We start from the raw sequence: 42,161 nt of genomic DNA on the forward strand, positions 1-42,161 counted from the left end.
TCTTGAACTGTCTTGCCACCACCTGAAACATCAGTTACGACAACATCAAAGCCGTTAGAAGTTTGGTTGGTAATCGTCAATTTTCCTGCTACTTGAGATTCAGGAACTGTAGCTGTGGTTTCTGTAATATAAGTTCGTTTACCATCCAACATATAGTAAAGATGCACAGAATAAGTACCAGCGTCACCCTTGTGGCTGGCTTTATCTACATGAACCTTATAGCTACCGTCTGATTGTTTGTCGGCATGGTACCAAGTGAGATCGTCTTGACCATTCTTATCTGACCAAATTGGGACACGCACTTCTTGAACTGTCTTGCCACCACCTGAAACATTGGTAACCACAACATCAAAGCCGTTAGACGTTTGGTTGCTTATAGTAAGGTCACCTGAAACACGGTTTTCTTGTGGCTTAGACTCAGTAGTTTTCAAAGTCGCAATATCCACATAACGACGTGTACCACTGTAACTAATGTAAGAAATCCATTGGTGGTTATCCGCAGTCAAGACCTTGTCATAGTTCACTTTGTAGCCTTTTTCCAAGGTATAAAGTGTTTCTGCAGAGGCCTTAGGTTCGTTTTTAACATTCAAGCTACGTGTCACATTATAAGTACCACTTGCTGGAAGTTTTTCAGCACCAGTAGTTTCTGGTTTTGCTTGATTAGTCTCTGTTGGTTTAGCAGCTGGTGTTTCAGCTTTAGCAGGTGTCAAAGTCGCAATATCGGCATAGTAGCGAACATAGTCATAACCAATGTAAGAAATCCATTGGTGATTATCCGCAGTCAAAACTTTGTCATAGATGACATGATCACCCTTACTGAAAACAAAAGTAGGTTTGAGGTCTGCTTTTGGCTCTTTCTTAATATCTGTGTCACGTGTAAAGTAGAAAGTTCCTGTCGCTGGGATGTTCAAAGCCCCTGTTGTAACTTGAGCGCCATTAGAAGGCTTACCATCCCCACTACCACTATTACCACTGCCACTACCAGCTGCCACTGGTTTCACTGGAGCATAACGACGCACGCCAGAGTATGATTTGTAACTAATCCATTGGTAGCCGTCAGCTGTCACGACTTGGTCGTAGAAGACGCTATCCCCTGGATTCACATAAAATTCAGCCTTGGCAGAAACCTTAGGTTGATTCTTGATTTCTGTACGTTCCTTGTAGACATAAGTTCCTTGGCTTGGAAGGTCGCTGTCAGTAGTTGCTGTTGGTGCGCTCACCAAGCTAGTATTAACAGCCGCTCTCACCATACTAGATACATCAAGGTTAGCATCTTTTTCAGCTAGATTTGAGCGATTTGTCACAGCTGAAGGGGCAACTGCAGTTTCAGATGCTTTATCAGCTGTTTGTGAGGCACTGACTTCACTTGTCGCTTCGCTAGTAGCAGTTTCACTAGCTGTTTGACTTGTTGTTGAAGTTTCGCTAGCTTTCTCACTTGATGTCACTCCATTCGTTGCTACGCCACTGAAAATATCAGCCGCTGTTAAGGCATCACTATCTGAAGTCGCACGCAAAGTGGCATCTGAAGTCGTTGCGACTTCGTGGTGTTCGTCAGCCAAAGCTTGGCCCGCAAAGACCAAACTAGCTCCTAAAAGAACTGACGCAGCCCCAAAAGAATATTTACGAATTGAAAAACGTTGTTGTTCGTGTAAAAATTTTTCTCGTTTCATATTATTATTTCTCTCTATCAAATTGTTATTACCGATTGATTGTAACATTAGGTGACAAATATTACAAGTGTTTTACAAAAATTACTTTATATTTCTCACTTGTCCACTAGTATACCAAATTTTTTGACTTGTTCCCACTTAAATCATAAACTGTCCGATTTTCGTCATAATCGAAAAAAATGACTGATTATACTTATATATTCGTTGTTTTTCCAAAAAAATGGAAAATAAAGTAAAAACACGATAGCTTTAAATGCCATCATGTTTCATTTTTGAACCTTATATCAATGTCCTACATCTGAATATGAAATGTAATAACGTTGCCCATCTTTGACAAAACTATACCAGTTTCCATCAGGTAAAATTTCATATTTATCCCAATCAACATCACCTGCAGGCATTTTAGAAACAACCCCACTGTCTTTATCTGGTGCAGCATAGACAGGGGTTTCCTCATCAAGTGTCAATGTTCCAGAAGTAGCTTTCCAAGCACCTCGACCACCCTCAACTCCTCCAACTTGAGAAGCTGGTGTTGTTGCTTCAGCCACTTGTCCGCCATCTGTAGTACCTGCTTGAGCTTGTTCTTGAGAAGAAGCCTTAGGTGCTACTGCTGAGGCCTGATTGTCATTTTCTTCATTTGTGACTGCCGAAGATGATGATCGAGTTGATTTTTTATCCTTCTTAACGACCTTACTTGAGCTTGAAGATGACTTTTTAACCGTTTGGACTGAACTGCTACTTGTGCCAACACGCGCTGATTCATGGCTGTTAAATTTAGTCACCAAAAAGATAGCGAGGGTAACTACGATAAGGGCTAATACTAAACCAATAAGTTTACTTGTATTTTTCATGATTAATATTCCTTTTATTTGTTTTTCGTTACAAATATAACATCTTTATTTCTATATTTCAATACAATTTCATAAAATAATATAAAAATATTTCCTGCGATCTTCTATAATAGGGTGACCCCTATGTCTTAGCTAATAGCAATATAGCGACGTGCACCTGAATATGATAAGTAAGAAATCCAATAGTGACCATCTGCCTGAATAAGACTATCATAATTCACGGTATTTCCAGCATCATAGTATGCCAACTCAGGTGCAGAAATCTTTGGTTCTGCTTTGATACTTGCATAGCCTTTAAAAGTATAAACACCACTATTAGGAATTGATGGTTTAGAAGGATTAGATATAGTTGAAGCACTTTCTACAGTTGAAAGCTTTTGTACTGGAATATAGCGACGGTTTCCTGAATATGATAGATAAGAAATCCAGACATAACCATCTGACTGAAGTGTTTTATCATAATTGACAGTATTTCCCGCTTCATAATAGGCTAGTTCTGGGGCAGACATTTTTGGTTCGGATTTAATACTTACTCGCTCAGTAAATTGATAAGTTCCAGACGATGCTAGACTACTTACCGTATTATTTGTTGGCATCGGAGCATCAGGAATACTTGTATTCCCACCTTTTAAGTCTTTAAAATGGATGTAACCTGTATAATGGGAAATAGGTAATGTTTGAGTATGGTAACTATGATCACATACACCATTGATATACCAATTGTACTCCTCAATAATAACATTATTACCACGGACATCCGCTACCCATGCAACATGTCCATACCCGCCATCATCGAAATATGCTACAGATCCTCTAGCTGGAGTTTTATCTACACGATAGCCATACCCTCTAGCAGTAGCACCCCATTGGGCTCCATTTCCCAATGCTCGAGGTGGTTCAATATGATTCACATTTTTTAATCTATAAGCAACGAAAGATGTACAGTTACCCATAGCATATCCCCACTGGTCGTATCCTTCAGCAAACCTCCACGCTGCTGGGTAATCATCACCAATTCTAGGATTAGTTGACATTGGTCGTCTGATATTTCCAACACTGAATAATCGCGAATAACCAGTACTTGGTATTGTTGGCTTATTATCTGTTTTTATTTCAGGAACTTTTGGATCAGAAATTTTCTCTGTTACAGTAACTTTTTCAGTCTCCTTATCTTCACGTACCTCGGACTCAATTTTTTTATTTGCCTCATTTGAAATGCTTGGAGTAGTAATTTTTTTATCAGATGACTTATCAGTATTTGTCGCTACGTTAACCTTTTCTTCTACTGTTGATATCGCTTCAGTAGTATTTTCAACTTTGTGAGTTTCATTCGTAGTAACTGTTTCAACATGCTGAGAACTTTCACTTGTCTTTTCTGGAGTCACAGCACTTGAAAGTGCTTTAGCAGGTTCCAAACTATCCTTTGGAACTGAAACAGTAGCTTCAGAAAGAGCAATCTCAGTATTTGAAGAAGTTACTTTCTCTGATACAACTCCATTATCGCTAGTAATACTTGCAGTTGATTCAGAAACAGCCGTTTGCTCATCAGCATGAGCAGTCTGTACACCAGAAAGTAGGAAAACCCCTAAAAGCACAGAAGCAGCACCAAAAGAATACTTACGAATTGAGAAACGTTGACTAGTACAGTTGAAATAACTATTCTTCATAATAGAAAAATCTCCTTAAATTTTTTACATTAAAAAGTATAGCATCAAAAATTAATTATTTTCATACTTGTCATAAAATACTCAAATTCCGTCATAATCAGAAAATAACATTTTAAAATAAAAATACTATATACATCAAACTGCCATGTTTTTTGGAACAAGCATCTTAGCAACAATCTCTTTTTGTTTAGCTTTTGAAACCAAGCATGACTCTCCGTTTTCAAAATAAATAATACCTAACTCTTTGTCCAATCTCACAATGTTTTCGGGATTTACAACAAATGATTTATGGCATTTATACAGTCTGCAATCTTGTTTCACAATTTTTGATAATTGACCATAGAACTCAATCTGCTCTTCCGTTGTATGAAGAATCACCTTATGAATTGTTGGAGATGTTTCAAAATAAAGAATCTTATGAAAAGGAACTTGTATAGTTGCATTCTTTGTATCTACCGTAAAAGCACACTCTATTTGGCTCAAACCATTTTTAGAAAGTGCTAATCCAATATCAGAAATAAGCCTATCTTCATATTCATTATCAGGCAAATTCTCATCAATAAAATCAAGTGCAGCTAAGCGATACTGAAAGGTTGAAGGTAGGAGTTCGGGATGTGCTGTGATGAAAACAATACTTGCATACGGATCTCGCTCACGAATCTGTTGAGCAACCAATATTCCCCCTTCGACATCACTGTCAGATCCAATATCTAGAAAAAACAGTAAATGCGAACCCCTTTCCGTAATACGCTCTAATAATTGATCGGGTTTATCATATAAATCAACCTTCCCAATTCTTAAAATATATATTTGTTTGGACTTGTGGATAGCATCCTCAAGACGAGCTTGTTGAAAATAATCTTCTTCTAAAACAAAAATATCTAACATGCTCAGTACCTCCGTTTTATATCATTTTCTTTCAATAACTTGATGAATTAGCTACGTATAGAACGAATCCTATACTTTCACCTTGATTTTACAACTTTCGCTAATTTACGGCAAATATTTCCAAAACATATTGAACAATATATTTATTCAACTCTTGAAACTAAAAAACACCACCCTCAAAAGAGAGTGATGTTACAACTCTTAAGAAATATCCACATAGCGTCTTGCACCGCTATAGGTTACATAAGACAACCAGGTGTGGCCATCAGCTGTAAGGACCTTGTCATAGCGAACGGACATACCTTTATCATAGTAGGCTAACTCTGGACTTGCAACACTTGGTTGAGTCTTGATAGAGCTAGGTTGGGTAAAGGTATAAGTGCCGGTTGCTGCTAGGCTTGGACTTGTTGGTTGAGCAACTGCTGTTGCCTTACCATCAATAGAAATGTAACGACGGCTACCTCCACGACTAAGGTAAGAGAGCCATGTATGACCATCTGCAGTCACCAATCTGTCATAGTTAACGGACATGCCAGCAGCATAGTAGGCCAACTCTGGACTTGCCACACTTGGTTCTGCTTTAATGCTAGAGCGTTCCTTGAAAGTATAGGTACCAGAAGATGGTGTACTTGGTTGAACTGGTTGTTCTACTGGTTTAGTCACACTTGTTGGTGTGATAGCCACATAGAAACGATTTCCTGAATAGCTGAGATAAGAAAGCCATGTATAGCCGTCATTATTGACAACCTTGTCATAGTTGACTGACATACCAGCATCGTAGTAACTAACATCTGGGTTAGCTACCAAAGGTTGAGTCTTGATGCCAGAACGAGCCGTAAAGGTATATGAACCTGAAGCTGGAAGGTTGTGGCGGGTTGCATTTTGAACTGGAACAGTTGTGCTAGTGCCTCCGATACCTACCATCTTACCGTCTTGGACATAGTAGAGATGAACAATGTATTCGCCTGCTTCAGACTTATGGTCACCAACATTGATACGAACCTTGTAGCTACCATCACTTTGTCTGTCAGCTTGGTGCCATACCAAATCGTCTTGGCCGTCTTTAGCTGTCCAAACTGGAACACTCACGCCTTGGATAGCCTTGTCGCCACCAGAAACATTGGTGATATGAACATCAAAACCAAGGTTAGAGAGATTTTCAATATTGATAGTACCGCTTGGTTTGCTTTCTTGTTGAGCAAGTTTTGCCACAGCTACATAACGGCGGTTACCATTAAAGCTGAGGTAAGAAAGCCATTGATAACCATCACCACTGACAATCTTGTCATAGTTAACTGACATACCAGCATCGTAGTAGGCCAACTCTGGGCTTGCTACACGAGGTTCTGCCTTGATGCTAGAGCGTTCTTTAAAAGTATAAGTTCCTGAGTCAGGAAGGCTATAACTAGTTGTTGTATGCGTTTCTTCAACCTTGGCAGGAACTGTGTAAGTGGTGCCACCCACACCAACTAATTTACCATTAGTTTCAACATAGTAAAGATGAACATTGTAGAGACCACGTTCATTCTTGTGGTCAGTTAGACTAACGTTAACCTTGTAGTTACCATTGTTAAGACGAGTCGCATTGTACCAGATGATATCATCTTGACCATTCTTTTCAGACCAGATTGGAACGGATACCCCGAGGACACCGTTTTGGTCTGAAACATTACTGATAACGACACTAAAATCACCATTGTCATGGCTTTCAATAGCGATATCGCCTCTTGGTTTAGCTACAGCCTCTACAGTAGCACCTAGGTCGACGTAACGACGAGTACCATTGTATGACACATAAGAAATCCAACGGTGGTTATCCGCAAGCAAAGATCTATCGTAGTTAACTGACATACCAGGATCAAAATTGAACTCAGTCTTAGCAGTCAAGCTAGGTTGGTTCTTCACATCTGCAGGTTTAGTGAAATAATAAGTACCACGTTCAGGGATGGTTTCATCTCTAGCCGCCTCAGTGTTGCTACTAGTATTTTCAGCCTTCAAAGCTGCGATATCAGCGTAGTAGCGTTCATAATCGTAACCAATGTAAGAAATCCATTGGTGATTATCTCTCTTCAAGACCTTATCATAAATAACATGGTCACCTGCACTAAAGACGAAAGTAGGTTTGATATCCATGACTGGAGCTGTACGAATTTCAGTAGTGCGACGGAAATAATAGGTACCGTTTGATGGAATATCAAGAGAACCATCAGCAGTCACAGGACCATCCACACCAGGTTGAGGAGTATCCACAGCTTCACGGTCAGCACCTATGGTTTCCGCTACTTCTGAAGTTGCTGAACGGTCCGTTTCACTAGCTACTTCAGAGCTAGCTACTGATGACACTTCATAACGTGGGCTAGCCACCTCTGAGCTCGCAACAGAAGCAACAGCAGATGCAGATTGAGCAACCTCTGCTGGTACTTCCAAAGAAGCAGCCTCGCTGACCACTACACTACTAGCTTCAGAGGAAGCAACTTCACTGCTAACAAGCTTAGGTCTTGGCGCTTCTGATCTTGACGCAGGTTCATTGAGAGCATCGTTAATAGCTTCTGAGGTAGCTTGATCTATTTGAGGTGCTTCAGAATGATTCACATAAACTTCATAATCCGTACTTGGACCTGTGCTATTGGCTTGTTCCTGAGCCAAAGCATGTCCACCAAGCAACAAGCTCGCACCAATCAAGACTGATGCAGCTCCAAAAGAATATTTACGAATAGAATAACGTTGACGTTCCTTGATAACATTTGCCTTTCTCATTGTAATCACTCTCACTTTCTAGGCTGTTTCATAAAATAATGGAACCGTTTTTTACGCCTATAGTATACTTCTTTTAAAAATATTTTACAAGTATTTCATTAATATTACTAAACTTTATTTTGTAGAAAATTGATCGACAATCTTTTCGATAACTATTATCTATTATAATGAAGAAAAGTCCTTAGCTATATCTAAGGACTTTTCCTACATCTAATTTCTTGACACATTAAGCAAATCTGAATAGATTAATCAATTCATTCCGAGTTAAATTGACTATAGATATCATTCTAGTCTAAGTCTGATTCATCATAGATGTATTCCTCTAAATGTTCAGTCACTGTAATCTCATCACAGGAGCTAACATTTTGAAAATCCTTAATGTAAACAATTTTATATTGATTTGGTAGAAGTAATGGAAAGGCAAATGGCTTACCATTCTTACAAACGCGAAACATCTGAAGGCTATCTGTTACGTTACTAATAAAGACAAACGGAAACAAATGAGGACTGGGAGAATTCAAATAGTGATAGGTACCCTTTAAGGTACCACTAGTACTTCTCACTTCTCCATGTTCTTTTTGAGACATTTTTAAAGTATGCTCCTTCTACTACTTGTTATTTCCTTTTCTTAAGTACTGAGGGACAATACCATCAATCTAATTTATTGTAAACATGCATCCGACCATATATCGCATCAGAACCGAAACGAATCTGTCCATTACTATCAAAGAAAATTGGGTCACTGGTTGGTCCATCATTATGAGCAAATCCTGCTACATAACCGCCATCTTGAGCAAAACCATTAAACAGCTGACTACTTGTATCACTATAACCACTTTCAGCACCAACACGGGTTACACTACCGGATGGGGATACTGTAATTGTGTCCCCTAGGTCATTTTGATAGGTACCAGCAACACTAGAGAAATCACCATTAGCCATTGCCGTAGCATCAACTACTGTGGTAGCTGGTGTTTGTTCCGCTGAAGCAGATGGTTGTTCTGTAGGAGTTCCTTGATTTACTCCAGCTGTTTCTTCACTAGGATTTGTTGGGGCAACTTCTTGTTGAGCAGATCCAGCAACATTTCCGGCTGATGGTTGTGAATCCTTTTCTCCAGAGGTCGCTTTTGATACTTCTTCTGAACTAGAAGATTTTGTCTTTTTCTCAGACTTCTTCGCTTTTCTTTTGAGGATGGTTTTGTCGATTTCACTTTCTGACTAACCTTACTAGAGCTCGATGTTAATGTGGCTTCCTTCTTGTTATTACCACATGCACCAAGTAATAGAACGGAAGTTAAAGCGAGTGCGGTTAAAGTTGTGAAACGTTTTGTAGCAGGTTTCATAATAATTCTCCTTAATACTCTATTTTAGACTGTGTCATTTTCAAAAATCTCGATGAAATAAGTTATATTCTTTAGTTCTTCTTATGAATATAATATACTCCATATTAGAAAAAAGAACAGGACACGTATGTCCTGCTCTATTCTTTCATGGCATCTCTCATTTTCTCTGACATGATGTCAGCTAAAGTGGTATCTCCTAATAATCTAGCCAAGATTATCCCTTCTTGATAAGCCTTTTTAGCCTCAAAAATATCATTCTTTACAACATATAGATACTGTCCCTCTAGCATTCTCAAAATTGGTTTTTTCTGATAATCTTGAGTTTCCTCCATAATACGATGCAGTTGATTGAATGCTATCTCCGATAAATGAAACTTTTTTCGTTCATATTCAACTATTGGAACCATTAATAAGGCATCCCTAAGTAAAAATAAATACTCCGTGGGAATATTATCATAACTATTTATAAGATTTCTACAAATGGCATAAAAAGTCTCTTCACTAAACCCATCTGACCGCATACTATCACCATCTCCTAACGAAATTTGATATAGTTCTATAAGTAGTAGATCATTGATAGTGTATACCCTTTTCTCACATAATGATGATAAACTCTTCTCCAAAATGCTCATGCCAAATTTTTGGTGTGTCTTTGAAGTATATGAGTAAAGTTTTGACTGTAAGATATCAACAACCCTCTGTTCATCAGCTGGCAAATCATCATAATAAATATCAATAATTTTACCCAGCTTTTCGTCTAGTTTCATTAGGTTATTTGGCTTATCTAGACTAGTCGCATGCATCAATTGATATTTGAGATTGAGGTATTCTACCGGCAACTTTGAACCTATAGCCCTCTCTCCAAGCAATTCCGATAAAGATATATTCAGACGTCTTGCCAAGTGCTCTAAGGTCTCTAATTTAGGTTGAGACTTCCCTGTTTCTATACGTGTCAATTGTCGTACTGATAAAACCTCATCCCCTTCACAAAATTTTTCTTTAGTGAATCCTTGTGCTAATCTCAATTCTCTTAACCGATGACCAAAGTCTTGTCCAAACATCGCTAGCTCCCTTTTACTTGAAACTATTATAATTTTTATGATTTGTAATAGTATACCACCCAGTATTCACTATTTCAATTTTGAAACGAAAATAATCATTACTTTCAATACCACTTACAAAGAAAAAGATAGGATTTCCATCCTACCTTTTCAAGTTACTTTCATTGTATCACATCTTAGAGCTGTTCTGCTACTGCTGAAAGAAGATCTTGGATACCATTGGCATCGCTACCACCGGCCATGGCCATATCTGGTTTACCACCACCACGACCTGATACGATTGGTGCGAGAACCTTGATAACATTACCTGCGTGAACGTCTTTAGACTTGCTTGCTACGAGGACATTAACTTTTTCGCCAATGTGAGCTGCAAGGACAAGGACATCAGAGTAGTCTGCTTGTTTCCATTGATCTGCAAAGGTACGAAGGGCACCAGCGTCAGAAACTTCCACTTGGCTAGCAATGTAACGAACACCGTTAGCTTCTTTAACGTCTTTGAAGACGTCACCAGCTGCAGCTGCAGCTGCTTTTTCTTTAAGCGCAGCATTTTCTTTTTGAAGGGCATGCAACTGCTCTTGAAGACTAGCAACCTTGTTAGGCACTTCTTTCAATTGTGGTGCTTTAAGTGTTGCTGCGATTGCTTTGAGGGCATCTTCTTCTTCACGGTAAGCAAGGTAAGCTTCACGTGATGTCACTGCCAAGATACGACGTGTTCCTGAACCGATACCTTCTTCTTTGACAATCTTGAACATACCGATTTCAGCAGTGTTGGCAACGTGTGTACCACCACAAAGCTCAACAGAGTAATCACCGATTGAAACGACACGTACATTCTTACCATATTTTTCACCAAAGAGGGCCATAGCTCCCATTGACTTAGCAGTGTCAATATCTGTTTCAATCGTTGTTACTGGAGTAGCTTTCCAGATTTCTTCGTTGACTTGTTCTTCGATAGCACGCAATTCTTCTGGAGTTACAGCCTCAAAGTGAGTGAAGTCGAAACGCAAGAATTCTTGTTCGTTAAGTGAACCAGCTTGGACCGCATGGTTGCCGATAATATTATGAAGGGCAGCGTGCAAGAGGTGAGTTGCTGTGTGGTTCTTCATGACACGATGACGACGTGTATGGTCAATTTCAAGTTTATAGTTAGCACCGACTACAAGTTCACCTTCAACCTCAACGGTATGAAGAGGTTGACCATTTGGTGCACGTTGAACATCAACAACACGTGCCACGACAGTACCAGCTGCATCTGAGATCGTACCGTGGTCAGCTACTTGTCCACCCATTTCAGCGTAGAATGGTGTTTGTTCAAAGACAAGGAGAGCTTGACCAGAATTTACAGTATCATGACGGGCATCATCAGCAACGATAACGCTCAAACGACTTTCTGCAGCTTCATCTTCATACAAGAACTCAGATGGTTCAGTAATATTAGCGAGGGTTTCATTTTGCATACCCATAGAACCACCTTTAACGACGCTAGCACGCGCACGGTCTTGTTGTTCTTTCATGGCAGCTTTGAAACCTTCATGGTCAATCTTGAAGCCTTCGTCTTCAGCCAATTCTTCTGTCAATTCCACTGGGAATCCGTAAGTATCGTAAAGTTTGAAGATGTCTTTACCTTCAAGCGTATCTTTACCAGATTTCTTAAGGTTAGCAAGAAGTTCATCAAGCATGCTCGAACCTGCATCAATAGTACGTGCAAAGGTTTCTTCTTCACGTTTAACGATTTTTTCGATAAAGTCTTTCTTCTCAAGAACTTCTGGGTAATAGCTTTCCATGATTTTACCAACTGTTGGAACAAGTTTGTACAAGAAAGCATCAGAAATACCGAGACGACGACCATGCATTACAGCACGACGGAGAAGACGACGAAGGACATAACCACGACCTTCATTACCTGGAAGAGCGCCATCACCGATGGCAAAGGCCAATGAACGAATGTGGTCAGCGATGACCTTGAAGCTCATATTATCCCCATCAGGATCGTAAGTCTTGCCAGACATTTTTTCGATTTCACGAATGATAGGCATGAAAAGGTCAGTTTCAAAGTTTGTTTTAGCCCCTTGCATTACGGCTACAAGACGTTCAAGACCTGCGCCCGTATCAATGTTTTTATTAGGAAGTTCCTTGTATTCTGAACGTGGGACAGCTGGGTCTGCGTTAAATTGTGACAAAACGATGTTCCAAATTTCAATGTAACGGTCGTTTTCAATATCTTCTTCAAGCAAACGGATACCAATATTATCAGGGTCAAAGTCTTCTCCACGGTCAAAGAAGATTTCAGTATCTGGTCCTGAAGGTCCAGCACCAATTTCCCAGAAGTTATCCTCAATTGGAATCAAGTGACTTGGTTCAACACCACAAGCAATCCAACGGTTGTATGAATCTTTATCATCTGGGTAGTAAGTCATGTAAAGTTTGTCTTTTGGAAAATCAAACCACTCTGGGCTTGTCAAAAGCTCATAACCCCATGTGATGGCTTCATCACGGAAGTAGTCACCAACTGAGAAGTTACCAAGCATTTCGAACATCGTGTGGTGACGAGCTGTCTTACCAACGTTTTCAATATCGTTGGTACGAATAGCTTTTTGTGAGTTGGTGATACGTGGATTTTCAGGAATCACTGAACCATCAAAGTATTTTTTCAAAGTGGCAACCCCTGAGTTAATCCAAAGAAGGGTTGGGTCGTTAACTGGAATCAAGTTAGCTGATGGTTCAACAGCGTGACCTTTTGATTTCCAGAAATCAAGCCACATTTGACGAATTTGTGCTGAAGTAAGTTGTTTCATTGTTTCTCCTTAATCAATTGTTTCTTATTTTGAGCTATTCTCGAGCATTTCCACATAGTCAATAGCGACACATAGGGAAATGGCTAAATCGGCATAAGTATTTTCATAAACGGTAACAGTATAGGTCGATGTTAGATGGAAGAGTTCCTTTTGAATCCTAGCAACTACCTGATCTTGACTATTAAGCAGTTGAAAATCCAGGTCCCAAATATTCCCCTCTATTCGCAAGCCAAGATTATCGACATCATACTTATCACGAAGAAAGGTTAATTTTTACGAATGTAAAAACTCGAACCACCCTGTAAATCCACCGTAAATTTGGGTAAGAGACTAATAGGCTCCTTGGTGATATGACTGATCTCACGACCATCCTCGCCAAAAATCGTAAAGGTCTTTGGAACCTTAAAAAAGGATCCTTCGACCTGGTAGGCAACTCTACCTTGATCATCCTTGATATCAAAGCGTTCACCACCCAATCGAAACTTCTGTTTGACAAAATAGGTTTTCATAAGCTACCTCCAATAATGTCATACATACATTCATTCAAAAAATACTAAAAGAATAAAAGACAAGACCACTAAACGAAGGGCGACGTGAACCGCGGTACCACCTTCATTCAATGACCTTGTCATTCTTATTTTTCTTAAATTGTAAACTTTGAGTAGCAAATAATCCCATCCGTCCATGGCTCGCAGCAACCGCCATTTTTCTGTATCCGAAGTAATGATTACCTTTCTCAAAGGGAAGACTCAGAGTTTCCTAATATTAAAACTCCTCGTTACTTTCCATTTTAACGTGTTTTAGGTCTTAGGTCAAGTTGATAGCAACATTATCAACTCTAACTTGTGATTTATTTGCTAGAGCTTGAAGTTGAACTTGATGAAGCTCCAGAACCAGTCACATACTGGTCAAGAATTGCACTAAAGGACTTATCGACAACCTTAACATTGTATTTTTTAAGAACCTTGGCAATGACTGAGTTAGTGAAGTTAGTATCAGCTTTCTTACCATTGATGATAACCTTAGTCAAATCATCCTTGTAGTTTTTCCAATCTGCATTTTTATCAGATTTTGAAACAGTCTTAACGATGTAATAAGTAGCTGCACCTGTTGAACTGTTTGAAACTGTGACTACATCAGAAACAGCATTGGCATCTTGTTTGAAAGCTGCTGTCAAAACGTCTGTTGGGAAGTCTTGAGATGCTGAGTTAACTGTCTTAGAGTTCACTTCCAAGCTATTATCTTTAGCGACTTTTGAGAAGTCTGCGCCTTCTGCTTTAGCTTCAGAGTCAACCTTATCAGCTACTGCCTTATCAGTTGTTGAAACGACTTGAACTTCTGTATTTGGTGTGTAGTTGTCATAAGCAGCCTTGTAGTTTGCTTCTGTCAAATCTTTTTGAGCTGCTTGGTTAACAGCATACTCAACCAATTTTTGCGTACGGATTTGTGTACGATATGACTCTTCTGTTTGACCATAAGCTGCAAGAACTTGTGAGAATTGTTCTCCATACTGTTCTGAAGCTTGTTTGTAGGCCTTATCAACGTCTTCTTTGCTGACCTTGCTACCGTATTCTTTTTCAAGAGCTTTTTGCAAGGTTGCACTCAAAACACTTTGTTGCGTTTGGCTGCTACCTTTAAGTGAATCAAACACATCACCAACAGTGACAGTATCACCCTTCATAGATACCAAAGTTGTTTCTTCAGTTGTTTTGTTCCCAAGAGAAACATATGTAATCCCTGCACCAACAAGAGCTGAGACAGCTACAAGGGCAAGTCCTCCAAGGAAGCGGCCACCTGAGCTTGGTTTGCCAGCATCACGTGTTTTCTTAGTCTTAGCACGTTTAGCTTTTTCTTTTGCTTTTTCACTAGCGAGGGCGATGCTTTCCTCTTCTTCCTTTTGGCGATCAAGCTCCTCTTGTTCTGCGTCTTTGTCTGCTACAACCTCTTCAACAGTTTCTTCAGTTGACTCAAGGTTTTCATTTTCTTTAGTCATTCTATCTACTCCTTAAATTGTCAATATCTTTGTTATTATACCACACTTACTTAAATATTGCTTAATCTGGCAAGATAATATTTTCAGAATTTTTCCTAAGCATAAGAAGTCCGTCACTCATGGGTACCAAACTAGCAGTCAAACCAGGGTTATCTAAAGTCGCATCAAAAAGACGATGCAGACCACGGTAGATGGTGCGCTGACCACGACGGACTTCCATGATGTCTTTAGCGATGTCCCCTCCTTGGAAAATATCATCAAAAACGATAATCCCTCCTACCTTGAGGCGCTTGAGGATTTCTGGTAGAAAGACGATGTATTTAGACTTGGCTGAGTCCATAAAGACAAAATCATAATCGGTGTCTAAGTCTTGCAACACCTCAGCAGCATCCCCTTCAACCAAGGTAATTTGTTGGCGGCTGTCATACTTGGCTAGATTGTCCTTGGCAAAGCCAATCATTTCTTCATTTCGATCAACGGTTGTAATCTGAGCATTCGGTGCATGTTCTGCCATAAGAAGGGCTGAAAAACCGATAGCTGTGCCGACCTCTAGGATTTTCTTAGGCTGCAAGGTCTGCAACAAAAATCGGAAGTAGGCGACAACCTCAGGCTGAATGATAGGAATGTTCTCCTTACGAGCAAAAGCTTCTAATTCAGCCAAATGTCCTGTATTTTCCTGAAGATGCGTTTGCATGTAGTCTACGATATCCTTGTTAACTACTGGGCGACGCATATTGTGATTTGCATTTTTACTATATGATTTAACCATGTGTCTTATTATATAAAAAATCCCTAGCGAGTGCTAGAGATTTTGATTGAAGACCAAGTCTTTTTAAGACTTTCCTCAGCCATAAAGGTCATAAGACTCCTTCAAGGCCTATACCTGTTTGTTCAAGAAAGATCATCCTGATCAGAATGATTTTCTCTTATTGGAACTTCTCTTTAAGAAAGGTGAACACCTTTTTCAACCAAGGCTTCTAATTCCACTAAGCGGTCTTCAAAGACCTTGAAGGCAGCATCCAAGTAGTCGGTATTGGTCATATCAACACCAGCTTTCTTGATGACTTCCAAAGGATAATCTGAGCTACCTGCCTTAAGGTAAGTGAGGTAAGCTTCCTTATCTTCTTCAGTACCGTGAACGATTTTCTCAGCCAAGTAGCTTGCCGCCGCAAATCCTGTAGCATATTGGTAGACATAGTAATTCATGTAGAAATGCGGAATACGTTCCCACTCAAACTGAATCTCGTAGTTATCTTCAGCTTTAAGGTTATAGTATTTCTCATTGAGGTCTGCATAAAGCTTGTTCATAAAGTCTGCTGTCAAAATTTGACCTGATACATCCGCTTCGTGAATAGCATGTTCAAACTCAGCAAATTGAGTTTGACGGAAAACAGTTCCCTTAAAGCCATCCAAGAAGTGGTTGAGGATGGCAAATCGTGTCTTGTCATCTTTAACTTCTTTAAGAAGTGTTTCTGTTAAGATATTTTCATTAGTTGTTGACGCAATTTCCGCCAAGAAAATTGGGTAATCCCCATAAACATATGGTTGGGTTTTACGTGTGAAGGTTGAGTGCAAGCTATGACCAGTCTCGTGAACCAAGGTAAAGAGATTGTCCAAAGTATCTTGCCAGTTCAAAAGCATGAAGGCATTGGTATCATAGGCACCACCTGAGTAGGCACCAGAGCGTTTCCCTTTGTTAGGGTGAACATCAATCCAACGTTCCGTAAAGGCTGCATGAACCCCTTCACTATACTCTTCACCAAAGATAGCCAAGACTTCTTCTGCTTTCTTGAGGGATTCTTCATAAGTGAGAGCAGTCTCAGTCTCAGAGAGTGGCGTATAGACATCATACATCTTAAGCTCATCAAGTCCCAAGACCTTCTTACGCAAATCTAGGTAGCGGTGTAAAAGTGGTAAATGTTTGTGCACTGACTCCAAGAGTGAGTCATAAACACTTTCTGGAATAAAGTTAGCCGCAAGCGCTGCATGACGTGCTGAGTTATAGTGACGTACTTTAGCTTGGTAATTGTGAACCTTGACCACGCCTTGGAGGGTTTGTGCATAGGTATGTTGGAACTGTTCGTAGGTTCCATACATCGCTTCATAAGCTCCCTTACGAATGTCACGGTCTTTAGACTCCATGAGCGTGATAAAGTTACCATGTGTCAACTCAATCACATCCCCTTGACCATCTGATACCCATGGGAAGAGGATATCAGCGTTATCCAAGACATTAAAGGTCTCTGTTGGGCCATTGAAAATATCTCCGGCTGCTGCCAAAAGACCTTCTGCTTCTTGTGAAAGCACATGGTCTTTGTTGGCCAAAAGACGTTCGAAATAGTGGTCATAAAGACCAAGACCAGGTTCTTGTTCTTTGAAGGCTGCTAATTTTTCACCATCCAAAGCCATAAATTCAGGCTCAAAGTAAGCAAAGGCTTCACTCAACTGTGAATAAAGGTTTGAAGCTTTAGCTTGGTATTCTTGATAAAGACCAACCGTTGTGTCTTGGTCATTTTTCATTGACGCATAAACGTAGATTTTTTCCAAACGACGCATCAAACTCATATAAAGTTCTGTAGCCTCAAGCAAATTCTTGGCTGAGTCCAAGAGGTGACCAGCAAAGGCACTAGATTTCTTAAGACCCTGAACAGTGCTTTCATATTCAGCTTCCCAAGCAGCGTCCGTCGCAAAAATGGTGGTCAAATCCCATGTATATTTTCTTCTAAATGACTTCGATTGTCTGACATAGTATTCTCCTTAATTGTGTCTATACTCTACTATTTTAGCATAAAAGGTGGGAGGGTAGAGGGTTTGCCTGTAAGAAAAATCCCTTTTTCGATAATATTGCTTAAAAACCTTTTCAAAACCATCAAGCTCTAGTCTAATTTGTACGAAACCTTGCTTGGATTCTGGAAATCGCACTTGTGGAAAGAAATCTTGGTCGGACATGTTCAACAAATTCATCCCCTTAAGGTAAGCTGTCTCCTGTCTTTTCATCCACCTTGGATTTTTGCCCATCAACTCTCTTTGAATCAAACGTGAGACCTTCCTTCGTTGAGGTACTTGATAAGTCTCCACCTTCCTTGCCTGATAGGGAAAACGTAATATGGTCATGAGATTTTCGGTGAAGGACCAAGACTTGGTTAAATAATGAGCCTTTCCAAAAATATCCTCATAGATGAGATACTTGAGTCTAATTTCCTCTCGCTTCCAATCGAGCTCCCAGAGGTGGAAACCTATCTTAGCTGTAAAATAAAGAAAATCACGCTGTAGATCTGTTAAACGCTGTCCTAGCCACAATTCTTCCCCCAAAAGCCAACGCACCTCGTAACCTATTTGATGGTAAGCTAAGGTTCGCTCTCTGAGACGTTTCTGTGACAAACGAGAACATTGGACTTCCAGAGCCAGGGAATCTCCAACGAATAAATCCGCAATCTGGCCCAACTCAGGTATCACCTTTTCAATGCACACTTTTTCGCCATGATTGTCCAAGGACTGATACAAAGCGGCTTTTAGGGATAAATGTTGGGCCGATTCGTTTTCTGAGAAAAACTGACAACCCTGCAAGGATTTGTGGGCAAAATGCGGGCACATCACCTGTCCCTGTCTCAACATTACAATTCCTTGACAGCCAGGGCACCTATAAATTTTCTCACGGTTCAACCCATTTTCAAGAGCCGAAACCAAGAGGCCTTCCTGATTTTTAGCAATTAACATGACTCTCTCCTTTATGCACTCTATTACTTATTCGCAAAAGATGTCATAAAATGAAAAAAGCATCTAGATTTCTCTAGATGCGTCCCCCATTCGAATTGAAACTTGCTCCCTGCTGCATGGAAACATAGGTTTATAGGTGTATTGCTTACCTTAGGTTACAAGTGCCGCTCAATCCATTTGAACTCTTTTCAATCTTTCAATTTCTAGAGGTAAATCCCCCAATCTACCCTGAAATTAGAAGCTGAAAACAGTCTCTATCCCACACGACTATTGAAAATAGCCAATGTAGCACAGACAGATGCTCTCACAAACATCTGGTCAAATTCCGCCACTGGAACATCATCCTAATATGCTTATCACCCTTTTGTTCCTAACTCTCATCAAGGACTTAATCCCTTTAGTCAATAATAAGATAAAACAATTTTTAGACTTGGATACTTACCATCCAAAATCCTTATTTACTAACATTGAACCACCATTTCCCTAGGTGCAGTTCAATACCAACAAACGCAAAACCGTGTTGGTCCAAAATGGTCTCTAGCTTCAAAGTATCCCGAGATTGATAGTCAGTCAATCTAATAAAGCTTTCCCTCAAGCTCTGTATAGCAGGCAGTCATCCTGCTTTCAAGATACTAATCTCTAGATGAGTACTGGCTAAAATAACCACTCTCAAAACATACTACCTATCTTAGGCTTAGTCCACCTTCTGATAAGTATATGCAGTTGCTGCTTTATTTTCTCTCCCTCTTCGTTTCCGAAGAGTAGCCTCTACCGATTCTGCTGTTTTTGAATCTGTCGTTTGTCTCTACACGGATTAAAAATACCGCTAGCTCCCGCTACGATGATGCTGATGTTTTAAATAGATTAATCTAATTTGTTTGCTGTTCAAATCTTCTCTTTTTAAATCATCACAATGAAACATTGGAATTTGATAACTTAGAATTTTGAATTCTAAGATAGTCCTTTTTGACTAGGGAGTCACCCTGTCAAAAAACAAACTCTTCCTAACAGTATCTATTATACTGTATTATAATTTTTTGTCAATTAATTTATTTCATATTTTTTGAAAATATTTTTTAAACAGCTAATTCAAAGATAAGAAGATACCCAAAACCACTATAACAAAGGCATTTACAGGGGTTGTTGAAAAATTAGAAAACTTTTGTTTCTTGCACCTTTTTTTATCTGTTTGGATGATATTCAGTAATTATCAGAAAATTTCATATTTTTTATAACCAATCTCTCTAATCATTTCTTGCATAAAAAAACTAGGAAAATCATCTTCCTAGTTTTCTATAATTTATCTTAGTGTTTACGTTTATAAGTTGAGATACCAAACAAGGCCAAAGCTGATGTCACCATAGCTGCACCTGCTGCTGCAGAAGCTGCTGTTGATTTTTCACCAGTAGATGGAAGAGCTGGAGCTTCTTCTTTTACAGGAACTGATGTTGGTGTTACAGATTTAACAGATTTTGGTTCTGTTGGAGTTGTTGGTATTTGTGGTTTTGGTTTCTCTGTTGTTTTTTCAACAGATACAAAGTTCTTGTGGTAAGTAACTGATACTGAAACTGTATTTGGAAGAACTGGTTTATTTGGTTCTTCTGGCAATTCAGGAACAACTACAGTTGAGTTTGTTGCGAACCAGTAAGCTGTTGGAACATTGAGGTTATTTCCGCTTACGATAAAGTCCATTGGTTGACCTTTGAAGATTGTTGCAGCTGCACCATAGTAAGCATTCTTCGTACGAGGTGTTCCATCTGGATTGATAGCATCCCAACCTTCATCAGTCACTTCACCAGTTGTTGGATCTACTGTTGGGTCACTGTTAAAGCGAGCACCATTAGCCACAAATTCGTTATCATTGCTTGCATACGCATAACCATCTTCATGCAAAGTGATAGATGAACCAGGGATTTGGACATATTCGTTTCCATTCAAACCAACTTTTTCGATGTGGTTTCCAAGTTCAGTGTTCCAGTGGTTAAGTGATGAGATACTCAAAACTGATCCATTCTTAGACAAGTCAAGTGGTGTCACTGATGACTCAGAATCAAAGAAGTTCAAGTTCATCTTAACATGAAGTTTTTGTTAGTGTCGTCAGTTTGTGAACCAATGAAAAGGGTCTTAGTTGGATCGTGGTACAACTTAACAATAGCTGAACCATCTGTACTTGGTGCTTCTACCAAAGTGTATGTTGCAACGATTTTCTTAACTGGAGTACCATTGTATGATGTTCCGTTAAGGTTGTTGTATGTGACAGTCAATGTTTGACCTGTAGCCATCTTCAACCATACATCTTCAGTATATTCACCGTCAGCATTAATAGTATATTGTGAACCATTAGCAGCACTGAAATCGCTTGGAAGGTAGCGAGATGTGTTGAACTGTTGAAGAATTTCATCTACTGAATGACCTGATTGGATGTTTTTATCCAAGTAGTCAACAGAACCAGCTGAATTTTCAACAGTCATTGCGGCATTAGCCTCTGTTTGATAAATCAAACCAGTCGCATTTTCTGCCAATCCTTTTGTCAAAAGACGAGCTGTTGTTCCACCAGTATATGCTTTGTATGATTTTTCCCAAGCAGCATAAGCAAGAACGTCTTGGTAGTATTTATCCAATTGTGTCTTGTAATCTGCAAGTTTTTGTTTATAGTCAGAAACAGCCGTTGTCAAAGCTTTTGTTTGCACTTTGTTGTCATTGTTAGCTGCTTCAACACTAGCATGTTTAACACCAGCTTCTTCAGTTGCTGTGAATCCTCCTGTAGCGACAACATTTGCTTGAGCAGATGTAAGCGCCGCATCAGCTTCTTCACGTGTTAATTTATTTTCAGAAACGACTGTAGTTGAAGCTGTTTGTGCATCTTTAGCTGCTTGTTCTTGAACAGCCTTAACATCAGCAGAATCTTTTGATGCAGCTGCAGTAGTTTTTGCAGCTTCAACTGCATTATCAAAGTCAGGGTTTGAGACTTCAGCAATAGCTTTAGTTGTTGTTTTTACAGTAGTATCTGTTTCAGTTGTTGTTGTTTCCTCTGTTCCAGGTACAGTTGTAACAACTGCTGCATCCCCTGTTGTCTTAACAAGATTAGCACTTGATTCTGCAGTCGCATTTGAGACTGTGGCATCAGTATCTGTAGCTACTGTGGCATCTTTAGCTTCATCTGCGGCTGCTACGCTAGTAGCAGCAAGTCCTGCAAGCAATACACTTGAATATAATGTTGTTTTAAATGGGTTGACTTTCATTTATACTTTCTCCTTTTCGGTTAATGCTTTATTAACCAGTTTTACTTAACCGTTTAATATACTACCGTGATTTTTAAATTTTAGCAATAGATTTATGAAAAAAAACTTATGTATTTGCTACACACTTTTAAAATATGACACATTTTTGTTATAATTTAATCATTTCTTTACAATTATCCTAGATATGTATAAGAAGAAAGTACCATTTCTTCATTTAATTTTTACAGTTGTCGGGCTCTCCTCAGAGATAACGATTAGAGTCAAAACGAATCCCTAGAGACTCAACCTCATCTAAAGCTCTTATTCTTCTTGATAAAAGAACAGAAAAACTACCTTTAAGGCCTTGACTTTAATAGCTTTTCGTCGTATGCTTGAAAAAATGTTAAGAAAGTTGGGGAATTTTTTCAATGACAAAGAAAGAAGTTAGGACACTGCTCCTTTTAGGGATCAGTATTATTTTTGCGAACCTCGCACTTCGTTTGATGTTCAGGCCCTTGCCTGAAAATTTAGCCTATCTTATTAAAACGCTTGTTCTTGGGTGTGGATGTTACTTCCTAGTACATAGGCGACTAGGTTTAAAAATCAAATCCACTCAAAAGATAGGTCTGGCTGAAACCTTACGTGTTTGTTGGTTGATTATTTTAGCTGACTTTATCTATATTTCTGGGGGAGCTTTGGGTATTAGTAAGGCACCTCATATGATTGGTACCGCCTTGATTGTCGCCTTAGGAGCCGGTTTTTTTGAAGAATATGTTTTTCGTGGACTCTTCCTTAAACTCGCCTTCCAAGATGGTATTAGGTCTTCAAAACAAATTTTGGGGGCCGTTCTCTTATCAGCCTTATTTTTTGGATTGGCTCATCTAGGAAATCTCACCCACCAACCTTTGGATGCTACCCTGTTTCAAGTTTACTATGCCTCGGCTATCGGCATATTCTTTGCTGCTATTTACCTACGCACAGGTAGCCTCTGGTGGACTATCATTCTGCACTTTTTGGTTGACTTTACCAGTGTCCTGATGTCACAATCAACGCAGGCTGCTCCAGCTACAAGTATCTGGCATTTCATTCTCTGGTTACCACTCATTGCCATCGGACTCTTCCTCATTCGACCTAAAAAATTGGATGTCATTAGACGTCTTAGTAACTGACACTTTATACAGCATTTCAAAAGTTAGACAAAAAACTAACTTTTGGAGTGCTTTTCTTTTATCGAAATCCCTTCTTCCAACCCTCTCAATCCTTACTCTTCCTATAAGACTTGGCTTCATAAAAATTTCATATCAGGTCTTCATTGATTCCTATCAGGATTTTACTGATATTAGACTTCTCATTTTGTTATAATATAGGTCACAATCATGTTTTTAAAAAGGGGATGCTTATGAATTTTCAACAATGCCGCTATGTTCAGACTATAGCTGAAACAGGGTCTTTTAGTAAGGCTGCTAAGAAACTCTTTTTGACGCAACCCAATCTTTCAGCATCCATTCGTGATTTAGAGGAAGAACTGGGAGTTCTACTCTTTGAGCGCTCTAATACAGGAGCCAAACTGACTGATGATGGCCATGATTTTCTCAAATACGCCAAACGTATCCTTGGAGAGCTAGATCTACTAGAAGGACGCTATCGCAAGTCCTTCAAGAAATCGTTCACTATTGCCAGTCACCACTATGATTTTCTATCCCTTCCCATGGCTCATATTGCCAAACGCTTTCGTAGTGATTATCAAGAATTTCAACTAATTGAAACAACAACCAGAAAGATTCTCAAAAGTGTGGAGAGTTTCGAAAGTGACTTGGGGATTATTTACCTTGATGAAGACAACGCCCACATCCTAGAGCGTAGTTTCAAACACATGGATTTGGCATTTACTCCGCTTGGGGAGTTTGAGACTAAGATTTTCTTGGGGCGTCAACATCCCTTGGCCAAGAAAAAATCCCTAAATCTCAAGGATTTAGAGGGCTATCCACAGGTCCGTTTTCGTCAGGAAAGTTCTGGTATTCACTTTGATGAGGACCCTCTGGAGGTTCTACCTGACCAACAGGTTATCTACAGCAATGACCGAGGAAGTGTCATGAATTTGCTCTGTGCCTCTGATAGTTATGCTTCTGGCCTTGGTATTGTCAACAGTTTTATCAAAGACCAGATTGTCCTAATCCCACTTAAGGACAGTCCCAAGCACACTTTGGGAATTGTGACCAATAATAAACAGAAAAAATCTGCAATTATCCAAGCATTTATCGAAGAAATTCAAGATAGCTTACTACCCCACCACTAAGGAGATGAAAATGGAATTTCAAACACTTAACAATGGCATCAAAATCCCCGTACTCGGTTTTGGCGTCTGGCAAATTTTCGACCAAAAGGAATGTCAAAAAGCTGTAGAAGATGCTCTTTCTGTCGGCTATCGTCTGATTGATACAGCCAGTCTTTACCGTAATGAAGAGGCTGTGGGACGTGCCATTAAGGCATCTGGCATCCCTCGTGAGGATATTTTCCTAACCAGCAAGGCCTGGATTAGTCAGCTTGGCTACGAAGATACTAAATTAGCCCTAAAAGAGACCCTCCGCAAACTAGATACTGACTATCTTGATTTATATTTGATTCATCAACCTTTTGGCGACTTACATGGTGCCTGGCGTGCTATGATTGAGCTTCAGCATGAAGGACTTATTAGAGCCATCGGGGTTTCTAACTTCTCAACAGGACGTTTGGCGGACTTTGCCTTGCAAACTCCTGTTGTTCCAGCAGTCAATCAAATCGAGTTGCATCCCTATAAACAACACAAACTTATCCAGAAAGCTGATAAGGAATTTGGTACCCTAACACAAGCCTGGGCTCCTTTTCACAGAGGAGAGGATGGTATTTTTCAAGACCAAACTCTGACTGCTATCGCTGAAAAACATGGTAAGACAGTTGCTCAGGTCATTCTCAGATGGCAAACCCAACAAGGCATTCTGACCATTCCTAAAAGTACCCATATCGAACGGATGAAGGAAAACTTTGATAGTTTTGACTTTCACCTAGACCAAGCAGACCTTGATGCTATCAGTAAACTAGACCGATACCCTGATGCCTATGGTCCTGATGAAAGTGTAGAACGTATTAAGCATTTATTGAAATATAGTGTATAAGAAAACGAGTTCGACTGAACTCGTTTTAATGTTAAAAATGTCTTATTTAGATTGTCCTTGGGTAAGTAGGAGCACCCTTTAAAATTCAAAATAGGGAATGGAACAGAAGCCTTATTATTCAAAAGCGCTTCGTCATCCTACTTCTTCTTGAGGAAATCGCAAAAAACTAAATTGTTTTACCCAATCACACTTCCATTTGGAACAGATGGATCCACTGTCAAGACAGTGAGTTTGCCATCATACTCTGCGGAAAGAATCATACCTTGGCTGACATATTTCTTCATCATCTTACGTGGTTTAAGGTTAGCCACGATTTGGAGTTTCTTGCCGACCAATTCTTGTTCATTTGGATAGAATTTAGCGATACCTGAGAGGATTTGACGGTCTTCACCGTCGCCAGCGTCAAGACGGAAGCGAAGCAATTTGTCTGAACCTTCGACTTTTTCTACTTCTTTAACTTCAGCGACACGGATTTCAACCTTGTCAAAGTCGTCAAATTTGATTTGGTCTTTTCAGACTTAAGTTCAACCTCTTCTGGGTTCCATTCCTTCTCTTGAGGTTTGCCTGCGTTCATTTGAGATTGGATGTAGGCAATTTCTTCGTCCATGTCAAGACGTGGGAAGATTGGAGTTCCTTTTGAAACGACTGTGACATTTTCTGGTAAGCCTGAAAGTTCTAGATTTTCAAGGTCAAACGTTCCTGACAATCCGAGCTGTTCCATGATGGCATTTGAAGTGGTCATCATGAATGGTTGGATGAGATGAGCCACCACACGAAGACTAGCTGCCAAGTGAGCCATCACTGCTGCCAAGTGTTCCTTGTCACCATCCTCTTTGGCAAGTACCCAAGGAGCTGTTTCATCGATATACTTATTGGTACGTGAAATGATATTCCAAACGGCATCTAAGGCGCGTGGGAAATCTACAGCATTCATTTGTTTATGGAATTCTTCGATATTTTCAGCCACAACCTTAGCCAAATCAGCATCAAAGTCTGTAACGTTCTCAACATAGGCAGGCACTTTACCACCGAAATATTTGTTAATCATGGCAACTGTACGGTTGAGGAGGTTTCCGAGGTCGTTAGCCAACTCATAGTTGATACGAGCCACATAGTCTTCTGGCGTGAAGGTACCATCTGAACCGACAGGAAGACTACGCATGAGGTAGTAACGAAGTGGATCAAGACCAAAACGTTCTACCAACATTTCTGGATAGATCACGTTTCCTTTAGACTTAGACATCTTACCGTCTTTCATGACAAACCAACCGTGGGCAATCAAACGTTCTGGCAATTTAATGTCCAACATCATGAGGAGGATTGGCCAGTAGATGGAGTGGAAGCGAAGGATGTCTTTTCCGACCATGTGGAAGACAGTTCCGTTCCAGAACTTGTCAAAGTTGCCATGCTCATCCTGACCATAACCAAGAGCAGTCACATAGTTGAGAAGAGCATCCATCCAGACGTAGACCACGTGTTTAGGATTGGATGGGACTTTAACCCCCCCAAGTGAAGGTTGTGCGTGACACGGCTAAGTCTTCCAAACCTGGCTCGATGAAGTTTTTAAGCATTTCATTAAGGCGACCATCCGGAGTGATAAAATCAGGATGCGATTTGAAAAATTCTACCAAGCGGTCTTGGTATTTACTGAGACGAAGGAAGTAAGATTCTTCAGATACCCATTCTACTTGGTGTCCTGATGGAGCAATACCTCCCGTTACATTTCCATCTTCGTCACGGAAAACTTCCGACAGCTGACTTTCTGTAAAGAATTCCTCATCTGATACTGAGTACCAACCAGAGTATTCACCCAAGTAAATATCATCTTGAGCAAGTAAGCGCTCAAAAACTTGTGCCACTACTTTTTCATGGTAATCATCAGTCGTACGGATGAATTTGTCATATGAGATATCAAGTAATTTCCAGAGTTCTTTGACTCCAACTACCATACCATCCACATAGGCTTGTGGTGTGATTCCTGCTTCTTCAGCTTTTTGTTGAATCTTTTGGCCGTGTTCATCAAGCCCAGTAAGGTAGAAGACATCGTAGTTCATCATGCGTTTGTAACGTGCCAAGACGTCACAGGCAATGGTTGTATAGGCAGAACCAATATGCAATTTACCAGATGGGTAGTAGATAGGTGTTGTGATGTAGAATGTTTTTGTCATTTTAATTTCCTTTCATGTGTTAACAAATGGGCTAACACTGATGATATAACATCTTATTATAGCACGTTTTGGACACTAAAAAACCAGACTAGCTGGTTTTAAAGCATATTCATTCAGAAAAATCTGACAGTTACTTGTTACCTCTCTTATAACGCTTAACTGCCTTTTGGTAGTTGGCATCTAATTGCTTAGCATCCTTGCCTGAAAGACGCTTATAGCTCCGCTTTTCGATGGCCTTTCCTTTTTGTCAAATATGATTACCGTCAACTGATTACCTTTAGCCTCATAACTGATTTTTCCCTCACTTCGTCGCTTATAAAGATCAATCAGCTTTTTCTCCATTTGATCGATGTCCTTTTGGCTGACAAGTGCACTGGCCTTATAGTATTTTTGAACAATGCTATGAACTTCCTTTTGGTAGTCTTTAGGAGTCACTAAGGGCTTAAAAGTCCTAGACCAAGCACTAACCTTATAGTTTTTCCCGTTTCGAAGTCAATAGGAGACACATTGTCAAATGACCCATAACTACTCTCAAAGGTATAGTAAGTGTACTCTTTAGCTTCTTGGTCTTCAACACGCATAAAATCCTTTAGCTTTGTTCCTTCATAACCAGGTTTACCGTCCATCCAGGTCTTGGTCGTACTGTTATAATACTTAGACGTTTGCAATTGGTAAAGACCATCAGCTATTTTCCCTGTGTGATGCCTCCAAAACACATAGCCTCCACCCATTAGACCTAAAATTATTAGGATTCCGGCAAGGCCTTTGACTAAAAAACGATGCCCTCTAAATTTTGAACCTGCATTAGCTGATTTTTTGTACATATTTTTCTTTTTCCTCTTCATTGTCCACTGTTTAATGATTAACTGAAAACAACTATCTTTTATTGTAGCAAAAATTATGGAAATATTTCTGTGATTATTTTTATAAAAGAAAAAACCAGACGAGCTGGTTTTTGTTCATTTCACATTTAACTAGGAATGAAAGAGTTTTTTATCGGCTCTAACATCACGCTCATATTCGTAATCTAGTTTTTTCTCTTCTTCTTTTGTTAGGCGTTTAAAGACTTTTTCTTCTGAAAGTTTGCCTTTTTTATCATAGATAAGGACAATAATTTTATCGCCATCAACCTTATAGTGAACCGTCTCTTTAAGAGATTTTTTATAATCCTTAATGTAGACTTTTTTACTATCGTCAATATCAGATTTAGTGGTATATTCGTCCACTTTATAACGATTATCTACAGCCTTCTCAACGACTTTTGTGTAATCGGCCAAAGACATTGTTGGTGTGAGCGTTCTAGACCAGTTATCAAGACGGAAAGCTTTTTCAGTATCATAGTCCGTAAAGTCAACCAAGTTAACCGCACCAGCCAAGGTGTAGTTATAAAATTTCAACTGATCGCCTTTAACTTTAACAAAGTCACCGTCTTTTAACTTACTTTTCTCATAGGATTCCATACCATCAATCATCTTTTTCTTGTCCTTATCATAATATCGATAAGTCTCTATTTGATAAGTTCCCTCTGAGATCTTACCTCCCTGTAGGTGGATATAGGCATAGCCACCAAAAGAAAGGGCAAGTAGTACAACTGCTCCAATAACAGAAGCAATAATAATTTTAACCTTCTTAGATAAGCCTTTTTTAGGTGCCACAACTGGTGTCCCTTGTCCAGTCACTGGCCCACTCACCTGAACTTGTGGCTGGCTGTTCTCTGCCACAGGCTCTGAAGTTACAAATTCACCGTTAGCTTTAGCCTGTTGAATTTCTTCCTCGCTTGGTTTGCGATTATTGATTGTTTCAAAATAATCTAACCATTCTGTTTCGTTCATAAAAGTCCCCTTTTTTCATTGATACTCCTATTTTACCAGAAAAATGCCAAAAATCTATTTGACTATTTTCATAAAAAGAAAAACAGTACCTGACTTTAGGCCTGATACTGCTTTATTAGACTTATGAATGTTAAATTCTATCAACGCTCTTTTTACTGCTACTGCTAGAGTTTGATTTTGAATCGCTACCATAGTCGTCACTATAGCCGTAACCATAGTCACTTCCATAGTCACTTCCATAATCACTACCGTAACCATAACCATAATAGTCTTTGAAGTCATCGTATTGATCGCTATAAGACTTCAGCTCTTTCTTATAATCCTTGACAGCGTCTTTATAATCATCCCAACGTTTGTCTGCATCAGATTTACTTAAACGTTTAAGGGTAATACGTGACTCAAGCTTTCCTTTTTTATCATAAGTAGTCAGAGTGTATTCATCACCATGTTTGACATAAGTACGTTTTTCCTTCAAGGTATCTTTATATTCTCTTGTTGTTTTTTAACGACTTTGTCAGCTGCCTCTTTGGTATAGAAGGAATAGTCTTTTCTCATCTTTTTCATGAAGTCTTTTGTGGCATCTTCGACTTGATCCGCATTTAAAACTTGACTTTGTGTTTTATTCCACGGATCAAATACCTGAGGAACATCCATCTCATAGTCTATCAAACTAACATATGATTTATTGTCACTCTCTAATAAATTGTAGGTTCTAGATTGATTATTCTTTACAATTACAAAAGACTGCACGTCCAAACCTTCGTCCTTGTATTCATCTAAGCCATCAACCATTTTATCTTTGTCTTCATCATAACGAGAGAGAGAAACGACTTCATAGGTCCCATCTACAATTTTTCCTGACTGATAACGCCATAATGAATAGCCACCAACAGAAAGTAAAATCACTGCCACAGCACCCAAGACTGATGCTAGAATAATCTTAGCTTTTTTTGACATTCCTTTTTTCACTGGCATGGCTTGTTGGAAGGTTGCTGTTGTTTGGGCAAACTGAGGCTGTTGCGTCATAGAAATAACAGGTTCAGCTGGTTTAATTTTCTTGGCTCATTAGCCTGTCCAGTTGCTCCAAAGACATTAGGTCGCTCAAGAATAAACTCCCCTGCTGCTTGAGCTTGAGCTAATTCTGCTGGACTTGGTTTGCGACCGTTGACTAATTCAAAGTACTCAATCCACTCTTGCTGGTTCATAATAATCTCCTTTTTATTGGTCTACAAGTCTATTGTACCAAAATTAATGATGAAATAGTATTTGACAATTATCATAAAGCCTGTAAGTTTTTTAATAAACCGTTAGGCTATGATTCTCGATAGTAAAGAACTGCTTGGTCGGTTTAGGTATCAGCGCCAGATGGCATAATCTCCATAATGATCCCAGCCCTTATGATGCTCCAAGGCATACTCATAATCCCTATCATAACCACTTTTGAGTTCTTCGGCTTCCTCTGAGCTTAATCGTTTAAAAGTTCTACGCGACTCAATATGTCCATCATCAGCATAAACAGTCAGAACGAGACCATTAGGACGCTTTTCATAAGTTCTTTTTTGCTTCAACATTTTTTATAATCGTCTACACACCTCTGGACAGATACTTCCTTTACTCTTGAATACTCCTCTCCCTTTTTAGAAATCTTATCAATATGAGAAATCACTAGAGCTTTATATTCAGAGACTGTTAGATCCTGTTTCAAAGTCCCAGTACGTGGGTCAAAAGTCTGTGGGATCTTTTCATCGTGCTCAAATGGTGAGACAAAAGGTTCCCCATCCCCCCACAAAAACATAATAAAATTGAGATTTCATATTCTCAACAACTATAAAATCCTCATATAAGCTATCATTATTCTCTCCTCGCTCAGTCCAATTTATCAATTCATTGGAATATGCCGATTTAGCCTCGTATTTTACCATCTGATAGGTGCCATCCGGAATATGGTTCTCTTGATGCTTCCAAAATTCTCTCTCTCCTATGGCGATTAAGACTGACGCAACAAGTCCAAGAAATAAGATGATACCAATCTTCCATTTTTTTGCCTTAGTCATACTTCTCCCCTCCTTATTGGCCTATTCTTCAATACTATTTTACCAAAATAAGGGAAAAGCTAGTGACAGGATTGCAAAGGAAAAGAGCTTGAAAATATCAACTCTCAAACCTCTTTCTTACCATCTACTTTTTAACATCCTCAGCACCAATGACTGGGTATTCAGTCAATCCTGATGCTACTTCTTCAGCCTGGTCTGATCCTTCTGATTTTTCCTCAAGATCAAACTTAGGTGCATCTTTTTCATAAGCATTAATGATGTCAGCTACGACTGGGTGACGGACGACATCACTGGCAGAGAAATGAACAAAATCAATGGCCTTGATACCCTTCAATTTTCCATAGCATCAATAAGACCTGACTTAACACGACGTGGAAGGTCAATCTGGCTCATGTCCCCATTGACAATCATCTTAGAATTAAAGCCAAGACGCGTTAAGAACATCTTCATCTGCATGATGGTCGTATTTTGCGCCTCGTCAAGGATAACAAAAGCATCTTCAAGGGTCCGACCACGCATATAAGCGAGTGGCGCAATTTCAATAATTTCACGTTCCATGAGACGGGTCGTCTGCTCTTTACCGAGGATTTGATAAAGGGCATCATAGACAGGGCGAAGGTAAGGGTCTACCTTTTCCTTAAGGTCTCCTGGTAAGAAACCAAGACTTTCGCCTGCCTCAACAGCCGGACGGGTTAGCACAATACGTTTCACCTGACCACGCTTAAGTGCTGTGACAGCTAGGGTAACTGCTAGAAAGGTTTTTCCTGTACCTGCTGGACCAATCCCAAAGACCACATCATGATTTTTAATACTATCAACGTAGACCTTTTGTCCCAAGGTCTTCACTCGAATTGGTTTACCACTATTGTCCTTGATAATTTCTTCTTCATAAAGGGCAACAAATTTGTCAATCGAACCATCCTGAGCCATGGTTAGAGCTGCCACAACATCTGAAGTGTTAACCAGCATCCCTCGCTCCACTAAAACGAGGAGAGCTTGAATGGTTAAACGTGCCAATTCAACGCTTTCCTGATCGTCTCCAAGAATTTGGACACGCTCTGTTCTAGCATGAATGATAAGGCCCAAGTTATCTTCAATGAGTTTTAGATGACGCTCATTGGTTCCAAAAAGCGACAAGACATCATCTGGGTGATTAAGGGTAATTTCAACAGAATACTCTTGCAAATAGAGTTCCTCTTTCTTAAGTATTTTTATCCATTATATCAAAAAAATCACGCCAAGCGTGACTTTTTATCATTCTGACTTATTCATTAAATGACACGTGAACGTGATCATAGTGGTTTTCAGTAACGCTACCACGATCTGGCATTTGGTTCCATGTGTTAGCTGGTCCGTAGATATTATCTACTGGTGCGTAGAATTGTTGTCTGTAGATGACATATGAGATACCTGCATTTGAGATATTGTCTACAGCATATTGAGCGACTTGATTACCAACTTCTGAACCAACTGGTACCATAACGTCAACGGCAAGTCCTTTACCATGGTCTTGAGGATCACCTTCACGGTAACCACCGATATCAGTAAGACCGAATTTTGATGCTACATCTTGACGGAAAGCTTCAGCTTGTGGTTGAAGGTGTGGATCCGTTGGAAGTGTGTTTGTTGAAGCAGGTTGTGCTGCTGGAGCCTCTGAAGCCGCTGGGGCTTCTGAAACTGCTTCTGATGTTGCTGCTGGTTGCTCTGCTGGAGCTTCTGAAGCCGCTGGGGCCTCTGAAGCTGCCTCTGAAGCCGCTGGGGCTTCTGAGCTGCTTCTGATGTTGCTGCTGGTTGCTCTGCTGGAGCTTCTGATGTTGCTGCTGGTTGCTCTGCTGGAGCTTCTGCAGGCTGTGCTGGTTTTTCTTCAGCTGCTGGGGCTGGGGCTTCTGCAGGTTTTGCTTCTGCTGATGCCGTTACATGATCAATGGCATCGGCAACTGGTTGTTCAGTATCTGCGTAAGCTGGTGCTTCAGATGCTGAAGCGATAGCTTCTGTCACTTCTGAAACAGCTTGTGTTGATTCTTCTGTAGCAGGAGCAACTGTAGCCGTTGTGTCTACTGAATCAACAGGAGCAGACAAATCTGTTGTTGCTACAGCTTGTCCGTTTACTGTTACTTCGTTAGTTGTCAAGTTAGCCTCTGCAACAACAGATGCATTTGAAGTTTCTGAAGCTGGTGTTTCAACTTTAACTGAAACTGCTTGGTTATCAGCGTTGTAAGTTGTTGTCAAGACTGTTCCAGGGAAAATCAAGTCAATGTTTGTGATTTGGTTGATATTAGCCAAAACATTTACATCGATTCCCATTGCTTCTGCGATACTACCCAAAGTGTCACCGTATTGAACAGTGTAAGTTTGTTGGTTATCACTAACAGCGATGTCGGCTTTGATTTGATCCACTGAACGAGCAGTCCAATTAGCGACATCATCAGCATGTACATGACTAGCAGCAAAAAGTGAAAGAGCTGCGGTCGAGTATAGAAGTGCCTTAGTTGTTTTTGATTTTGATAACATGTATAAATTCATTCCTTTTTTAACAATTTTAACACTTACAATAATACCATACTTCTAGTCAAAAAAGTGGCAAATTATTGCACTTTAAAGCAATTACTAACTAGTTGTAATACGCCTAATTTATTGAAAAAAAGCTGAGACATTTGTAAAAAATGTAACAATTCATTCTCCCTCAACTGCTGTTTTCTTGAAAATGTTTTTGTCAAGATAGGTCTGTCCTTTAATAGAGATTAAACACTATTAATGCGCTAGATAGTCTTCCCAAATATGATCAAATTGACCTAGATTGAAAGAGAAACTAGCCTGATCTTCCAAGTAGCGACTCACCTCTTCAAAGTCATCAGTATGTTTAGGAAAGGTTGAATCGTCAAACGCCAAGTCAGCTAAAATGGCTACTGGTTCATTGGATTTAGGGTTACGTTGCGTCATCAGCCAAGTATAAAAAGATTTTCTCATACTTTCTCCTAACTGATTAATTCTGTTCCGAACTGATCTTGTTTGATTTTTTTAGCCTTCATCAAACCACCCAAGGCCTTTTTAAATTGCCCCTTTGAAATACCAAAGGTTGCCTTTATATCTGCTGGTGATGATTTATCGTTTAGAGTCATAAAACCACCGTTGCTTTCTAGATAGGTCAAAATCATTTGAGCATCATTTTCAAGCATCTCAAAAGAACGTGGTTTCAAAGACAAATTCAGGGTACGATCGACCTCACGAAAACCAATCACACGGGCTTCAAGGACTTGACCCAAACGTGGCTCAGCATAACGTTCTGACGGATGGATGAAGCCAAGCATGTTATTTTCTGGTAGGTAAACAAAGGTTCCTGAGAGCTTGAGACGATAGGCGATAGCAGGCCATTTTTGATTTTGCATATTGTCATAGGCAGGCCCAGCCATACGTTGAAAGACTTCAGGTTCAGCAGGAAGCCCCCAAATACGGCCTTTTTATCGACGTCTAGTTTGATGTAGAGTTTATCACCCTTTTTAGGCCAAAGCTCTTTGAGTTCCGGCAGCACATCAAGAGAGACGACAATTTCCTTATCTGGGATTCCCACATCCACAAAGACACCTAAATCCTTACGAACCTCAGTGACTTCTCCCCAATCATAAGAATCACGAGTTGCCTTAATTTCCTTTTGTGTCAAACGTGATTTCTGCTTGCTGTCAGTGTAGGCAAAGCCTGTTACCATGTCACCAATCGCATGATTTCCTTCATTTTTAGCCAAAGCAAAGGTCACGCCATCCTTTTGGACAAAGTAAAAGCGATCATTTTCATCAGTTACTAAGGAAGTAATGATGGTTCCAAGTAGTGTATTCATATTTTTCCTCAAAAAGAGAGCCGGACAAGGAAGCTAACATAGTCCATGCTTTTTGCTTCTGTCCCACTCTCCTTATTTTTCTATTGATTAAACAGTAAGGAGTTCTTTTTCCTTTTCTGCTGTCATGCTGTCGATTTTCTTAACAGCATCGTCTGTTGCTTTTGGATATCCTTTTCAAGACCTTTCAATTGGTCCTCTGTGATTTCCTTGTCTTTTTCTTGCTTTTTAGCTTCATCCATAGCATCACGACGGATGTTACGAATAGCGATTTTAGCATTTTCACCAACTTTTTTAACTTCTTTAGCCAATTCCTTACGAGTTTCTTCTGTAAGTGCTGGGATAACCAAGCGCACAACAGAACCGTCGTTTGCTGGGTTAATACCAAGGTCAGATTCGTTGATGGCACGTTCGATATCAGCGATTGAACCTTTATCAAACGGTGAAATCAAAAGAACACGTGCTTCAGGAACAGTGATTGAAGCCAATTGATTAAGAGGCGTTGGGGCACCATAATATTCGACTGTGATGCGGTCAAGAAGTGACGCATTGGCACGGCCTGCACGGATTGAACCAAATTCGCGAGCCAATGACTCATGTGAGTGGGCGAAGCGTTCTTTAGCTTTTTCAATAATTGCGTTTGACATAATTTCTCTCTTTCTTACTTGTGTGCGTCTGCTTTATTTGAAACGGTAGTTCCGATGTGTTCACCTAGAATAACACGTTTAATATTACCTGGTTCATTCATGTTGAAGACTACGAGGTCAATGTCGTTATCCATTGACAAGGTAGAAGCTGTTGCGTCCATAATTTTAAGACCACGTTTGATAACTTCCACATGGGTCAATTCATCAAATTTAACCGCATCAGCATTCTTACGTGGGTCATCATTGTAGACACCATCCACACCATTTTTCGCCATAAGAATAGCGTCAGCCTCAATTTCAGCGGCACGGAGGGCTGCTGTGGTATCAGTTGAGAAGTATGGAGAACCGATACCTGCTGCGAAGATAACGATACGTCCTTTTTCAAGGTGACGAAGGGCACGACCTCGGATATAGGGTTCAGCCACAGATTTCATATCAATAGCCGTTTGAACACGTGTGTCAACACCAAGTTGTTTCAAACTGTCTGCCATAACAAGGGCATTCATAACTGTTCCAAGCATCCCCGTATAGTCCGCTTGAACACGATCCATTCCTGCTTCGGCTGCAGGTTCGCCACGCCAAAGGTTACCACCACCGATAACCAAGGCGATTTGAACACCTGATTCTGCGACTTCTGCTATTTCTTTAGCCATTGTCTGTACGGTTGGAAGATCAATCCCAACACCACGTTCACCAGCCAAAGCTTCACCTGAAAGTTTAATGAGGACACGTTTGTATTTTGGTTCTACCATGATTTCTCCCTATTAACTATGTTGTTTTTCTGATTGTATTCTTGGCTCAGATTTATCATTCCTAATCCGTAAATGACCATTTTTTTAAGACGGAGATTAAGCTCTTACAAGCTCTTTCCAGATTGACAAATGGTCTCTTTATGACAAAGCGAAACACTAAATCTTCATCCTTACTATTTTATCATAAATTAGGGTTTTCACCTAGTCAAATATTTTAAAATATCCTTACAAGATGACTGTAAAAGTGATAGTGTCATCTTTGTAGGAGGCAAAGAGACGCCCTTTAAATAATTTGACCATACTTTGAGCCATGGATAGACCTATACCGAAACCTTTATTTTCCTTGTTATTATGGGATTCTTCGATACGATAGAAGCGTTCAAAAACTTACTATAATCGACTGCCTTACCATCCTTATAGGTATTCGACACTTCCAGGCGAGCCCGTTTACGAGTTCTTCCGACTTGACGAAGTCTTACCGTAACCGTCCCTTCTGGGTCACAATACTTGTTTGCATTATCAACCAGAAGAGTTACAAGTTCAAAGAGAGATTTTTCCTCTGCCTTAACATGGATGTCTGGAGAAATATCCATAAGGAAGGATTTCCCGTCACGAACAACTGGTCCCTTAAAGTCCTCTGCTGCATCCTCAGTAACATACGAAAAATCCACATCTTGAAGAACGATATCAGGATGCTCCTCAAGCCGAGATAAGGCCACAAGCGAATTGATTAGAGTGGTCAATCGTGCCACCTGGTCGTTAGTAGACTTGGTCCATTCGTTTTCCCCAGTCATGAGTTCCTGTAGCTCCGTGTTGGCAGAAATAATGGCCAATGGGGTCTTCAATTCATGACCTGCATTTGTGATAAAACGCCGTTGCTTTTCATAGTTTCGAATGAAGGGGCGAATGACGATTCCAGACAAAGCACTGACAATAACGACAAAAAAGATGAAGCCAAACAGTGATAAAAGGATACAAAGACTCATTAAAGCTTGGGAAGAATTATAATAAGAAGACGTGTCCAGAAAGACTACCAAAACCTTATTTTTACTGACCTTACTTACTTGATAGCTAAGATTGATGTTTTTTCTCGAATCGTGCCTAGATTATTGGTCAAACGGCTAACTGTCAGGGCATAGCTAGCCGCTTCCTCGTCGTTTATTAGGGCCGTATGGCTGGTATCCTGGCTAACAACCTTATCACCCGATAAGGTCACGCTGAAAAATCGAAAACTGTCTGAAGGAATCTCACGTCCTTGATTGATCTCAATTTTTGTGGTTTTCCCAAAGCTACCATTATTTTCCGAAAGGGTGTTGAGTACCTTGCTAATTTCCTGCTCCGTCTGAAAAGACCTCACGGTATTGATGATTCCCACCATAAAGACCAAGATAAAGAGGATGGCCAAGGAAGCAATCGTAATAAATTGCAGGCGTAATCGTCTAAACATAGCCTACTCCTCTCTCATTAGCTCAAGACAAAAGTCGCCACCCTTTTCGCCCAAAATGCTAATATCAGCCTTAATAGCTTGCAATTTCTGGCGCAGATAGGAAATATAAACCCAGACAATTGATTCATCAACGTCATCTTCATCAGCCCAGATGGTTTTAAAGAGGTGCTCAGTACTTAACTTCTTGGTAGGATTGTGCATGAAATAAGCCATTAACTTGGTCTCACGACTTGAAAGGCGAATACTATTGCCAGCCACTAACTCTTGATCCTCTTGGTCCAAACAAACCGAGCCAAGCGTCAAAACTTTTGCCGTAAATGTTTCACTAAAACGGCGCTCCAATGAACGCAAACGAGCCAAAAGTTCCTTTAGAGACATGGGCTTGGTCAAGTAGTCATCCGCACCAGCATCAAGTCCCGTCACACGGTCATCAATTTCGGCCATGGCCGTCAACATAATGACATGCGTGGTATTCCCAGTTGAGCGAATTTCTCTTAGGGCTTCAATACCTGTTTTGATGGGCATCATGATATCCATGATCATCACTTGATAGGCATTCTGGGCAGCCAAATCCACTGCTTCTTGCCCATTAAAGGCCTGATCCACTTCGTACCCCTGATGTTCAAGAGCTGCTTTATAAACCCTGGAAAGAGCCTCCTCATCCTCTGCTAATAGAATTTTCAGAGCCATTTTAGTCCCCTCCTTCTTGAATTAAGTTACGAATGGTCTGCATGGTCAAATCACATGAAGCCAATTCATCTGCACAACGCTTAAGCTCACGGGTAATCATTTCAGGATTCTTGATATCATGCTTGTACTTCATCTGATGTTCCAGACTGGCCCAGGAATCCTGAGCGATGGTCCGAAGCTGAACCTCCACAAAATAAGTACCTTTCTCATTTCCTAGCACATCTGGAAAGTCTGTTTCTATTTCCAAAATGAGGTGATAAGAACGATAACCGTTAGGCTTGGCATTTGAAATATAATCCTTCTCATTGTGGACCGTGACACCAGGAATAGCCTTTATCACTTCGATAGTTTTGTAAATATCATCAACAAAGCCACAAACGATACGGATTCCAATACTGTCACGAATTTCCTTGAGGGCAGACTGGCTAGTCTCAGGCAAATTCTTCCTACGACACTTTTCACGCATGGAGTCACTTTCCTTAATCCGTGAAATAAAATGTTCATAGAGTTTAAAGCCTGTTTCTTTTTTGCTCGCAATATTAGCCGCAATAATAGGGTCAGTTATTTCTTGTAAAATGTTGGGGAGATACTGAGCATATTCCCCATAAATACTTGGAGTTGACATAAAAACCTCCTCTAATAGCGTTTCTTCATTATAGCATAGATAGGCTTAAAAATAAGGAATGAGCCTAATAGAGCTGGCATTGTGACTATGAAAAAAATCCAGCCGAAGCCAGATTCATTTTGTATCTCTAAGTTTTCCTTCCACTGGACTATTCTTCAAGAGATTTGACAAAAGGCCAGTTGCCCAGTTTGTGTTTTTCATAGGTCAAAACCTTGTAACCACATAGCTTATAGCCATTCTTCTCATAAAAAGGTACATTATAGTCACGGTTAGTAATCAAGCCAAGACTACGGCCTCCTGTGCTACGCACAAAGGGTTCAACACCTTCAAGTAAGAAGCGGCTTCCGATTCCCTTTCTTTGAAAATCAGGAGTTACCGCCAACATCATCAGGTACCAGTCGTATTCTGCAGAATCTTCCAAATGTCTCTCTGATTCTTCGACAAAGTTAAAATATTTAAACAACTTGGTAATACTGATGAAGCGGAACAGCTTGGTCGCTCCATTTTGCAAATAGTTAAGCATGGAAACCGTCTGATGTTGCAAAATAGCTACCGCAACAATGCGACCATCCTGTTCGGCTACCAAGCAAGAATCCATCTTTATTGCCAAACGCACTAACATTTCCTGCAAGGCTAAGACAAATTCCTTATACTGCTTAGGTTTCTTTAAATTACTGGCAATCATTGAGAGATAGGGATAATCTTCAAAGGCATCTGCACATACTTGTGCAACTTCCTGAACTTCATCTTGTCTTGCTTGACGATATTGCATGACGGGTCTCCTAATCTATCTGTTTTTTCTCAGTATAACATAAAACGCACGACCTATAGTCATACGTTTTATGAAAATTTGTTAAATATTATAATTTTGTAAGAAAATCCTAGGCAACTTCTTCGGTAAACTGACTATTATAAAGATCAGCGTAGAAACCATCTGCCGCCATAAGGTCAGCATGATTACCCTGTTCAATAATATTACCATCTTTCATCACAAGGATAAGGTCAGCATTTCGAATGGTTGACAAACGGTGGGCAATGACAAAGGAAGTACGACCTTCCATAAGCTTGTCCATAGCTTTTTGAATCAATTCTTCAGTACGTGTATCAACTGATGATGTTGCCTCGTCCAAGATAAGGAGAGGGGCATCTTTAAGAAGGGCACGGGCAATGGTCAAAAGCTGTTTCTGACCAACTGAAAGTGTAACCGAGTCATCCAAATAAGTATCATAACCTTTTGGAAGCGTGGTGATGAAGTGGTGAACACCGACAGCCTTGGCCGCAGCAATAACTTGCTCGTCAGAAATATTTTCTTGATTGTAAATCAAATTATCTCGAATAGTACCTTCAAAGAGCCAAGTGTCTTGAAGCACCATAGAAAATTGATCATGGACAGTTTCACGTTTCATATCATTAGTATCCACACCATCAATAGTGATACGACCTTGGTCGATGTTATAGAACTTCATGAGCAGGTTAACAATGGTTGTCTTACCAGCACCCGTTGGACCAACAATAGCAATCTTTTGTCCAGGTTTTGCGACTGCTGAAAAATCATGAATGATAGTCTTTTCAGGCGTATACCCAAAGGAAACATGGTCAAAGACAACTTGACCCTTAGTATCTGTCAACTCAGCTGTCTTGGCTGACTCGTCATCCATATCTTTTTCTTCCAAAAATTCAAAGATACGCCCAATAGCTGCAGTTGCTGATTGGAGTTGTGTAATCCCTTGCGCAATTTGAGAAAGGGGTTGTGAGAAGATACGAACATAGGTCATGAAGGCTACCACATCACCAATAGTCAAGCTACCATCAATAACCTTAATAGCTCCCACAAGACAGACCATAACGTAACCAAAGTTCCCAATGAAAATCATAAGTGGCATCATAATACCTGAGATAAATTGAGACTGCCACATCGACTTATAAAGTTTATCGTTTAGGGCCTTGAATGCCTTACTGCTCTCTTCAGTGGCATTATAGCTCGTTACAACAGCTTGACCAGTGTAGATTTCTTCGATATATCCATTAATGTTAGCCAAATTTTCTTGTTGACGTTTGAAAAGGGGTTGTGAGAAGCCCATGATAAAGCCTACTAGAACAAATCCTATTAAGACAGAACCAATGGCAGTGAAAGCCATAGTGACATTTGAGTAAAACATCATAATAATGGCTGCGACCAAGAGAACACTTGAGGTAATTAGGGTACCCAGACCTTGACTAAGAGATTGTCCCAAAAGGTCAACGTCATTGGTCACACGAGAGAGGGTGTCCCCTTGAGAGTGACTGTCAAAATAATTAAGAGGTACACTGTTGATTTTCTTTTGGATAGCGGTACGGAAACGTTGTGAAAAGCGTTGTGTAACCGTCGCAACCGTAAAGCTTTGCAAATAACCAACAATGGCTGAGATAGCATAGAGAACAGCCAAGGTTAAAGCAATGCTGCCCACCTTGTCTAAGTCAATACCGGGAATAATTCCCATCTTAGTTGGCGTAATCCCATCAGTAATAAGATTGGTGATTTCTTTTAATTTATCAGGTCCAATAACTGTAATGACCGCTGAAATAATAGCTCCAAAAATCGCTAAGACAAAGGGAATTGGGAAGCCTTTAATATAGGGTTTTAAGCGTTTATAGGACGATGTTTTTGGCTTATTTTCCATTTTCTAACTCCTCCTTAGACAATTGTGAATAGGCAATTTCTTGGTAGACTTCATTATTAGCCAAGAGTTCCTTGTGGGTTCCTTGACCAACAACCTTACCTTGGTCAAGCACCAAGATTTGATCGGCATCCATAATGGTAGAGATACGTTGAGCAACAATCAACTTGGTCATATCTTGTGTTTTTTCAGCTAATTCTTGACGCAGTTTACGGTCTGTCTTATAGTCCAAAGCTGAGAAGGAATCGTCAAAAATCAAGATTTCAGGCTTACGAGCCAAGGCACGTCGACGGAATAGGCCAAACGTTGTTTTAGCCACTGAGAAATTAGACCCAGCTTAGAGCC

At 39.9% G+C, this 42,161-nt stretch carries 27 protein-coding genes and 11 pseudogenes; 3 read left to right on the top strand and 35 right to left on the bottom strand.

What is annotated here, in order from left to right; genetic code table 11:
• The 17 genes and pseudogenes from HSISS2_RS06195 to HSISS2_RS12205 all read right to left on the bottom strand — a co-directional run.
• The coding region (locus HSISS2_RS06195) for an SH3 domain-containing protein (protein WP_134981501.1) at positions 1–1,670 on the bottom strand (1,670 nt) is incomplete at its 3' end.
• Positions 1,671–1,954: 284 nt separating this feature from the next.
• Positions 1,955–2,521, bottom strand: coding sequence for a hypothetical protein (locus HSISS2_RS06200; RefSeq protein ID WP_021145917.1), 567 nt, complete (start codon positions 2,519–2,521; stop codon positions 1,955–1,957).
• A 128-nt stretch (positions 2,522–2,649) separates the two neighbouring features.
• On the bottom strand, positions 2,650–4,188 hold the full coding sequence (locus HSISS2_RS06205; RefSeq protein WP_021145918.1) for an SH3 domain-containing protein: 1,539 nt from the start codon (positions 4,186–4,188) through the stop codon (positions 2,650–2,652).
• A gap of 135 nt (positions 4,189–4,323) precedes the next feature.
• Entirely contained in the window at positions 4,324–5,076 is a 753-nt protein-coding gene (locus HSISS2_RS06210) for a LytTR family DNA-binding domain-containing protein (protein ID WP_021145919.1), read from the bottom strand.
• Positions 5,077–5,277: 201 nt separating this feature from the next.
• Complete coding sequence (locus tag HSISS2_RS06215) at positions 5,278–7,833, bottom strand: SH3 domain-containing protein (protein WP_021145920.1); 2,556 nt, start codon at positions 7,831–7,833, stop codon at positions 5,278–5,280.
• Between the two features lie 287 nt (positions 7,834–8,120).
• On the bottom strand, positions 8,121–8,420 hold the full coding sequence (locus HSISS2_RS06220; protein ID WP_008533921.1) for a hypothetical protein: 300 nt from the start codon (positions 8,418–8,420) through the stop codon (positions 8,121–8,123).
• A gap of 64 nt (positions 8,421–8,484) precedes the next feature.
• Positions 8,485–8,775: a DUF6287 domain-containing protein gene (locus HSISS2_RS11840; protein WP_021145922.1), complete on the bottom strand. Its 291-nt coding sequence runs from the start codon at positions 8,773–8,775 to the stop codon at positions 8,485–8,487.
• Between the two features lie 77 nt (positions 8,776–8,852).
• Positions 8,853–9,176 (bottom strand): hypothetical protein, encoded by a 324-nt coding sequence (locus HSISS2_RS11845; RefSeq protein WP_240471998.1) that lies wholly within the window; start codon positions 9,174–9,176, stop codon positions 8,853–8,855.
• A gap of 137 nt (positions 9,177–9,313) precedes the next feature.
• Positions 9,314–10,237, bottom strand: a complete 924-nt coding sequence (locus tag HSISS2_RS06230) for an XRE family transcriptional regulator (RefSeq protein WP_021145923.1) — start codon at positions 10,235–10,237, stop codon at positions 9,314–9,316.
• Positions 10,238–10,413: 176 nt separating this feature from the next.
• Positions 10,414–13,032 carry an alanine--tRNA ligase gene (gene alaS / locus HSISS2_RS06235; RefSeq protein ID WP_021145924.1) on the bottom strand — a complete coding sequence of 873 codons (2,619 nt, stop codon included), beginning with the start codon at positions 13,030–13,032 and terminating at the stop codon, positions 10,414–10,416.
• A gap of 24 nt (positions 13,033–13,056) precedes the next feature.
• Positions 13,057–13,541, bottom strand: a pseudogene (locus HSISS2_RS06240) (LURP-one-related family protein).
• A gap of 341 nt (positions 13,542–13,882) precedes the next feature.
• The gene (locus tag HSISS2_RS06245) at positions 13,883–15,025 is read right to left on the bottom strand and encodes a peptidyl-prolyl cis-trans isomerase (RefSeq protein ID WP_008533914.1); all 1,143 of its coding nucleotides are present in this window, start codon (positions 15,023–15,025) and stop codon (positions 13,883–13,885) included.
• A gap of 61 nt (positions 15,026–15,086) precedes the next feature.
• Complete coding sequence (locus HSISS2_RS06250; RefSeq protein ID WP_021145927.1) at positions 15,087–15,794, bottom strand: O-methyltransferase; 708 nt, start codon at positions 15,792–15,794, stop codon at positions 15,087–15,089.
• Between the two features lie 173 nt (positions 15,795–15,967).
• Positions 15,968–17,772, bottom strand: a pseudogene (pepF, locus tag HSISS2_RS06255) (oligoendopeptidase F).
• Between the two features lie 10 nt (positions 17,773–17,782).
• Positions 17,783–18,742 (bottom strand): competence protein CoiA, encoded by a 960-nt coding sequence (locus tag HSISS2_RS06260; protein WP_021145929.1) that lies wholly within the window; start codon positions 18,740–18,742, stop codon positions 17,783–17,785.
• Positions 18,743–20,047: 1,305 nt separating this feature from the next.
• Entirely contained in the window at positions 20,048–20,434 is a 387-nt protein-coding gene (locus HSISS2_RS11850; RefSeq protein ID WP_240472069.1) for an LPXTG cell wall anchor domain-containing protein, read from the bottom strand.
• Positions 20,432–21,984: pseudogene (locus HSISS2_RS12205) on the bottom strand (GbpC/Spa domain-containing protein); the annotation flags it as partial. The gene HSISS2_RS11850 and the pseudogene HSISS2_RS12205, both read right to left, overlap by 3 nt.
• Positions 21,985–22,391: 407 nt before the next feature.
• On the opposite strand from HSISS2_RS12205, the gene HSISS2_RS06270 reads away from it, so the two are divergent.
• The 3 genes from HSISS2_RS06270 to HSISS2_RS06280 all read left to right on the top strand — a co-directional run bounded on the left by HSISS2_RS06270 (position 22,392) and on the right by HSISS2_RS06280 (position 25,115).
• Positions 22,392–23,132 carry a CPBP family intramembrane glutamic endopeptidase gene (locus tag HSISS2_RS06270; protein WP_021145933.1) on the top strand — a complete coding sequence of 247 codons (741 nt, stop codon included), beginning with the start codon at positions 22,392–22,394 and terminating at the stop codon, positions 23,130–23,132.
• 230 nt (positions 23,133–23,362) lie between these two features.
• Positions 23,363–24,259, top strand: a complete 897-nt coding sequence (locus HSISS2_RS06275; RefSeq protein WP_021145934.1) for a LysR family transcriptional regulator — start codon at positions 23,363–23,365, stop codon at positions 24,257–24,259.
• A gap of 10 nt (positions 24,260–24,269) precedes the next feature.
• A complete protein-coding gene (locus HSISS2_RS06280; RefSeq protein WP_021145935.1) occupies positions 24,270–25,115 on the top strand; it encodes an aldo/keto reductase in 846 nt (281 codons plus the stop codon).
• A 176-nt stretch (positions 25,116–25,291) separates the two neighbouring features.
• Here HSISS2_RS06280 and metG read toward each other — a convergent pair.
• The 18 genes and pseudogenes from metG to HSISS2_RS06380 all read right to left on the bottom strand — a co-directional run.
• Positions 25,292–27,283, bottom strand: a pseudogene (gene metG / locus HSISS2_RS06285) (methionine--tRNA ligase).
• Between the two features lie 434 nt (positions 27,284–27,717).
• The gene (locus HSISS2_RS06295; RefSeq protein WP_021145939.1) at positions 27,718–28,107 is read right to left on the bottom strand and encodes a hypothetical protein; all 390 of its coding nucleotides are present in this window, start codon (positions 28,105–28,107) and stop codon (positions 27,718–27,720) included.
• A gap of 150 nt (positions 28,108–28,257) precedes the next feature.
• Positions 28,258–29,115: a hypothetical protein gene (locus tag HSISS2_RS11860; protein ID WP_021145940.1), complete on the bottom strand. Its 858-nt coding sequence runs from the start codon at positions 29,113–29,115 to the stop codon at positions 28,258–28,260.
• 130 nt (positions 29,116–29,245) lie between these two features.
• Positions 29,246–30,320: pseudogene (locus HSISS2_RS10955) on the bottom strand (hypothetical protein).
• Between the two features lie 150 nt (positions 30,321–30,470).
• A complete protein-coding gene (locus tag HSISS2_RS11865; protein ID WP_021145944.1) occupies positions 30,471–30,686 on the bottom strand; it encodes a hypothetical protein in 216 nt (71 codons plus the stop codon).
• A gap of 180 nt (positions 30,687–30,866) precedes the next feature.
• Entirely contained in the window at positions 30,867–31,169 is a 303-nt protein-coding gene (locus HSISS2_RS11870) for a hypothetical protein (protein ID WP_240471999.1), read from the bottom strand.
• A gap of 124 nt (positions 31,170–31,293) precedes the next feature.
• A pseudogene (locus HSISS2_RS06325) lies at positions 31,294–32,354 on the bottom strand (PhoH family protein).
• A gap of 79 nt (positions 32,355–32,433) precedes the next feature.
• A pseudogene (locus tag HSISS2_RS10960) lies at positions 32,434–33,680 on the bottom strand (LysM peptidoglycan-binding domain-containing protein).
• Positions 33,681–33,920: 240 nt separating this feature from the next.
• Positions 33,921–34,136 (bottom strand): YozE family protein, encoded by a 216-nt coding sequence (locus HSISS2_RS06335; RefSeq protein WP_004183949.1) that lies wholly within the window; start codon positions 34,134–34,136, stop codon positions 33,921–33,923.
• Between the two features lie 8 nt (positions 34,137–34,144).
• Positions 34,145–35,001: pseudogene (cvfB, locus tag HSISS2_RS06340) on the bottom strand (RNA-binding virulence regulatory protein CvfB).
• A gap of 87 nt (positions 35,002–35,088) precedes the next feature.
• Positions 35,089–35,645, bottom strand: a pseudogene (frr, locus tag HSISS2_RS06345) (ribosome recycling factor).
• 14 nt (positions 35,646–35,659) lie between these two features.
• Positions 35,660–36,397 (bottom strand): UMP kinase, encoded by a 738-nt coding sequence (gene pyrH, locus HSISS2_RS06350; protein WP_004183953.1) that lies wholly within the window; start codon positions 36,395–36,397, stop codon positions 35,660–35,662.
• Positions 36,398–36,622: 225 nt separating this feature from the next.
• Positions 36,623–37,844, bottom strand: a pseudogene (locus HSISS2_RS06355) (HAMP domain-containing sensor histidine kinase).
• Between the two features lie 3 nt (positions 37,845–37,847).
• A complete protein-coding gene (locus tag HSISS2_RS06360) occupies positions 37,848–38,534 on the bottom strand; it encodes a response regulator transcription factor (protein WP_004183958.1) in 687 nt (228 codons plus the stop codon).
• A gap of 1 nt (position 38,535) precedes the next feature.
• Positions 38,536–39,159 (bottom strand): GTP pyrophosphokinase family protein, encoded by a 624-nt coding sequence (locus HSISS2_RS06365; RefSeq protein ID WP_004183960.1) that lies wholly within the window; start codon positions 39,157–39,159, stop codon positions 38,536–38,538.
• Between the two features lie 148 nt (positions 39,160–39,307).
• Positions 39,308–39,931, bottom strand: coding sequence for a GNAT family N-acetyltransferase (locus HSISS2_RS06370; protein ID WP_021145954.1), 624 nt, complete (start codon positions 39,929–39,931; stop codon positions 39,308–39,310).
• Between the two features lie 109 nt (positions 39,932–40,040).
• Positions 40,041–41,819: an ABC transporter ATP-binding protein gene (locus HSISS2_RS06375; protein WP_021145955.1), complete on the bottom strand. Its 1,779-nt coding sequence runs from the start codon at positions 41,817–41,819 to the stop codon at positions 40,041–40,043.
• A pseudogene (locus HSISS2_RS06380) lies at positions 41,809–42,102 on the bottom strand (ABC transporter ATP-binding protein); the annotation flags it as partial. The pseudogene HSISS2_RS06380 and the gene HSISS2_RS06375, both read right to left, overlap by 11 nt.
• Between the last annotated feature and the right edge of the window lie 59 nt (positions 42,103–42,161).

The sequence above is a fragment of the Streptococcus sp. HSISS2 genome, from assembly GCF_000448665.1.
Lineage (GTDB): Bacteria > Bacillota > Bacilli > Lactobacillales > Streptococcaceae > Streptococcus > Streptococcus raffinosi.

Excerpts from the sequence above, each read along its gene's own strand:
- HSISS2_RS06210 (WP_021145919.1), bottom strand. The coding sequence starts at position 5,076 with ATGTTAGATATTTTTGTTTTAGAAGAAGATTATTTTCAACAAGCTCGT.
- HSISS2_RS06295 (WP_021145939.1), bottom strand. The coding sequence starts at position 28,107 with ATGTACAAAAAATCAGCTAATGCAGGTTCAAAATTTAGAGGGCATCGT.
- HSISS2_RS06270 (WP_021145933.1), top strand. The coding sequence starts at position 22,392 with ATGACAAAGAAAGAAGTTAGGACACTGCTCCTTTTAGGGATCAGTATT.
- HSISS2_RS06260 (WP_021145929.1), bottom strand. The coding sequence starts at position 18,742 with ATGTTAATTGCTAAAAATCAGGAAGGCCTCTTGGTTTCGGCTCTTGAA.
- HSISS2_RS11850 (WP_240472069.1), bottom strand. The coding sequence starts at position 20,434 with ATGGACTTTATCGTAAGCGGAAATAACCTCAATGTTCCAACAGCTTAC.
- HSISS2_RS06275 (WP_021145934.1), top strand. The coding sequence starts at position 23,363 with ATGAATTTTCAACAATGCCGCTATGTTCAGACTATAGCTGAAACAGGG.
- HSISS2_RS06335 (WP_004183949.1), bottom strand. The coding sequence starts at position 34,136 with ATGAGAAAATCTTTTTATACTTGGCTGATGACGCAACGTAACCCTAAA.
- HSISS2_RS06360 (WP_004183958.1), bottom strand. The coding sequence starts at position 38,534 with ATGGCTCTGAAAATTCTATTAGCAGAGGATGAGGAGGCTCTTTCCAGG.
- HSISS2_RS06375 (WP_021145955.1), bottom strand. The coding sequence starts at position 41,819 with ATGGAAAATAAGCCAAAAACATCGTCCTATAAACGCTTAAAACCCTAT.
- HSISS2_RS06280 (WP_021145935.1), top strand. The coding sequence starts at position 24,270 with ATGGAATTTCAAACACTTAACAATGGCATCAAAATCCCCGTACTCGGT.
- pyrH (WP_004183953.1), bottom strand. The coding sequence starts at position 36,397 with ATGGTAGAACCAAAATACAAACGTGTCCTCATTAAACTTTCAGGTGAA.
- HSISS2_RS06200 (WP_021145917.1), bottom strand. The coding sequence starts at position 2,521 with ATGAAAAATACAAGTAAACTTATTGGTTTAGTATTAGCCCTTATCGTA.
- HSISS2_RS06220 (WP_008533921.1), bottom strand. The coding sequence starts at position 8,420 with ATGTCTCAAAAAGAACATGGAGAAGTGAGAAGTACTAGTGGTACCTTA.
- HSISS2_RS06205 (WP_021145918.1), bottom strand. The coding sequence starts at position 4,188 with ATGAAGAATAGTTATTTCAACTGTACTAGTCAACGTTTCTCAATTCGT.
- HSISS2_RS06245 (WP_008533914.1), bottom strand. The coding sequence starts at position 15,025 with ATGACTAAAGAAAATGAAAACCTTGAGTCAACTGAAGAAACTGTTGAA.
- HSISS2_RS06370 (WP_021145954.1), bottom strand. The coding sequence starts at position 39,931 with ATGCAATATCGTCAAGCAAGACAAGATGAAGTTCAGGAAGTTGCACAA.
- HSISS2_RS11860 (WP_021145940.1), bottom strand. The coding sequence starts at position 29,115 with ATGAACGAAACAGAATGGTTAGATTATTTTGAAACAATCAATAATCGC.
- HSISS2_RS06230 (WP_021145923.1), bottom strand. The coding sequence starts at position 10,237 with ATGTTTGGACAAGACTTTGGTCATCGGTTAAGAGAATTGAGATTAGCA.
- HSISS2_RS06250 (WP_021145927.1), bottom strand. The coding sequence starts at position 15,794 with ATGGTTAAATCATATAGTAAAAATGCAAATCACAATATGCGTCGCCCA.
- HSISS2_RS11845 (WP_240471998.1), bottom strand. The coding sequence starts at position 9,176 with ATGAAACCTGCTACAAAACGTTTCACAACTTTAACCGCACTCGCTTTA.
- HSISS2_RS11840 (WP_021145922.1), bottom strand. The coding sequence starts at position 8,775 with ATGGCTAATGGTGATTTCTCTAGTGTTGCTGGTACCTATCAAAATGAC.
- HSISS2_RS06215 (WP_021145920.1), bottom strand. The coding sequence starts at position 7,833 with ATGAGAAAGGCAAATGTTATCAAGGAACGTCAACGTTATTCTATTCGT.
- HSISS2_RS06365 (WP_004183960.1), bottom strand. The coding sequence starts at position 39,159 with ATGTCAACTCCAAGTATTTATGGGGAATATGCTCAGTATCTCCCCAAC.
- HSISS2_RS11870 (WP_240471999.1), bottom strand. The coding sequence starts at position 31,169 with ATGACTAAGGCAAAAAAATGGAAGATTGGTATCATCTTATTTCTTGGA.
- alaS (WP_021145924.1), bottom strand. The coding sequence starts at position 13,032 with ATGAAACAACTTACTTCAGCACAAATTCGTCAAATGTGGCTTGATTTC.
- HSISS2_RS11865 (WP_021145944.1), bottom strand. The coding sequence starts at position 30,686 with ATGTTGAAGCAAAAAAGAACTTATGAAAAGCGTCCTAATGGTCTCGTT.